The sequence below is a fragment of the Gibbsiella greigii genome, from assembly GCF_039540155.1.
In the GTDB taxonomy this organism is placed as follows: domain Bacteria; phylum Pseudomonadota; class Gammaproteobacteria; order Enterobacterales; family Enterobacteriaceae; genus Gibbsiella; species Gibbsiella quercinecans.
On sequence record NZ_BAABEM010000004.1, the window covers coordinates 55,646 to 113,316 of the forward strand.

55 protein-coding genes and 1 pseudogene (2 of these 56 running past the window's edge) are annotated in these 57,671 nt (G+C 53.3%); 34 read left to right on the forward strand and 22 right to left on the reverse strand.

From position 1 onward, the window contains the following. The 7 genes from AC559G_RS01155 to AC559G_RS01185 all read left to right on the forward strand — a co-directional run. A protein-coding gene (locus tag AC559G_RS01155; protein ID WP_498910896.1) for a fimbria/pilus periplasmic chaperone crosses the window boundary here: on the forward strand, positions 1-653 show its 3' portion. 115 nt of this gene lie to the left of the window's left edge; only the last 653 of its 768 coding nucleotides appear in the window; its start codon lies off the left edge, out of view; the stop codon is at positions 651-653. Positions 654-731: 78 nt separating this feature from the next. Further along, on the forward strand, positions 732-1,388 hold the full coding sequence (locus tag AC559G_RS01160) for a fimbrial protein (RefSeq protein ID WP_498910632.1): 657 nt from the start codon (positions 732-734) through the stop codon (positions 1,386-1,388). A gap of 46 nt (positions 1,389-1,434) precedes the next feature. After that, the gene (locus tag AC559G_RS01165) at positions 1,435-1,983 is read left to right on the forward strand and encodes a fimbrial protein (protein ID WP_498910634.1); all 549 of its coding nucleotides are present in this window, start codon (positions 1,435-1,437) and stop codon (positions 1,981-1,983) included. Between the two features lie 102 nt (positions 1,984-2,085). After that, the gene (locus AC559G_RS01170; protein ID WP_498910636.1) at positions 2,086-3,786 is read left to right on the forward strand and encodes a PglL family O-oligosaccharyltransferase; all 1,701 of its coding nucleotides are present in this window, start codon (positions 2,086-2,088) and stop codon (positions 3,784-3,786) included. 60 nt (positions 3,787-3,846) lie between these two features. Then, positions 3,847-4,269: a YuaE family lipoprotein gene (locus AC559G_RS01175; protein ID WP_498910637.1), complete on the forward strand. Its 423-nt coding sequence runs from the start codon at positions 3,847-3,849 to the stop codon at positions 4,267-4,269. Further along, a complete protein-coding gene (locus AC559G_RS01180; protein ID WP_498910639.1) occupies positions 4,266-5,567 on the forward strand; it encodes an FKBP-type peptidyl-prolyl cis-trans isomerase in 1,302 nt (433 codons plus the stop codon). The genes AC559G_RS01175 and AC559G_RS01180 overlap by 4 nt, the downstream gene beginning before the upstream one ends. A gap of 96 nt (positions 5,568-5,663) precedes the next feature. Beyond that, positions 5,664-6,236 (forward strand): helix-turn-helix transcriptional regulator, encoded by a 573-nt coding sequence (locus AC559G_RS01185; RefSeq protein WP_498910641.1) that lies wholly within the window; start codon positions 5,664-5,666, stop codon positions 6,234-6,236. Positions 6,237-6,541: 305 nt separating this feature from the next. On the opposite strand, the gene AC559G_RS01190 is transcribed toward AC559G_RS01185, so the two are convergent. Continuing rightward, positions 6,542-6,958 carry an RcnB family protein gene (locus tag AC559G_RS01190; RefSeq protein ID WP_498910643.1) on the reverse strand — a complete coding sequence of 139 codons (417 nt, stop codon included), beginning with the start codon at positions 6,956-6,958 and terminating at the stop codon, positions 6,542-6,544. Between the two features lie 507 nt (positions 6,959-7,465). Between AC559G_RS01190 and AC559G_RS01195 the strand changes: the two genes are divergently transcribed. Further along, complete coding sequence (locus AC559G_RS01195) at positions 7,466-8,098, forward strand: TetR/AcrR family transcriptional regulator (RefSeq protein ID WP_438596837.1); 633 nt, start codon at positions 7,466-7,468, stop codon at positions 8,096-8,098. Positions 8,099-8,670: 572 nt separating this feature from the next. On the opposite strand, the gene AC559G_RS01200 is transcribed toward AC559G_RS01195, so the two are convergent. From AC559G_RS01200 to AC559G_RS01255, 12 genes are all read right to left on the reverse strand, one after another. After that, positions 8,671-9,279 carry a PqiC family protein gene (locus tag AC559G_RS01200; RefSeq protein WP_498910646.1) on the reverse strand — a complete coding sequence of 203 codons (609 nt, stop codon included), beginning with the start codon at positions 9,277-9,279 and terminating at the stop codon, positions 8,671-8,673. Further along, the gene (locus AC559G_RS01205) at positions 9,279-10,925 is read right to left on the reverse strand and encodes a PqiB family protein (protein ID WP_498910648.1); all 1,647 of its coding nucleotides are present in this window, start codon (positions 10,923-10,925) and stop codon (positions 9,279-9,281) included. The genes AC559G_RS01200 and AC559G_RS01205 overlap by 1 nt, the downstream gene beginning before the upstream one ends. Then, on the reverse strand, positions 10,922-11,542 hold the full coding sequence (locus AC559G_RS01210) for a paraquat-inducible protein A (protein WP_498910650.1): 621 nt from the start codon (positions 11,540-11,542) through the stop codon (positions 10,922-10,924). Before AC559G_RS01210 ends, AC559G_RS01205 begins: the two co-directional genes overlap by 4 nt. After that, entirely contained in the window at positions 11,535-12,161 is a 627-nt protein-coding gene (locus AC559G_RS01215; RefSeq protein WP_095848951.1) for a paraquat-inducible protein A, read from the reverse strand. Before AC559G_RS01215 ends, AC559G_RS01210 begins: the two co-directional genes overlap by 8 nt. Positions 12,162-12,328: 167 nt before the next feature. After that, a complete protein-coding gene (locus AC559G_RS01220) occupies positions 12,329-12,556 on the reverse strand; it encodes a MipA/OmpV family protein (protein ID WP_498910652.1) in 228 nt (75 codons plus the stop codon). Beyond that, entirely contained in the window at positions 12,546-13,082 is a 537-nt protein-coding gene (locus AC559G_RS01225; protein ID WP_498910654.1) for a MipA/OmpV family protein, read from the reverse strand. The genes AC559G_RS01220 and AC559G_RS01225 overlap by 11 nt, the downstream gene beginning before the upstream one ends. A gap of 51 nt (positions 13,083-13,133) precedes the next feature. Continuing rightward, positions 13,134-13,796, reverse strand: a complete 663-nt coding sequence (locus tag AC559G_RS01230; RefSeq protein WP_498910656.1) for a DUF3313 domain-containing protein — start codon at positions 13,794-13,796, stop codon at positions 13,134-13,136. Between the two features lie 538 nt (positions 13,797-14,334). Next, positions 14,335-15,174 (reverse strand): transporter substrate-binding domain-containing protein, encoded by an 840-nt coding sequence (locus tag AC559G_RS01235; RefSeq protein WP_498910658.1) that lies wholly within the window; start codon positions 15,172-15,174, stop codon positions 14,335-14,337. A 93-nt stretch (positions 15,175-15,267) separates the two neighbouring features. Then, the gene (locus AC559G_RS01240; RefSeq protein ID WP_416261670.1) at positions 15,268-15,990 is read right to left on the reverse strand and encodes an ABC transporter permease; all 723 of its coding nucleotides are present in this window, start codon (positions 15,988-15,990) and stop codon (positions 15,268-15,270) included. Continuing rightward, the gene (locus AC559G_RS01245) at positions 15,984-16,712 is read right to left on the reverse strand and encodes an ABC transporter permease (RefSeq protein WP_279028962.1); all 729 of its coding nucleotides are present in this window, start codon (positions 16,710-16,712) and stop codon (positions 15,984-15,986) included. The genes AC559G_RS01240 and AC559G_RS01245 overlap by 7 nt, the downstream gene beginning before the upstream one ends. A gap of 260 nt (positions 16,713-16,972) precedes the next feature. Then, a complete protein-coding gene (locus AC559G_RS01250) occupies positions 16,973-18,445 on the reverse strand; it encodes a YfcC family protein (protein WP_498910662.1) in 1,473 nt (490 codons plus the stop codon). 291 nt (positions 18,446-18,736) lie between these two features. Then, positions 18,737-19,765: an ornithine cyclodeaminase family protein gene (locus AC559G_RS01255; RefSeq protein ID WP_346078586.1), complete on the reverse strand. Its 1,029-nt coding sequence runs from the start codon at positions 19,763-19,765 to the stop codon at positions 18,737-18,739. Positions 19,766-20,129: 364 nt separating this feature from the next. Here AC559G_RS01255 and AC559G_RS01260 point away from each other — a divergent pair, with 364 nt between their 5' ends. Further along, positions 20,130-21,035 carry a LysR substrate-binding domain-containing protein gene (locus tag AC559G_RS01260; protein ID WP_279029329.1) on the forward strand — a complete coding sequence of 302 codons (906 nt, stop codon included), beginning with the start codon at positions 20,130-20,132 and terminating at the stop codon, positions 21,033-21,035. 187 nt (positions 21,036-21,222) lie between these two features. Here AC559G_RS01260 and AC559G_RS01265 read toward each other — a convergent pair whose 3' ends face one another. Beyond that, the gene (locus tag AC559G_RS01265) at positions 21,223-21,651 is read right to left on the reverse strand and encodes a DUF3828 domain-containing protein (protein ID WP_498910665.1); all 429 of its coding nucleotides are present in this window, start codon (positions 21,649-21,651) and stop codon (positions 21,223-21,225) included. A 719-nt stretch (positions 21,652-22,370) separates the two neighbouring features. Between AC559G_RS01265 and AC559G_RS01270 the strand changes: the two genes are divergently transcribed. From AC559G_RS01270 to AC559G_RS01280, 3 genes are all read left to right on the forward strand, one after another. Continuing rightward, positions 22,371-22,877 (forward strand): DUF2778 domain-containing protein, encoded by a 507-nt coding sequence (locus AC559G_RS01270; RefSeq protein ID WP_416261674.1) that lies wholly within the window; start codon positions 22,371-22,373, stop codon positions 22,875-22,877. Beyond that, positions 22,855-23,121: a hypothetical protein gene (locus AC559G_RS01275; RefSeq protein WP_121556009.1), complete on the forward strand. Its 267-nt coding sequence runs from the start codon at positions 22,855-22,857 to the stop codon at positions 23,119-23,121. Before AC559G_RS01270 ends, AC559G_RS01275 begins: the two co-directional genes overlap by 23 nt. A gap of 688 nt (positions 23,122-23,809) precedes the next feature. Then, positions 23,810-24,547 (forward strand): helix-turn-helix transcriptional regulator, encoded by a 738-nt coding sequence (locus AC559G_RS01280; RefSeq protein WP_498910668.1) that lies wholly within the window; start codon positions 23,810-23,812, stop codon positions 24,545-24,547. Here the strand turns inward: AC559G_RS01280 and AC559G_RS01285 are convergent. Further along, positions 24,544-24,891, reverse strand: a pseudogene (locus tag AC559G_RS01285) (acyl-homoserine-lactone synthase); the annotation flags it as partial. The gene AC559G_RS01280 and the pseudogene AC559G_RS01285 sit on opposite strands and share 4 nt — an antisense overlap. Before the next feature lie 827 nt (positions 24,892-25,718). Beyond that, complete coding sequence (locus AC559G_RS01290; protein WP_095845789.1) at positions 25,719-26,162, reverse strand: VOC family protein; 444 nt, start codon at positions 26,160-26,162, stop codon at positions 25,719-25,721. A gap of 234 nt (positions 26,163-26,396) precedes the next feature. Between AC559G_RS01290 and AC559G_RS01295 the strand changes: the two genes are divergently transcribed. Further along, on the forward strand, positions 26,397-26,792 hold the full coding sequence (locus AC559G_RS01295; protein WP_498910670.1) for a VOC family protein: 396 nt from the start codon (positions 26,397-26,399) through the stop codon (positions 26,790-26,792). A gap of 76 nt (positions 26,793-26,868) precedes the next feature. Here the strand turns inward: AC559G_RS01295 and AC559G_RS01300 are convergent, their stop codons facing one another. Continuing rightward, positions 26,869-27,852 (reverse strand): nitrilase family protein, encoded by a 984-nt coding sequence (locus AC559G_RS01300; protein WP_498910672.1) that lies wholly within the window; start codon positions 27,850-27,852, stop codon positions 26,869-26,871. Between the two features lie 93 nt (positions 27,853-27,945). On the opposite strand from AC559G_RS01300, the gene AC559G_RS01305 reads away from it, so the two are divergent. Continuing rightward, the gene (locus tag AC559G_RS01305; RefSeq protein WP_498910674.1) at positions 27,946-28,848 is read left to right on the forward strand and encodes a LysR family transcriptional regulator; all 903 of its coding nucleotides are present in this window, start codon (positions 27,946-27,948) and stop codon (positions 28,846-28,848) included. A gap of 60 nt (positions 28,849-28,908) precedes the next feature. On the opposite strand, the gene AC559G_RS01310 is transcribed toward AC559G_RS01305, so the two are convergent. Together AC559G_RS01310 and AC559G_RS01315 are read right to left on the reverse strand one after the other, a co-directional pair. Next, entirely contained in the window at positions 28,909-29,550 is a 642-nt protein-coding gene (locus tag AC559G_RS01310; RefSeq protein ID WP_498910676.1) for a glutathione S-transferase family protein, read from the reverse strand. Positions 29,551-29,653: 103 nt separating this feature from the next. Further along, positions 29,654-30,640: a helix-turn-helix domain-containing protein gene (locus AC559G_RS01315; RefSeq protein WP_498910678.1), complete on the reverse strand. Its 987-nt coding sequence runs from the start codon at positions 30,638-30,640 to the stop codon at positions 29,654-29,656. 126 nt (positions 30,641-30,766) lie between these two features. Between AC559G_RS01315 and AC559G_RS01320 the strand changes: the two genes are divergently transcribed. Then, on the forward strand, positions 30,767-31,390 hold the full coding sequence (locus tag AC559G_RS01320) for a cysteine hydrolase family protein (protein ID WP_498910680.1): 624 nt from the start codon (positions 30,767-30,769) through the stop codon (positions 31,388-31,390). Between the two features lie 109 nt (positions 31,391-31,499). On the opposite strand, the gene idnK is transcribed toward AC559G_RS01320, so the two are convergent. Beyond that, complete coding sequence (gene idnK / locus AC559G_RS01325; protein ID WP_498910682.1) at positions 31,500-32,078, reverse strand: nucleoside/nucleotide kinase family protein; 579 nt, start codon at positions 32,076-32,078, stop codon at positions 31,500-31,502. A 455-nt stretch (positions 32,079-32,533) separates the two neighbouring features. Between idnK and idnD the strand changes: the two genes are divergently transcribed. From idnD to AC559G_RS01360, 7 genes are all read left to right on the forward strand, one after another. Beyond that, positions 32,534-33,568, forward strand: coding sequence for an L-idonate 5-dehydrogenase (gene idnD, locus AC559G_RS01330; RefSeq protein ID WP_438597697.1), 1,035 nt, complete (start codon positions 32,534-32,536; stop codon positions 33,566-33,568). Positions 33,569-33,582: 14 nt separating this feature from the next. Continuing rightward, positions 33,583-34,347 (forward strand): gluconate 5-dehydrogenase, encoded by a 765-nt coding sequence (gene idnO, locus AC559G_RS01335; RefSeq protein ID WP_498910684.1) that lies wholly within the window; start codon positions 33,583-33,585, stop codon positions 34,345-34,347. Positions 34,348-34,384: 37 nt separating this feature from the next. Then, positions 34,385-35,377 (forward strand): DNA-binding transcriptional regulator IdnR, encoded by a 993-nt coding sequence (idnR, locus tag AC559G_RS01340; RefSeq protein ID WP_498910686.1) that lies wholly within the window; start codon positions 34,385-34,387, stop codon positions 35,375-35,377. 32 nt (positions 35,378-35,409) lie between these two features. Further along, positions 35,410-36,363, forward strand: coding sequence for a 2-hydroxyacid dehydrogenase (locus AC559G_RS01345; protein ID WP_498910688.1), 954 nt, complete (start codon positions 35,410-35,412; stop codon positions 36,361-36,363). Positions 36,364-36,409: 46 nt separating this feature from the next. Continuing rightward, positions 36,410-37,918 carry an MFS transporter gene (locus AC559G_RS01350; RefSeq protein WP_498910690.1) on the forward strand — a complete coding sequence of 503 codons (1,509 nt, stop codon included), beginning with the start codon at positions 36,410-36,412 and terminating at the stop codon, positions 37,916-37,918. A 19-nt stretch (positions 37,919-37,937) separates the two neighbouring features. Next, a complete protein-coding gene (locus tag AC559G_RS01355; RefSeq protein WP_416261682.1) occupies positions 37,938-38,633 on the forward strand; it encodes an RraA family protein in 696 nt (231 codons plus the stop codon). A gap of 95 nt (positions 38,634-38,728) precedes the next feature. Next, entirely contained in the window at positions 38,729-39,199 is a 471-nt protein-coding gene (locus AC559G_RS01360; protein ID WP_498910693.1) for a NanQ anomerase/TabA/YiaL family protein, read from the forward strand. Between the two features lie 178 nt (positions 39,200-39,377). Here AC559G_RS01360 and AC559G_RS01365 read toward each other — a convergent pair whose 3' ends face one another. Then, the gene (locus tag AC559G_RS01365) at positions 39,378-40,757 is read right to left on the reverse strand and encodes a diguanylate cyclase (protein WP_498910695.1); all 1,380 of its coding nucleotides are present in this window, start codon (positions 40,755-40,757) and stop codon (positions 39,378-39,380) included. A gap of 413 nt (positions 40,758-41,170) precedes the next feature. Here AC559G_RS01365 and AC559G_RS01370 point away from each other — a divergent pair, with 413 nt between their 5' ends. The 9 genes from AC559G_RS01370 to AC559G_RS01410 all read left to right on the forward strand — a co-directional run bounded on the left by AC559G_RS01370 (position 41,171) and on the right by AC559G_RS01410 (position 52,699). Then, the gene (locus AC559G_RS01370; protein ID WP_498910697.1) at positions 41,171-42,742 is read left to right on the forward strand and encodes an ABC transporter permease; all 1,572 of its coding nucleotides are present in this window, start codon (positions 41,171-41,173) and stop codon (positions 42,740-42,742) included. After that, complete coding sequence (locus AC559G_RS01375) at positions 42,739-43,500, forward strand: ABC transporter ATP-binding protein (RefSeq protein WP_498910699.1); 762 nt, start codon at positions 42,739-42,741, stop codon at positions 43,498-43,500. Before AC559G_RS01370 ends, AC559G_RS01375 begins: the two co-directional genes overlap by 4 nt. A gap of 128 nt (positions 43,501-43,628) precedes the next feature. Then, the gene (locus AC559G_RS01380; RefSeq protein ID WP_498910701.1) at positions 43,629-45,410 is read left to right on the forward strand and encodes an aryl-sulfate sulfotransferase; all 1,782 of its coding nucleotides are present in this window, start codon (positions 43,629-43,631) and stop codon (positions 45,408-45,410) included. A 414-nt stretch (positions 45,411-45,824) separates the two neighbouring features. Further along, positions 45,825-46,913, forward strand: a complete 1,089-nt coding sequence (locus AC559G_RS01385) for a type 2 periplasmic-binding domain-containing protein (protein ID WP_498910703.1) — start codon at positions 45,825-45,827, stop codon at positions 46,911-46,913. Between the two features lie 392 nt (positions 46,914-47,305). After that, positions 47,306-49,489 carry a TonB-dependent siderophore receptor gene (locus tag AC559G_RS01390; RefSeq protein ID WP_498910705.1) on the forward strand — a complete coding sequence of 728 codons (2,184 nt, stop codon included), beginning with the start codon at positions 47,306-47,308 and terminating at the stop codon, positions 49,487-49,489. Positions 49,490-49,499: 10 nt separating this feature from the next. Beyond that, positions 49,500-50,822, forward strand: a complete 1,323-nt coding sequence (locus tag AC559G_RS01395; protein WP_498910707.1) for an aryl-sulfate sulfotransferase — start codon at positions 49,500-49,502, stop codon at positions 50,820-50,822. After that, a complete protein-coding gene (locus AC559G_RS01400; RefSeq protein WP_498910709.1) occupies positions 50,815-51,567 on the forward strand; it encodes an energy transducer TonB in 753 nt (250 codons plus the stop codon). The genes AC559G_RS01395 and AC559G_RS01400 overlap by 8 nt, the downstream gene beginning before the upstream one ends. An 11-nt stretch (positions 51,568-51,578) precedes the next feature. Beyond that, positions 51,579-52,295 (forward strand): MotA/TolQ/ExbB proton channel family protein, encoded by a 717-nt coding sequence (locus AC559G_RS01405; RefSeq protein WP_498910711.1) that lies wholly within the window; start codon positions 51,579-51,581, stop codon positions 52,293-52,295. A 2-nt stretch (positions 52,296-52,297) separates the two neighbouring features. After that, positions 52,298-52,699, forward strand: coding sequence for an ExbD/TolR family protein (locus tag AC559G_RS01410; protein WP_498910713.1), 402 nt, complete (start codon positions 52,298-52,300; stop codon positions 52,697-52,699). A gap of 13 nt (positions 52,700-52,712) precedes the next feature. Here AC559G_RS01410 and AC559G_RS01415 read toward each other — a convergent pair whose 3' ends face one another. After that, positions 52,713-53,651 carry a LysR family transcriptional regulator gene (locus AC559G_RS01415; RefSeq protein WP_498910715.1) on the reverse strand — a complete coding sequence of 313 codons (939 nt, stop codon included), beginning with the start codon at positions 53,649-53,651 and terminating at the stop codon, positions 52,713-52,715. Between the two features lie 513 nt (positions 53,652-54,164). Here AC559G_RS01415 and AC559G_RS01420 point away from each other — a divergent pair. From AC559G_RS01420 to AC559G_RS01430, 3 genes are all read left to right on the forward strand, one after another. Further along, on the forward strand, positions 54,165-54,983 hold the full coding sequence (locus AC559G_RS01420) for a winged helix-turn-helix domain-containing protein (protein ID WP_498910717.1): 819 nt from the start codon (positions 54,165-54,167) through the stop codon (positions 54,981-54,983). Further along, on the forward strand, positions 54,980-55,471 hold the full coding sequence (locus tag AC559G_RS01425) for a FidL-like protein (protein ID WP_095845750.1): 492 nt from the start codon (positions 54,980-54,982) through the stop codon (positions 55,469-55,471). Before AC559G_RS01420 ends, AC559G_RS01425 begins: the two co-directional genes overlap by 4 nt. A gap of 1,698 nt (positions 55,472-57,169) precedes the next feature. Next, on the forward strand, positions 57,170-57,671 hold the 5' portion of the coding sequence (locus AC559G_RS01430) for a fimbrial protein (RefSeq protein WP_498910719.1). The gene runs 95 nt beyond the window's last position; the window shows 502 of its 597 coding nt (coding positions 1-502); the start codon lies at positions 57,170-57,172; its stop codon lies off the right edge, out of view.

Consider the following 57,671-nt stretch of genomic DNA (forward strand, 5'->3'; position numbering starts at 1 on the left):
GCACTCGGGTGGTTTTTGACGGCAGTCAAAAGACGATGAGCCTGAATATCAGCAACCAAAACAAAAATTTGCCCTATCTGGCGCAGGGGTGGATCGAGGATGAGCAGGGCAACAAAATTCAAAGCCCGTTCACCGTGTTGCCGCCGGTGCAGCGCGTGGAGCCGGGCAAGCCCAGCCAGGTGAAAATCCAGGCGCTGCCGGCGGCAAAACAGCTGCCGCAGGATCGCGAGACGTTGTACTACTTCAACCTGCGTGAGATCCCGCCGCGCAGTGATAAGCCAAACACGCTGCAGATAGCGCTGCAGACGCGGATCAAAATGTTCTACCGCCCTGATGCGATCGCCCCGGTGCGCAATGCGCAGCCGTGGCAGGAGAAACTGACGTTAAGCAAACAGGGAGATAAGTACGAGGTGCATAACCCCACTCCTTATTACGTGACGATAGTGGAAGCCAGTACCCGCAAGCAGGGCAATGCAGTGGCCGGCTTCACGCCGTTGATGCTGGCGCCCAAAAGCAGCGCGCCGATGAGCGTTAGCGCTGCGGTGTTGGGCACCAGTCCGGTACTGACCTATATCAATGATTACGGTGGCCGGCCGCAATTGGTATTCCGTTGCGGTGGCAGCGAGTGCCAGGTTGTGCCTGAGAAGAAATAAGCAGCCCGGCGTGCCGTTATGCCAAGCGGCAGGGAAAGGATAATCCCGGCAACAGACACAGACAGCGGAGAGAAAACAATGCGACGGAATAACCCAAAATTGTCTGGCAAAGCCTACAGGAACTATCAGCGCCAGCGGGTTAGCCTGATGGCGGCGGCAATATTGATGGTGCCATTGGCCGTGGGGATGCTGCTGATGTTGATGCCCCGAGCGCACGCCGTGGATAACTGGGACGTGCAGGGCGCTAACGGCGTGCTTTACGTTTCCGGCACCCTGACGGAAAACGCCTGCGGCCTGGAGATGGAATCCGCGCGTCAGGAGGTGTGGTTAGGGGAGACCGGCACGGCGCAATTCCAGCATATCGGCGATCGCGGTACGCCGGTGGCGTTTGTTCTGCGCCTGAAAGACTGCCTGCGGGCGCCGGCCAGCAACCGCGATCCCTGGGGCGGTGCGCTGGCCTGGAGCGGCAGCGCACCGGCGGTATCCGTCAGCTTTAGCGGCCCCGCGGATGCGGACGCACCGGGGCTGGTGAGCGTGACCGGCGCAACCGGGTTGGGGCTGCTATTGGCGGATAGCCGTGGGCAGCCGGTGCGGTTGGGCGCCCGCAACAAACCGGTGCTGCTCACGCCGGGGAACAACACCCTGACGTATACGGTAACGCCGATACGCACGCCGGCGACGTTGAATCCGGGGCGCTATCAGGCGGTGATTGATTTCCGGCTGCATTATGACTGAGGTGCTCAGCGTGGGATGCGGGTGCGACAATAAAGGGAACGGCGCTATGTTAATGATAAAGAAAAAGCAGCAGGGCGTGGCCCTGCTCGCTGCAATGCTGCTGTTGGCCGGCGGGCAAGCGGCCGCGGCGGATAGCGAGAATATGTATTTCCACGGCACGCTGGTGGCCGAACCGTGCGTAATCCCGCCGGGTGAAGAAGAGATTTCGCTGGATTTCGGCACCATTGTCGACAAATACCTGTATCTGAATACGCGCACGCTTAGCCGGCCTTTCACGCTGCACCTGACGGAGTGCGATACCAGCCTGGGGAATACGGTTACGGTCACCTTTAGCGGCACAGAGAACAGCCATCTGCCAGGGTTGCTGGCGATTGACAGCGGCAGCGCTGCCTCGGGGATCGCCGTTGGGCTGGAAACCCAGGACGGCCAAGCCCTGCAACTCAATAAGGCCACCAGTAAATACCAACTGACGGACGGCAGCAACACGATATCGCTGCAAGCTTACGTGCAGGGCGAACCCGACGCCATCACCAACAAAACGATCGGGCGCGGCACATTCAGTGCGGCGGCAACATTTAGTCTGGCGTACGAATAATCCGCCCGTCGAGCGTTCCGGCGGCTTATGCCGCCTGCCGCCCTTGGCCGACAGTGTTGTCCCCCAGGGGCGTTTGGTTTTCTTTTCTTATGGCGTGAGGGTGTGTTGCGAATAGAACGGTTGTTGGTTGCTTATTTTCTCGGCCTGCTGGCCTTGTCGGTGTGCTATTTCCCCAATATGGGCGGTGTTGGCCTCAATTTGCCGGTGAATGCCCTATGTTATGCGGCGCTTGCCGGCGTGATGTTGTTTATCTGGTGCCGCCTGCCGTTGAGGCGCGGCATTGTGGTAACGCCGGCCAGCGGCTATTTGTTGTTTGCCGTGGCGTTGCTGTTTATTCCCTTGGCCTATGGCTATGCGCCAGGTTTTTCTACCGCCGCTTGGCGGCTGGCGGGGCTGTTGGCCGGCTGGGGCTTTTACTTTTCCTGGCTGCAGGTACGTATGCCGTTTCGGCTGCGCGCGCACCTGATGGTTCTCTTGTTGGTGCTGGTGCTTGGGCAGGCCGTGATCGCTTTGCTGCAACTGTTCGCGCCCGCATTGAGTTGGGTGCCGCTGCGCGGGACGCGGGTATTCGGCGTTTTTCAGCAGCCCAATGTACTGGGCAGCTTTATCGCCACCGGGCTGGCGCTGGCGCTGATGCTGTTTTTGCTGCCGAGCTATGCACTGAAATCGGCGAAACAGGAACGTTGGCGCCGCAGCGGATTGGGCGTGTTGCTGGTACTGCTGCCGGCGTTGTTGGTATGGATACAGTCGCGCGCCGGTTGGCTGGGCGGCGCACTGGCGGCGCTGGGGTTTCTGCTCTGCTTTGGCCGCCGCTACCGCTGGCAGGCCGGGGCTGCGATGGCGCTGGTGTTGGGTGGCGTAGGCATCGGGATTGTGGTGTTGCTGGGGCAGGAAAGCGCCGGCGTATTGCGCTATCTGACCCATGAACAGTCGAACCTGGCGCGTGTTTTGATGCTGCAGGATACGCTCAGGATGATCGCGGAACGGCCCTTTGCCGGCTGGGGCTACGGCAGTTTTGATTACGCTTTTCAGCATTTTCGCGTGCATCAGGCCTCGCCAACCCAGGTGCAGGAAATTGCCCGCCATCCCCACAATGAAATCTTGTTGTGGTGGGTAGAAGGCGGCCTGATCGCGTTGTGTGGTCTGGGAATCGCGATCGCAGCCGGGGTGCGGGTGCTGCGGCAGGCCATAAAGCATGATCGGGCGGCGTTTACCGCCGGGCGCGCCAACGCCGGCGAGGCGACGGCGCTGTGCCTGGTTATGGTGCCGATGCTGATGCACACCCAGCTTGAGTATCCGTTTTATCTTTCGGCATTGCACTGGGCGTTGTTCATGTTGCTGCTGGCAACGCTGGATCGTCTTACTGGCCGAAAACGCAGGGTGGTGCATCTGTCCCCGATGGCCGGTGTAGCGCTAAAGGCCGGGTTGGCATCGGTACTCGCCGTCGGCGCTGGGGTGATGCTGGCGGCTTTTTATGTCGGGCAGACGCTGACCTGTGTTGAACGCGGCGGCCTGCGCGATGTTGAACCGCTGGCTGCTTTGCCGCCGGTGGTCGCCTGGCCGTTGCAAGAGCGCCTGGCATTTGATCTGCAAACCCATGCTCTGCTGGTTTACAACCGCACGCGGGACGAGGCGCTGCTTTGGCGCTATGCCGATTGGGCCGAGGCGTATCTGGCGCAACGGACCGATGCCAATGTCTACGCCAGCCTGATTGCCATTTTGTATCACCAACAGCGGAATGTGGCGGCGGAACGTTATCGCCGGGAAGCGGCTTTGCTGTTTCCAAAGGATCGGCGTTTTTAGCCGCTATAGCCTCTGCGCCCAGCGGGGCAGAAATAACGTAAAGAATGAAGGAAAGCCAACATGATCAAGCCTTATCTATCTCGTTGTGTGCAGATCACGCTGTTATGCCTGGCAGGGGCAAGCGTCGTGGGGTGTAAAAACGCCCCGTTGCAAAAGCGCATTGTGCCGGAGAAGAACGCCGAAGTGCAGGCGCCTTCGCCGGAGGAACAGCGCAAACAGCGGGAAGCAGAACGTCTGCAGCAATGCCAGAAAGAGCTGGACGCGCTGCGCACCATTAATGCCGAACAATATCAGCAGAATAAACGCACTTTTGATGCCCTGATGAGCGGCGCTTCGCAGTATGCGGGGCTGCGTACCCAAGTAAACAGCGATACGCAAGACACGGTGGATGCGCTGTACCGCTACAAGGTCAATCGCCTGTGTGCCGAGGTGAATCAGGCGGTGCTGGCCGGTTTGGCGGCGCGCGGGGAACAGGTTAAATGAAACGCCCGGTTCGGATCACGTTATCCTTGCTGGCCACGTTGCTAGCGCAGCCTTGCTGCGCCCATGCGCAAAGTGGCGTCCCTGCTCTGTTGCAGTTTGCCGAGCAATATCAGCAGCAGAGTGAGGCCGCATCGGCGGCCAAACCAGCGCAGGAGAACCCGCGCCGCGCTGACAAGAAATCAGCCGACGGTGCGGCCCATCCAGTAGGAAAAGCGCCGCAGGCGCCTGCGGCGACGGTACTGCCGCTGCGCCAGGCCTTGCGGGAACGGGATGAACAATTGGCGCGCCAGACGGCGGAGCTGAATGCGCTGCGCCAGGAGGTGCAAAACTTACGGCTCGCCGCTCCTGCCGCATCGCCGCCATCCCAGGCGCCTGATTTGGCGCTGTTGCAACAGTGGTTGGCTGGTATGCGCCAGGCGGTGCAGGGCACGCCGGATGAACAGCAGAAAACCGCCTTGATTCAGCAAGCGCAACAGCGGGCTGCGCAGGCTCGGGCGGCCGAGGCAAAGGCGCGCGCGCAGGCCGACACCTTGGCTACGCAACTGGCGCAGGCGCAACAAGCCAGCCAGGCGCACCAGGTTCAGGCACAGCAGCAGCAAGCTGAGTTGGCGGCGGCCCGGCAGGAAATTGGTGCCTTGCGGCAACACAAGGTGTGGCAGGTTACGCCGGAACAGTTAACCGACGACCATGCACGCATGTCCTACGCGGTAGGCAGTGCCCTGGGGAAAGATATTCAGGGGGTAGTTCAGGAGCGGCAGGGTTGGGGGGTGACGGTCGATCAAGACATCCTGCTGACGGGTGTGCTGGATACGGTGACCGGGCACCCGGCGCTGCCGCAGTCGGAGCTGGCGGCGCTGATGGCGAAAGCCGATGCGGCCGCGAACGCGGCGCGTGATGCGGTGGTCAAGTCACGGGAGGCGAAAGACAAAGCCTATGTGGCCGATTTCCGTGGGCAGAAAGGGGTGAAACAGTCCGATATGGGGTTCTGGTACCGGGTGGATTACGCCGGTGACGAGCCGCTGGCAGAGGGGGCGATTATTGAAGTGGTGGTCAAAGAGATGCTGACGGACGGCGAGGTGGTGCAGGATATGGAGCTAAGCGGCAAGGTCTTGGCGCAGCCGCTTTCTGCTTATCCGCCGTTGTTCCGCGAGGCGATCGGCCACCTGCGCAATCATGGCAGCCTAACGATGGTGGTACCGCCGGCGCTGGCCTACGGCGAGAGCGGCTACCCGCCGAAAGTGCCGCCGAATGCCACCATGGTGTATCAGCTCAGGATCGACAACAGCCATGCGCCATAACGGGCGCCTGGCAGGTGAACGGCGCGGAAGGCCGTGGTGCCGAGCCGTTTAGCAAACAAGTCATAAGGCAGGGAGCTTATGCGTCCAGTAATAACAGTGGCTATATTTGATGAGAATGCCTATTTCGCCAGTGGGCTACTGGCGGCCATTAGCGACTATTTTGGCCGCACGGGGATCGCCGTACGGCGTGTGACGGCACAATACCCCGGCGTGGATATGATCTTTCAGTATTTCCCCTCCGGTATACCCACCTGTTTTTGCCTGTATGAGGGGCTAAAGCCCGGCTTTAGCCCCCTGTGCTTTGCGATCCGCCAGCCCCACGACAGGCCAAACGGCCGGGCGAACTGTGCGCTACTGGCTGGTGTGATCCAGCATGATTTTTCCCTCGCTTCCGCACTGCAGGTTATCACCTGTGCGTTGGCGCGCCGCCAAGAGCAACGTGTGGATCAGCCTGTGCCGATAGGCCTATGTACCTGCACGCACAACGCGCTAACGCTGCGGGAGAAACAAGTGATGATATATCTGCGGCAGGAGTTGTCTCTGGCGGAAATCGGCTCTCGGCTTACTATCAGTATTAAAACGGTGAGCAACCATAAAATGAGCGTGATGCGCAAAATGGGCTTCAGGCGCAATATGGAGCTGTATCGCTGGCTGCGGCAGGGGCTGTAGTTAAGCAAACAGCGCTTTTGAACAGTACCGGCTCTGGATGGGCCGAGTAACTATGCGAACATACCTGCAGCCTGAAGTATAAAGCGGATAGAAGAGATCACTGATGCCGTGGCTGAGCGGGTTCGTGGCGGGGCATTATGCACCGTGAGTTTTGCTGTGTTGTCAGCGGCGTTTTTGAGAATATTCTGTGGGTAGAAATATACGATGAAATGGCCGATTGGCGGCGGCAGCAAATAAATACAATCGCAGGAGAGGGAGGATGATAGCTTAACCATCCTCCATCAGCCTATCTGTGATTGTTGCTGTTAATGCCCGTTGGTGCTTTCTAACAGGATAGCCGTCACGATGCCGGTAGCGGCGGCGATCAGGACATAATTCCCGTTGATATACGCCCAGTTCTGGCCGCGTGGCGGTTGATAAAGCCCGCGTGCGCGCCAGTCTTTTACCCTGTAGTTATCTGCACGGAAACCTTGCGGTACGGGTTTCCCTTTGCGGAAGTCATGGCCGCTCCAGGTGAAATGGTCTCTGGATTGTGGGTGTTTTACATTTTGTTGCCGGTTATCGGCATGTTTCGGCGCCTGTTGATGTTTCGAAGCTTGCTGATGTTGCGGCTGTTTGATTGGCTGATCGCCAGGACCACGCCCATCTGCCTGTGCAGTAAACGTCGACAGGGTCCCTGTCAGAGCAACACTCAGTATCAATAGGGATGCGATTCTCTTCATTTTTACCACCTCTTAAAGGAATGGCCGTTGCCAGCTTTGCCGGCGAATCGTCAATTTTTACCATACGGTACCGTACAGTTTATTCCTGGGGCGGTGATTGTCAAGGGGAACATCACGACACAGACATACCCGTTTTCCCCGCAAGGGAAGGTATGGTGTAACGCTTGCTGATGCAGATAATCCTGTCTCATTAGCTTTTTACCGGGCGGTTTATTCTGAGAACGAGGGATCTTTTACGGCGGTAATATCGGGGAGTCGCCGACAACTGGCCGAGCCTTGATTCCTGATATGTCATAGTGCGTTTTGTGTGAGTACGCGCGCTATGCAACTCCGCTCCTCTTTTTAAAGGTATGATACTGGCGCTCAACTCGCCAGTAACAGCTTTATGACGCAGGTCTTACCTGTTGACGGCCAAATATGGCATACTGGGCCATATTAACTGCACTGTTTAGTTATTTGTTTGACTTACTGCCGTCCTTGATCTCAGTAAAAAATAGCGAGAGACGTATGAGAAAATTAACAGAAGAACGGCGACAGGCCATCATTGCCGCGGCTGCACAGCTTTTTCAGGAAATAGGGTACGAGCGTGCGTCGATGGATGCCGTTGCCAGGCGCGTTGGGGGATCTAAAGCAACCCTGTATAACTATTTTGCGTCGAAAGAAGCGCTTTTTGAAACGGTTGTCCGTGTCTACAGCGCGCGTTTTATGGCTGATGCGGCGGATTCACTGACGGAGCCTGGGAGTGAAGCGCTTTCTCTGGAGCAGAAGCTGACCCGATTTGGGGAACGTATGCTGCAGGTTCTCACTGGTGATCATCAGGCGTTGCAGATTTACCGGGTTGTGGTGGGCGAGGCAGGGCATTCTGATATCGGTAAACTTTTTTATGAATCCGGTATCCAGGACAGTATGGCAAAATTGGCTAATGTAATGGCTGATGCGATACAAAAAGGTGAACTGGAAGACGGCGATCCGATGTACCGGGCGATGCAGTTCGCCACGCTGGTGAAAGCGGAGACGGAGATTTTAATTTTTCAGCGTGAGTTGCCGCGTTATACCACGGCGCAGATAAAGCAAATGGTCAGCAACGGCGTCCGTTTGTTCCTCTATGGGGCTGTACCGCAGGCTAAAAGTAAAAACTAGCCTGTGGTGGGCTGGATCAGTACTGGCCCGCCTGTGTGCTTTTCCTCTTCACAGGCACCCTTTCCTAACCCGACATCAGCAATGCAGCCCAGAAGGTATTGGGCTGAGCCAAACCGGTGATGCTGTTCAAGAACGCTTTTACGTTTTATTTTGTAACTCGCATTATTTTGGCTATATCGCACTGATGGCCCGAGCAAGGCTTGACAATTTTTTCTCATTTAATAAACTGAACGGTGCAGTTAAATGTGGCTGGTTATGGAGTGTGGATATGAAAATTGTTGCGTGGGTAGGGTTGGTTTCATCCGTGCTGCTCCTGTCGGGCTGTGTGTCTCTGTTCTGACGCGCTGCGTATTTTTTATTAATCGGGAGCGAGTATGAAGATCCTGGGTTTGATTGGCGTTATCACCACCGTACTGATGTTAAGCGGCTGCCTTTCTATCGGCAGCCATCTGTAAAAGGCAGCAAGTTGTGTTCTGGCCGGGCCGGGGTAACCCTCCCGGCTTTTTTACGCCGTCAATTGCGGTATTAAGCGCTGCGCGAAAGGCCACGCAACGCATTTGGGCATGTTTCCGTTATTCTCCTTGGCAGGTTGCCGCGCTATTGGCTGACCAGCGCGCGGCGGTTTGCGCAATTTGGGTCGCCATCTGTGCCGTCAGGCTCTGCCAGGCGGTAAACAGCTGCGTATAGTCGCCGGTTGCATTTTGCGTTAAATGGCTGCTGCATACGATCCGGCTGCGTTGTTCCCCGCGCCGGGCCGACAGGCTCCAGGTTGCGTCCAGGCGGGCGGCATTGCCGGGCCAGCTATCAAAACGCCTGATTTGCACCAGGATCCGCACCACCGGTTTATCGTCCTCACGCGCCAGCCCCGAAACATCCTGCGTTCCCAGGCGCTGCGTGATTTGTGCCGACAGCGCCGTCTGTAGTTCATCCCCCAGTGGGCTTAGCCAACGGTCGTTATCCAGCACGGCAACGCTGCTTTCCCCCTGGCGGACTATCATCTGTTGCGTATCCAGTTGGGCCGGCACTCCAACCGGCAGCAGCTCAATGACAAATAGCGCTGGCGTGCCCATGCCAGCGAGTGGGGCCGGGCTGACCAGCGTGTGGTAACGCACCTGTGGGGATGAGCAGGCGGCCAGGAACAGTGCGCTGCCAATGATCCAGGGCCGAAACGGGCGTTTCATCAAGGTTTTCCTCCTGCGGATGCGGGAAGATCGCCCGCATTTTCCAATACGGCGGCATCGCGCGGCCGCCCCTGCAACAGCGATTCAGGATGGCGATCGAGTTGATCGGTCAGGCTGCGAACGGCACGTAATGTCCGGGTGGCTTCCTGCAGCGTTTGCATGAAATTAATCAATAACGGTGAGTCTTCCGCCAGCAGATCCTGGGCATTTTCCGTGGTCTTCTGCGTTTGCTTCATCAGGCGGTTTGCTGCCGGCAACGTCTGGTTATTCACCATACTGAGCGTTTTACTGAGTTCGCTGAGGGTGCTGTTTAAATTATTGCCGATGGATTCCAGCGGCATTTTATTGATTTTCGTTACGATGCCGGCCATCTGTTGCTGAATTTTATCGAAGCCGCCGCTGATGGTGGGCAGTTGCAGCGGCCTGGCCGAGATATCGAACTTCACTTTTGGCGCGTCGGGAACAAAATCAATGGCGATATATAGTTGCCCGGTCAGCAGGCTGCTGGGCACCGCCTGCGCGCGCAGGCCGTTGGCAACCAGATCGCGGGTGAACAGCGCCGTCTCATGTGCGATATTGTCTGAGGTGGCCTGCGGCAGCTTGTTCAGCACGTTCCCCATACGGGACGGATAGACCTCTATCCCCACCAAGGTCGGGAAACGGTAACCTTTCGGGTTATAGTCCAGGTTGATGGAAACCACCTTGCCGATTTTTACGCTGGAAAACTCCACCGGCGCGCCGACAGTCAGGCCATGAACCGTGCGTTCAAAACGCAACTGAAAGGGGATGGCCGGGCCGTCGGCCGGGGACATGGCGGTATCCCTGTCCGGCGCCAGAGTAAATGTAGTCGGTTTGTTTTCGCCGGCCGTTGAATCTGTTTCCGGCGTGGCGAAAGCGATACCGCCGGCAATGATGGCGGCGACGCTCTGGGTTTTTAAACGAAAGCCGTCGCTTCCCACGGAAAGATCCACCCCACCGGCATTCCAGAAGCGGGAGTTGGCGGTGACCAGCCGATCATAGGGGGCTTCGATAAATACCCGTAGATCGACACCCTTACCGTCTTTACGCAACTGATAGGAGGCAATGCGCCCCACCTGAACCCGGCGATAATAAACCGGTGAGCCGATATCTAATGAGCCAAGATCGTCCGCCGCAATGATGAACTGGCTGCCCGGCGTATCGCTGATAATGGCCGGCGGAATTTCGAGCCCGGTAAATTCGGTGCGGGAGTCGGAGGATTCGCCGCGATCCACGCCGATATAGGCGCCGGAAAGCAGAGTATCGATGCCGCTGACGCCGCTGACGCCAACGCGCGGCCTGACCACCCAAAAGCGAGTGTCGGCGCGCGCCAGGTTTTCCGCGCTTTTTGTCAGTTGCACTTTGACCAACACCTGTGAGTTATCGCGGCTTAGCGTAATCTCTTTGACGGTGCCAACGGTGACGTCTTTATATTTGACGGCCGTTTTGCCGGCTTCAAGCCCGGCGGCGCTGCGAAAGGCGATCGTGATTTCCGGCCCGGCGGCAAGCCGGGCCTGGATGAGCATGGAGAGGGCGATCAGCAGTGCAATCACCGGAACCAGCCAGATAAGGGCATTGCGCCAATGCCGGCGGGCAAGCACTGGTTCGCCAGGTTGCGGACGCATCATTCATCACCTTCCCAGATTAATTTTGGATCAACACTTAAGGCTGACAGCATGGTCAGTATCACCACCAGAGCAAAGAACAGGATGCCGGCCCGCGGCTCGGCTTCGCTCAACGAATGGAAGCGCACCAGCCCGCAGACCACCGCCACAACCACCACATCCAACATGGACCAGCAGCCGATCCACTCGGTAATGCGGTACAGCCGGGTGCGTTCACGCCGGGCCCAGCGGCTTTTTCGGCCGGCCGAGATCAGCAGTACGCTTAACGATAAAAACTTCATACAGGGGATCACTACGCTGGCGATAAAGATAATGGCGGCGATGCCATAGGCGCCGCCGCGCCAAAACTCCAACACGCCAGACAGGATGGTGCTTTCGCTACCCCGGCCAAACAGGCTGGTGTACATCACCGGCAGGAGATTGGCGGGAAGATAGAAAATCATGGCGGCAATCAGAAAGGCCCAGGCGCGCGCGTGGTTTTCCGCGTGCCCGCCAGCCAACAGGGCACCGCAGCGGGGGCAATGCGGGGGATTGCTGGCGCCGGGTTGCGCATCGCAAACCAGCCCACAGAGGGGGCAACCGCGAACCTGCATTTGCCGGGCAAAAGGGGCGTTATTCATGATGAGCCTCTTCGCGGATAGGCAACAGCGCCCACAGAGGGCGCAGATCCCGGCGGGTGACGAGGATAATCAGCACGGCCGATGCCGCCAGTGCCCAACCGCCGGCGGCGGGCGCAACCTCCAGCAAGGAGGACAGCTTGACGGCGGCAACCAGAAAACCCAGTACGCCGACTTCCACCATGCTCCAGGGGCGCAGCCAGACCAGCGCTTTCATTATGGTGATAAACCCCGGCGCGGCGCGGCGATAGTGGGCAAACAGCAGCAGCCAGGCCAGCAGAATGATCTGCAGGAAGGGGGCGGCAATCAGCAAAAAAAGGCTACACAACGCCAGCAACGGGAATGCTTCCCCTGGCGATAGCGCCCATGCGGCCTGCCAGAGCGTAACGTCATTGGTTACGCCATGAAAACCGACACGCATCACCGGGTAAATACAGGCGATGGAAAAAGCGATGGCGGCGGCCAGGGTCAGCGGCAGCGCACGGTATATGCCGCGGCCGTCGCCCTGCCAGAGCACGGCATGGCAGCGTTCGCACAGCGCCGTATTGCCGGCCGTATACGGCCGATAGCGGTAGACGCTGTCACACTGTGGGCAGACGGTTAGATGCGGGTATGTTTTCATGTTCAGGCACGGAAAAGCCATTGTGGTAGACGATAAAAGCGCAGCCGGTTCAAAGAGCCGGTCTGCGGCTGTGGTTTATGATGACATTCCGTCATCGGGTTGCCCTGGTGCGGCGTTTTATCATTGGGCCAGCGGGGATGCCCCCGCTTTGCCCGCAACAGTGCTGATTAGAACTTGTAGCTGAAGCCAGCGGAAACCAGGCCCACGCCGTCTTTGTCGACCATCGGGCTGTTTTTCACTTCGTCCGGCAGCGCTTCATAACGGGCAGAGACAAAGGTGGTCCACGCCGGCGTCACGTGGTAACGCAGCGCCAGCTCGGCATACGGCGTGAAGCTGTCTTGCGGATCATACGCGGCCAGCCCGCTGCGCTGCGATTCGCGTTGGCTAAACGCCAAAGTAATATTTGTTCTGGTCTTTGCTGTCCCAGCGCACGCCCACTTTAGGCACCAGTTCCCAATCGTTGAGCATTATCGGGTACAGGTAGGCGGCATTGGCGGAAATGCCATCGCTGTTGTCCAGTACATCGCCGGCAACCGACGCGTTGAAATGGCCGAAATCGGTACGCAGGGTGTATTCCACGCCGGCAACGGCAGTGGAGTCACGCCGGTCTAGCAGTTTCATACGGCGATCGTCACTGTCTTTCGGCCTGAACTGGCGTGGATCATAGGCGGCAAAAACATCAAGCTGATTGACATCATCCTTCCATAGATGCACACCGCCTTTGATGCCATGAAAAAACAGATAGTCGCTGTCATAGCTGATCAATGGGAAAGGAAATACGGTGGGATCCGTTTCACGATAGGGGCTTTGGGCCGCCCCGGCAGAAAGGCCCAGCGCCAGGCTATCGGCCAGCGCCGATGCGGAACCGATCACGGGAAGTAACAGCAACGCATGACATGTCCGAACAGAAAGGCTTTTCATGATGTTGTCTCTTTACGCTTGAAGGAGTGAATTGCAGCCCCCGGCTGGGGGCTATTTCAATATCCCGGCAAGTTCTTCAGCGCCTTTGTCGATCCCCACCTCGGCCGCGCTAAGCGAGCCGACGCTGGCGGAGACGTTCATGGCGTTCGGATACTGTTTAGCAACATACGCATGCAGCAGGGTGTTGGTCGCCGCATCGTAAACTTCAACAGCATAATTTACCGAACCACTGAACATTCCCTGACCACCGCGGATTGACTGTACGATGTTATAGGGGCCGCCGGCCAGATCAAATTTGGTTACCGTGCCGACAACCTGGGTGGTGGTATCGGCCCCGGTGAGGGTCAGCTTCAGGCGCAGGGTGCCCGGCGCGGGGGCGGACACTTCGCGAAAGCGCGGGCGCAATTCTTCGGCAAACTTTTTCTGCATATAGCTGGCGAGCTGCTGGCGGTCTGCTGGCGCCATATCGCCGAACTGGTTATCCGCCCCGTGATAGAGGATGACCGGATCGATAATGATGCTGTTGTATTTCTGCCAGTCCACCTGAGGGGCGTAGCGATAGGGAATACGATCGGCGTTATCGCCGGTATTGGCAGTCAGCTTAGCCGCCGAGTCGATACCGGTATAACGGACGGGCGGATTACTGGAGCAACCGGTAATCAGGATGGCAAGGCTTAACAACATGGGGCTTGCAGCCCGGGATAACGTCATCATTTCGAATGTCCTGTAGTGTTTAGAGAATGGTTACACGATTATTTTTGGCATTTAACGAAGCAATTTCATATAGATAGGGCGCTGCGTTTATGCTTAAAAAGGCCGCCAGGCAAAGCGTGACGACCTTGAAGATAATGCGTTATAACTGTACGGGCTAGTTTTAATTACTCGCATTACGTTGTCAACAAAATGTTTCGTCATTTACTTTTGTATCTGGCTAGGAGGGAATGACCTTAAGAGTGGGAAAGGGATGTTGTGCTGGTGGGGGAGGTTAATGCCGGGCTAGGGGGAGTGGTGATATCGATAGCCGAGGTGATCCGCCTGTGCTGGTCGATAATGATTACGCGGCCTGCGTTGATTATCGCTAGGGTGATCGCGATCAGCAGCAGATACCAGCACTCTTCGGCCAAGCTTGAAGCGAATGCGGCGGCATCGTTGAGCGCTTGAGAAAAACCTTGGCAGAATGTGATTGGTTGAGCTGATTAGCGCCAAAAAACGGGCACAGGCCAACCTTGTGCCCGGTTGTTCCACCCGGTTATCACTGCCCGCTATGGGGTGAGATATCGAAGCCAAACCATTTTTCGCTGAGCGCTTTAAGCCGGCCGTCAGCACTGAGCGCTTTCAGCCCCGCATCAAGCCTGGTTTTCAGCGCAGGGTCGTCTTTTCGTAAACCAATCGCAATTTCACCAAATGCTTTTCCTGAAAATAGCGGCCCGGTAAGGTGAGCCCCTTCTGTTTGGCCAGTCTTTATCGCCGCCTGCAACACCGTCACATTTGCCAGAATGGCATCGATGCGGCCGGCAGACAGATCGAGGCTGGCTTCGTCCATCGTTTTATATTCCCTGACTTCAACACCTTTAAAACGTTCAGCTAAAAATGCTGAGGCGGTCGTTGAGGTCTGCACGCCAACAATCTTGCCCTCAAGCTGATTATTCAGCGCAGCAATAACCTCATCCGCCTGGGCTTTATCTGCATCAAGAGGCAGCGTTTTACTGTTGCCTGCCAGCGAATCCAACCCGCCGCCGTTGACCGTCATAAACGTGTTTACTGCAACGGCATAAGGTGTGGAAAAACCAATGACGGCCTGGCGCTTAGGTGTAATGCTCATCGCTGCAATGATTGCATCATATTTTCCCGTTGTCAGCGAAGGAATAATACCATCCCAGCTCTGAGAATAAATTTGGCAATTAGCCTTTATTTGAGAACAAAGCTCATGCGTGAGATCGATTTCAAAGCCGTCTAATTTCCCATTTGCATTGGTAAAACTCCACGGAGAAAAAGACGACTCTGTCGCAAAGCGAATGTTATCCTGTGAATATGCGGGGGAAGCAAACGAAATAGCCACTGATGTAAGAAGAAACACGGTATGAAATTTCATGGTCAATAACGATCTCCGGTGTCGTGAGGAATAATTAATTTATGGTCTGGTGGAAATAACCGCGTATTTAAATTTGGCCTGCATATACCAACGTCAGAAATAGTCTCTTGCGTTTTGAACATTGCGGTCGAATGAATTTTGCAGCGACAGGCGCTGCTCTGCTTGCCGGATAACAAATACAGCAGAAAAATTCAGGAAAAGGTAAATCATCCCGGCAACGGCAAACACTTCTATCGGGCGATAGGTTTCCGATATGGTTTGTGCAGCAATACCGGTGACCTCCATAATCGTGATGGTAGAAGCCAGTGACGTTGCCTTAATCATCAGAATGATTTCATTCCCATAGGCGGGCAGCATGCGTACAAACGCCTGCGGGAGAATGATCCGCCGGTATATCAAGGAGGTCTTCATACCATAGGCGAGCGCTGCCTCAATTTGCCCTTTGGCAACGGTAATAATCGATCCCCGAACAATTTCTGCAACATAGGCAGCAGTATTGAGTGAAAGCGCAAGCACGGCACACCACCACGGTTGGCGTAAAAACGGCCACAAAAAACTGGAACGTACCTCCGGGAATTGGCTCAGGCCGTAATAAATTAAATAAATCTGAACCAGCAGCGGCGTTCCGCGAAAAATAGAGATATACCCTCTGGCAATCAAATCTGGCAGATAACGCCCTGAAATACGCATAAAGACCAGGCACATGCCAAGAATACCGCCAACACATATCGCCGTTGCCGCCAGTTGAATGGTTAATGGCACACCGGCCAGAAGGCGCATGAAAATATCAGCAAAAAAATTTAGCTCCGTCAGCATGCTTTACCTTCCTCGTCACGAGTCACTGAACGCATGGTGACGCGTTCGGCTTTTGCAAACACACGCCCTGAAAGCCAGGAAACAAACAGATAAATAACTGCCGCCGCCATATAGAAGGTAAAATATTTGTGCGTGGAGCCGCCGGCTATTTGTGCCTGCCGCATCAGTTCCACCAAGCCAATAATGGATATCAGCGACGTATCTTTTAGAACCATTTGCCAGATATTTACCATGCCAGGCAAAGCATGTTTGGCCGCAAGGGGCAGAACAATACGCCGTGTGCGCTGCATCATGGTCATACCAAAAGCAAGTGCAGCCTCAATCTCACCTTTATCAATTGCCTGAATCGCGCCACGAAATACTTCGGTTAAATAGGCACCGGCAACGATCCCTAGCGCGCATACGCCGATAAAAAACTCTGGCACGCCGACAAAACCTTCGGAACCAAAGAAACGGCTAACGGCCGTTAGTACCGTGGATGAACCGAAATAGAATAAATAAATGACCAGTAAATCAGGAATCCCCCGCAGCAGCGTAGTATAAATCCGGGCAAGCAGCCGTAAAGCCGGCACGCCCGATAATGCGGCATAAGCACCGCCGATGCCTGCCAGCATTCCTAGCAGCATGCCCGCCACAGCCAAAGAGAGGGTCATTGCTAATGCGCTGAGTAAAAGCGCCCCCCAGCCACCATCACCGAAATAAAAGAGTTCTATTATGGACATACGCTCCTCTGCCACAGGCTGGTTTTGTCAACAGTGTTACAATGAGGGATGTTTTCTGGGAAATTAAATATCGATAATCTTGCATTACCTAATGTTATTCTTATAAATAACATACTGAATTAAATGAATAATATTCTGTTTACTACCACGCGACGCGCCCTTTCTCTTCGCCCGTTAGCGAAAAGAGCACTTTCCAAACGGCCTCTGCTGTTGCCTGGCGTGATAGTGGTTTTGCCCCATTGGCGGCCGTATCTCATCGTTCACGGAAATGCACTGACATGCGCTGCAATCGCGATGATGAGCATATCCAGCACGAATAGTATGGCGACAAGCTTCGCAACAAATTTCAACCAGATGCCAAAGTTAATTCGCCCGACAGCAAGCCCTGCCATCAGGATCCCTGAGGTTGGCGTAATGATGCTGGTCAAGCCGGATGCAGCCTGGAATGCCGTGATAACGACATGGGGTGCCACGCCGGCAAACCTGGATAATTCACTGGTGATACCAATCGTTGCGCCAGCAAGCCCCGATGTGGAAGGGATAAAGAAATACATAGGCAAGTAAAACAGGTAAACAAAAATACCAAATACCGCAGGCGAAACCCCGGTAAGCGCCTGTTCCCCCCAGTGCAGGATCGTTGCGGTAATATGCCCGCCATCCATCACCACCTGGATCCCTTTTGCCAGCGCCACCAGCAACGCCACGCCCAGCAGGTCTTTCGAGCCCGCGATAAAGCTTTCCACAATCTCTTTTTCAGATAACCGGGCAACCAGGCCAATAATAATAGACATGCCAAAAAACAACATGGATAACTCATTAAAATACCAAGTGCCAAGGGCGGGGACGTCACCCATGATTTTTCCAAAAAAAGTGTGACTGAGCCACGCCTTACCGGTAATGAAGAAAGTCCATTTATTATTCAGTGAATCCCATGGGATGATTGACACTATCATAATGATAAAGGTTAAACACATCAGCATCAGTGCCACTTTTTGCGTTTTCGTCATGCCTTCAATGACGGCTTCTTTTTTCCAATATTGTTGATCGTCATCCCATGTTTTTATCATTAAAGAGTTATTTTTATCTTTCTCCACATGCTGTGCGTAGCGGTAAAGATAAAGAATAGCGATAGTCACATTAGAAACAAAGATAAGTAAACGCCAGGATATGCCTTCCCCAAGGGAAATATTGGCTGCCGCCGAAGCCACGCCAGTGGCAAAAGGGTTGACGGTTGAGGCAAGTATACCAATTTCCGAACCCAGCAAAATGGTTGCTACTCCCGCCAGCGGATCAAGGCGAGTGGCGATCATTACCGGCAAAATTAATGGAATAAAAGCGACGGTTTCTTCGCCAAAACCGTAGGTGGAGCCACCAACAGCCGAAATAAAAAACAGAATAGGGATTAATTTTTTTGCATTCCCTTGCGAATTTTTTACAACACTGGCGATGCCGGCATCTAACGCACCTGTTTTCGCCATTACGCCCAGAAACCCACCTATGATAAGAATAAATAACACAACCCCCAGTGAAACAGAAAAGCCCCGAACAGGCGACATCAGTATTTCAAATAATCCTTGTGGGTTTTTCGCTATAGTTTGATAAGTCCCGGCCTTTAATATCGCCGTTCCTTCAACCGTATCGTAATGACCGGCAGGGATAATCCACGTCATCACAGATATGGCGATGATAATCCAAAAAAGTATAGTAAACGATGATGGCAACTTGAGATTCATGGTGTTCCCTTGAAAAATATGGCTCAGTCAGGCTTATATAAATGAGCCGCTCTCATCCTTCGCTCACTATAGAAATACAGCGGGCCATTATGGATAGTATTAGCCATTCACTTAATGCTGACCTGCCAGTAAAAATTTATCTGTGGCCCTGGGCTGATCCCTGCATATATATTCACACCGTATGTGGCCGCTCTGTACGTACGGTTCCCTCTTGGCTGGCTACGTCAGTGTAGCGGTTTTGTCAGGCTTCTGATTATTCTGGATAGTTATTACGTTGCAGCCAAAAATACATCAGGGAAGATTAAAAAAATCAACCAGCGTGCCTTTATTTTTTTCACGGGCCTTTTTGCAGGCGTAATCAGCGACGATGATATCCTGGATCCCCATACCGATAGAACCGACGACGATAATGTCCTCATCGGATTTTCTACCCGTTGCTTTCCCTGTAATCACATCGCCAATTTCTGCCGTCACGCTCTCTTCTGAAAGCAACTGAATGGGTTCTCCGGTTTCTTCGGCATGATAGGTATTGGTTACATTGACGCGCTCGACGAAGCACTCTTTAAAATCAACAATAAAGCTATCAAATCTGTTGGCGAACTTATCATCCATGTCCCCCTCGATCATCAATAACGTTGATCCCTTATCAAAGGTGATATCATCATAGAGCGGCGTTGATGCTGTCGCAGCAGCAACGATAATATCCGCGCCGGTACAGGCTTCCTGAATGCTATCGTAGTTGACATAGCGAATAGCCGGGAAGATCTCTTTTGCCGAAGAGGAAAACCTGGCTTGAGCATCAGGGCTAATATCAACGAGACGAACTTCGGTAATACTTTCATTCAGTGCGGCATTGATCATGATAAATGCAGATAACCCCGTCGCACCGGCGCCAACCACCGTAAACACTTTCGAGTTTTGTTTTGCCAGATATTTTGCCATCACGCCAATTACGGCACCGGTACGCGCCGCTGTGATATACGTACCATCCATAATGGCATAAGGTGCGCCGGTTTCTGTATTATGCAAAATAATTGTCCCGATCGTACTCGGCAGACAGTGCTCTTTCATATTATGTTTAAATACACTGACGACTTTAGCCCCGGCAATTTCCATTTTGGTCAGATAAGATGGCATTGAGTTAATATATCCTTCATGATGAGGATATAATGGAAGGTGAAGTTTCACCGGGTTAACGGCATTCCCATTGGCGTATTCAGCAAATGATTTTTCTACCAGATCCAAAACAAGTTGTGGCGTCAGTTCATCTTTTACCTGTTTTTCATTGAGAATAAGCACTTTTCCGCTATTATTGGTCATTAGTGACTCCTGCCTGTATTATTTTATTAATAGATTGTAAAAACAGCCATGCCCGGATAAAAAGCACGCTTGCACCATTTTTGAAGGTGAAGTGTTTAAATTTTTATTTAATGTTTGGCTTTATGTTTAAAACATTATTTCAAGGATAACGCTCATGCCATAAAATGGCCGTTTAAATTCAATATGATAAGTAATACAATAAAATATACCTGCCTAAAAAATAAAATAATCGCCGCTAACCATAACAAAATATTATACTGTGGCCTTATGTATTGAATCTTAAGCATAATTAATGGTAGGGTGGCGATACACCAGTGAGAGCGCTGAACTGTCACGGTTTTGATGTCTGGTTTGAGGAGAGACTATGCAGCCGTCACATCGTCTGAATCTCAGACAAGTTGAAGCCTTTCGCGCCGTTATGCTGACAGGCCAGATTACAACGGCAGCAGAGTTGATGTTTATTACCCAACCTGCGGTAAGTCGGCTTATTGCGGATTTTGAACGCGTCACCAAACTGCATCTTTTTGATCGAAAAGGTAATCGCCTGGTGCCCACATCAGCAGCATTTACGCTTATGCGTGAAGTGCAGAATGCGTTTACCGGCCTGGACCGCATTGGCAAAGTGGCGGAAGATATTGGCCGGAATTTTGCCGGGACGCTACGCATTGTCGCTATGCCTGCACTGGCTAACGGTATCCTGGCTCGTTTTCTGGCAAGGTTTGTTCGTAACCGGGGTGGTTTGCATGTTTCGCTGGAAGCGCTTCCTTCGCCCACCGTTATTGAACGGGTTGCCGCTGGCAACGTTGAGCTCGGCTATGTGGATTTTCAGTTTGAGCGCAGCGGTATGCTTTGCCGCCACCGTTCTATCGCCGGCGTGGTGGCTTTACCTTCACATCATCCGCTGTGTGAGAAACCTTTTATCACCCGTAACGATTTAGTCGGCGAGACGATTATTGACGTGGAACCAGGCTCAATCTTCTCCAAACGCGTCAGTGTTGAATTGGCCGGCATCAATAATAATTCAATGATTGAAACGTATTTATCCCATACGGCCTGCTCTATGGTCATTGAGGGAGCGGGTATCACGGTGACAGATTACTTTTCTGCGCGTGAATTTACTGACAGGGGGTTAACGATCAGGCCGTTTAAACCTTATCTTGAAGCCGGATTTACAGAAATAAAATTGGCTGAGAATATGAACGGCGATCTTGCCTCTGAATTTGCCGAAGCATTCTGGCATTTTCTTATGGAAGAAACCGCGTTGATTTAAAAATTAATTATACCCGCTAAATTTTCTCAGCTAAGACTGTTCCGCTATTGTATCCAATGAGTAAAACAGGGGCTTTGTAATGAAGGAATCCACTAAGTGCCAGAAAAAATACTTTCTTCAAGCTCAACGCCAGCCACTGAATCTTGCCCATGAAAAAAGCCGCTGGCGCGGCTATGCCATGCTAGCGTTACTTTATCAACGTTACGGACCTGATTTTCCATTTGTTGTTTTCCTGTACCATACAGTCTGCAATGACATGATCTTTTTTATCACCGAAAGCAATATATACGTGGGTACATGCAGCATCAAAATCAGATGAAATGACATTTACTTGATTCCAGTCGTCATTATAATCCTGCGCCTTGATAAACATATCCGAATCTGGCATGTCCTTATCATTACTGTCACCGGAATAAAGCTTTTTTAACGACTTTATGGTGTCACTGGTAACATATTGATTTAACGAGGTGAAATCAGTTAAAGGGGATGTGTCTTTTTCAAGCTGCCCGATGTACCACTTGTTAAAATTAAGCGCTGCACGTTCTGGCGGGGTCATTTCAGCAGAGGCCAGAACGATTGGAGAAACGAACAAAAGCGAAATAAGTAAATTCTTCATATTAGTCATGCCTGTAAATTATATAAGCTGGATGTAACCGCCTATAGCCAGATCCGGGATACATTGTGCGTTGAACAAAATCACTTATCCACTGATGACCATCATAGACACAGGCATGCCCTGACGGATGACCTGGAATCGGCTGGATAACAGCAACATCACCCTCAACAGCTTCTCCAGAAACCGGGTGAAAACCTGCGAGTACCAGATTATTCCCCATATCTCTTGCAAAATTTGTCCTGGAAAGATTTGCCCCACCATGCTGGATAGCATTAGTGACATAATGGGCACATTTCCCCTGGCTTTGTGCCTGCGCATGCAGACGCGCATATATAGCAGCTCTGTGGGCATCCCACATAAGAAACCTTTTTTTACATGTATGATGTGGCGATCTTGCCTGAAAAACATAATGAAATCAAAGGTGCGATTGTAACGATATGCTTTATGCCGGCATATGTTCCCATAATGAACGGAATATCCGTGCTAGAGGGAATTACGCAGCATTGGCTGAATTTTCCCCTATATAGTCTGATAGCACCATTGACTGGCACACTTTGGAGGCTGTCACATCACCAACCGGGCTTTATGGCTACTCCCGTCCGAATTCAGATACTTGGCGGTAAGGCAGCAGACAATTCTTATTTTTAGGATGGCGTGATAGCGTTATGATAAGGAAAGTTTAACTTTAGAAATGGTTTTTGAATATGATCCACTGTGAGATGGACTATAACAAGGGGAGCTCAGACGGCAAAACCGTAAAATTGCTGTGCTATGGCGTGGGAACTTTTGATGTGTTCTCTGGTGAAAACCCCACAACAAATATCGCTGAATGTGCGTTCAAAAATAAAGCGGCATTACCCCCTGGTAATTATTGGATTGTAGACCGTCCAACGGGTAGCTTTGCTAATAAGGCATTAAGTGCCATCAAGGATTGGCGAAATGGCACTGACCACAGTACATGGTTTGGCCTCTACGACAGTGAAACGATGAGCGATCACGTTTTTGTCAATGGTGTCGATAGAGGGGGCTTTAGGATCCATCCCTTACGCCCCGACGGTAGCGGGGAATCATGGGGATGTATCACATTCCCTACCGTGTCCCAGTTTGAGGTATTGCGCCGTGCTCTTTTAAGCACCAAAAAGGTGAAGGTTAAGGCGGGGATTATGGCATATGGACAGGTTGCGGTTAGAGGGAGAACAGACTATGAAAACTGCCGTATCAAGTAATCGCATACATCGGGTACTTTTTTTTATCGGTCTCTATCTTGCCTGCTTGGCCGTGGCCTTTTTTGTCACTCCTGTTTGGCGGTTGCTTGAGAAACTGTCTTATCGGGTTGATGATTTCCTGAACACTACCGGTATGGCGATGGCTGATGGAGAGTATGATCCTGCCGGGTTGTGGGTGTTGTTTGGTGTTCCCCTTTTGGCCGCAATCGTCATATTTTTTCTGTTCAGAAAAATCCAACGCTAATTCACTTTATATAGCCAAAATAATTCGAGTTGCAGGACAAAAACGCAAAAGCGTTTTTGTCCTGGCATAATTGATAATCTTTTACTCAATTAACGTTGCTAAGCGTCTATCCCATTAAGGCTGTTTTTACTTGCTATGTTCGCCCGATAAGCCGGACAAACGTCCGTTCAGCATGCGTGTTGTCCGTGCCCAAACGCGCTGTGCTAATAATGCCTATAGGGATAGGCTCTTAGTGACTGAATGGTTCATCCGCTTCTTGCCCTGGTTTGCTCTTGGTCAGAACGGGGGGAAGCGTTGAATTTGCCAGCGGCGCATTTTCCTGTTTTCAGGCAAGCGATGAGTATCATAAACAGGCGGCAGAGGATAGGATAACCTGTGTCAGGTTCCCAATAGCGTCAGGTGAGCCGCAGTAGGAAAGCGGGGTTTGATAGTATTGTTAAGGCGAGCTAAAGTAAGAAGCCCGGCCAGCAGTGACTTTTTGTATGCCCTGTCTGGCCGGAAAATTTTCCCTGGTGTTGGCTGAATTAGCGGGCTGGCCTGATTGGTCGGTTTTTTTGGCCATCAACACAACAGAGTTTATTATAGGGGGTAGAACTGTTCGCGTAACTTGTACTTAAGTTCTATCAATACCTGTACTTAAGTTGCATACATGCACGCTAAACGGGGAAACGACCGTCAGGGAGCCTTTATGTTTTCGATTTTCATTAAAAATCATGCAATTATGGAGACGCTTCGGGACTATATCGATAGGAAACTGTCCCCGTTGGGCACCCCTGAATACGCCTACACCGTAGTCAACAAGAAAAAACCGTCAGATGCCCTGATTATTTCCAACTATCCTGATAAGTGGTTTAAGCTCTATCGTGCCAATAATTTTCAGCTTACTGATCCGGTGATACTGACCGCTTTCAAGCGCGTATCCCCCTTTGTCTGGGATGAGGACATCACCCTCATGTTCGCAAAAATATTCCTCCTTTCCAAAAAGTACAATGTTGTTAATGGATGCACGTTTGTACTGCATGACCAGATGAATAATCTGGCCCTGTTGTCTATCCTTATTGGCAACAAAGAAGACAACAATCTGGAGGCGCGCTTGTCTTCTGAACGGGGAGCTATGCAGATGTTGTTAATTGATATTAATGAACAAATGTATCGTCTTGCCGACTCAGTCTTACCTGGCAGGCAGCAGAATAAGGCGACAGCAGGCAAACCCATTTTTACCCCACGGGAGAGTGATGTTCTGTACTGGGCCAGTATGGGGAAGACCTATAGCGAGGTTGCTGCTATCCTCGGTATTTCCGTCAGTACGGTGAAGCATTACATGGGGAGTGTAGTCATTAAACTGGGCGTCAGCAACGCCCGCCAGGCCATCCGGCTGGGCGTTGAATTGGAACTGATTACTTCGGCATCGACAGCGGCCTGGTAACGCTCACCGAGGAGTTGCCGGGTGCGGTCTTTATCGACAAAAAAGCGGCTTGATTCTATAGCCGTATCGGGCAGGCATACCGAGCCAAAGCAGGAGTTGAACGTATGGGTTATCATATTGGGCTGATCAAGGCCGATAAAGCGCACGCTACAAACTAAATGCCCTTCACACAGCCCGAGAATGTAGCGTGTCGCGGGGTTATCGAATTCATCAAATTCCATATCGCGGTTGCATACCACATCCCATCCCAGGCGGCCACTGAAAGTTTTTTTTCTCAGTCGGTAAAGCTCATTTGATCGTGTAATTTTTAGCTCTTCATAGCTGACGTCAAACAGTTCAAGCATTCCATCACCCTGTTTTAATTAGCGGAAACCTGATGTAATTTTTCCATGCCGCGTGTCAGTATTCTAGGATTACCTTTGGAAAAATAAACTATTGTGCGATGGGAAAATACGTATGTTTTTTAACTTATTGATATTATTACATCATAATACTATTTGAATGTAGAGAAAGCTGATGCTTAAGTTCTTCTGCGCCAGTGGCCGGCTCGGCGAGGTTAAATCCGCAGGGGTAACAACAGTCGGTAAAATGCATGAAAAAAACAGATGGATTTAAAAAATTGAAAAGAAAAGGGCTGTATTTACGTGATTTTTAATCATTAAATCGGCTAATTAGCCCATTAGTAGCCAATTATACAATATATCTGCGATAAACCCGGCGAATGAGGCGACAGCAACGAAAAACAGCCAAAACCTGGAAAAGGCTCTGATCGCGTCTTTACCGGCTGAATAGGTTGTCAGTGCATCGATAAGCAAAACCAGCGAGCTCTTGGCAAACATGCAAACTGTGAATAACACTCGTCGTTCATCCCTATTATTGTATGGCCAGCGGAAACCCCACTTGGCCTTACTGGTGATACTGCCTCAGTAAGCCTTTTTTAACGTTGTTATGCGTACAGCAAATACACCAGACTATATGGAAAGCATAATTCGCCGGATTTTCGCAAAAAATTCACTAAAAATGAAGACAAATCATTGCTGGTGGCTTCACACCGTTTGCTATGCCCTATTTACAAATACAGGGCCTGCCACTTCAGCCAAAATATTAATTATATAATTGGAAATAATTCCAATGTGGATGGAATGGGGCGGGCGGTTTTTTCTGCTTTTCATCACGCCTTGTTGCGCAACCAGGGCGTTTCACTCACGGCGACTAACAACCCTTCTGGGCTAAGGAAACGCGTTACCTTTTGCCCCCAGGGCTCTTCGCGGTTTGCGATCAGCAAATGATAGCCCGTCGCGATTAATTTTTCGGTCGCTACCGCAATATCGGCAACGTCGAATTCCAGCCATGCTTGCGGCACGGGCAGATCAGCAGGCCAGTCATCACGGCCAAAGCAGGATTGCGCCGCCTGGTTCAAAGGCCAGAGCGCGAAATGCTTTATGCCCTCTAACGCCCCTTCCTCAACCAACAGGTAATCCGGGTTTTCGGCTAACGGCTTGAGCGGTAGCCCCAGCAGGTTGAGGTACAGGGCTTGGCTGCTTTTGCTGTCCGTTGTGATTGGCCCAAAGCCAGCTACAAATAAAACGCCGATATCAGGTAATTGGGGTTCCATCGGTATTGCTCCTTATTTGTGGGGAATAGTGTGCAGAATAATACGCCTGGATTTGTGTCTCTGGCAAAACGGTTAAATTTCATAGCAATCCGGTTTTGCAAAAAGAATGCTGGCCCAATATAAGTGGCCCGGCAAGCCGCGCCGCCGCCCATCATCCTGCATAGCGATTATTCGAATCGGTGTTATGTTTAACTGGCTATGCAGGCAAGGTTTCTGGAAAACAAGGGGGAATGATTGAGAACGCAAAAAAGGTGCATGGGCTACGTGGCTATCGTTGTCGATGATTACGATCGGGCAATTGATTACTACACCAATAAACTGGGGTTCACGTTGGTGGAAGATACGCCACAGCCTGGGAAACGTTGGGTGGTGGTAACGCCGAACCCGGAAAGCGACTGTAATCTTCTGCTTGCCAGGGCATCTAACCCACAGCAAGAGGCTTTTATTGGCAACCAATGCGGCGGTCGGGTGTTTCTCTTTCTGCAAACGGATGATTTCTGGCGTGATTACCACGCCATGAAAGCGAACGGCGTACATTTTTGTGAAGAACCTCGTCAGGAAGAATATGGCATGGTCGTGGTATTTGAAGATATCTATGGCAACCGCTGGGATTTATACCAGAATGCCTAAACCTGTTATTGAATAAGCCACGAATGCAGAGATAGCCGCCGGGGCAGTGTGCTGCCTCGGCGGCTTAGCCTGCAGGTTATTTTTTACTGATAGCAGTAGGCTCATCAGAGAAGCGGGCATCGTGCGCATCACGCTCATAGCCCTGCTTTTGCGTCAGTAGCCCATAAAGCTCCGGCCGGCGGCCATATATCCAACGGCGGCCGGTGCTTAGGGGGATTAGCGAGAGATCGATGCTGCATGTCACCATATCATCCGTAATCGCCTCGCTTTCGGCCACGATACGGCCATAAGGATCGATGATCATCGCATTGCCGGTGCGTATTTCATCATCATCCAGGCCCACGCCGTTGCTGAATAAGATAAACATCCCGTTGTCATGGGCGCGTGAGGGCAGCCAGCGCATCAGCCACCCTCGGCCATTTTCCCCGGCAAACGCCGCGCGCAGGCTTTGCGGATCGCGATGGCGGTTTTCCCACAGGGCTTTTGGGATCGGCTTCATACCGTACGGGCTACGGGAATGAGTGCCGCCGGTTTGGTGCGGCGCAATCAGGATCTCTGTGCCAAGCAGCGCCATTGCCCGTGCGTTCTCAACCAGGTTGTTATCCCAGCAAATCAATATGCCAATGCGTGCTCCCCAGGGCGAATCAAAAACGGTGAACCGCTCGCCTTTTGAAAATTTGAGGTGTTCAAACGCATGGATTTTACGGTGGACGTGCTTTGTGCCGTCGGGCATACAGACCACGTAGGCGTTATACAAACGGCCATCTTCCGCTTCTTCAATCAGGCCAACGCCGATGGCCATATCGTAAGCTTGCGCCAGGTGCGCAACCTGGCCGATCGCCGCGCTTGTGGCCACCGGCTCGGCAAGGGCCCGGACGGCGTGCGCAGGCAATTTGGGCACATGCCAGTAGCCTGTCAGGCACATCTCGGGGAACGCCAGTATTTTTACCTGCTCTTTGGCGGCCTGGTGAATGAAATTTTCCATGGTGGCGAGGTTATACGCTTTATCGCCGGCCTTGTGCTGGAACTGCACGGTGGCCACACGCAGATCTGTCTTCATTATCTTTCTCCTGAGCCAAGTTCAGCCAGGATTTCATCAGATTGATCGATTAAGATATAATCAAATAATTTCCATCATAGATAACAAAACGGAATGGATATCAAGTTACTGAAGGCGATGGCGGCGTTGGCCGATCAGGGGAGCTATCGGCTTGCCGCCGAGGTGCTGTGCATTAGCCAGCCGGCATTGACCAAGCAAATCCAACTGCTTGAGCTACAGTTTGGGTTCCCAGTGTTTATTCGCGGGCGCCATGGCGCGACGCTGACGACGGGGGGCCAGCGCCTCTATGCGAGGGCAAAAAGCCTGCTGGGCGAGTACGATGCGTTGCTTCTTCATGCCGGCTATATTGCGGCAGGCAGCGCGGGGGAATTGGCGCTGGGGTTTGGGCTGTCTTTTTTTGGGCTGGCGCCGCAAGTGATTATGGCGTTTCGTGAGCGCTTCCCTGGCGTAAGTATCCGGCTGGATGATATACCCTCTGACATGCAGTGCGCAGACATCCGCGCCGGCAGGCTCCATGCCGGTTTTGTCCGTTTGCCGGTGGTGGCACCGCTGGATGCGGTAGTGCTATTAACCGAGAAACTTCTCCTGGCCGTGCCGGCCATGCCTGCGCTGGCGATCCCCGATAACCAACCTGAATTGGCCATGGCGAAGCACCCTTTGCTCCAGTTGGCGCCACACCGCGGGCGCGGGCTTGCCACGCAGATTAACCGCTTTCTGGCATCGCGGGCTATCGCGCCGGCAGTGGGGCAATACGCCTCTGATATCCATACGCTGCTGGCATTGGTTGCCGCCGGTAATGGCTGTGCGCTGATCCCGCAAGGGGCGCTTTCTATCACGCCGCCGGGCATCAGGTTTGTGCACCTTAGCGGCCCCCACACATCCTGGCAGGCCGGCCTGGCCTGGAATAGCGAAATCCGCGATCCGTTAAGGGATAATTTTATTAAAACCGCGCGACAGATCGCCGGGGAACTGACGCCTGGCTGCCAGGCTCAGTGAGCTGGGGGCGGCCCCGGTTTTCCAAACCCGCAGTGCGCCAGATAGCGCAACGCCAGGCAATCACGTGACTTTTAATTCGTCATAGGAAACCATTACGTGCTCGGCAAATGCCGGCCGCTGCATCAGCCTTTCATAATAAGCGCGAATAGCGGGGAAGGCGGGCCGGGCAATATCGATATCAAAATAGCGGTAAAGAATATGCCCGAACTGTATGTCTGCCAGCGTTAGCTGCTCGCCGGCCAAAAATGCCTGTTGCGCCAACAGGGATTCGGCGATATCCATTTTGGCGTGCAGAGTCGCAAGGGCGGCCTGGATGGCGGCGGCATCGCGATCCCGGCTGGCGGTTCTGGCAACGCGCCAGAACACGGGCGCGGTAAAGTTAAGGGCGATGTTCAGTTTGGCCCACTCGGCCCATTTATCCACCCTGGCGCGTTCCTGCGGCTGTGCCGGCCAGAAGGCGCCGGTGGCATAACGGGTGGCGAGGTAACGCAGAATCGCCCCGGTTTCCCAAAGGGCTTCATCCTCTCCGTCTTTAAGCACTGGCACCGTGCCGTTAGGGTTCATGGCAAGAAAGGCTGGTGTGTCGTTGCCGCCGTATTTATGCCCGATGTCCAGGCGTTTATACGGCAAACCTAATTCACCGACGCACCACATTAACGCCTGCACGTTCGAAGAGGTTTTTCTTCCCCATATTGTTAACACGCATAACTCCTTTGGCAATGAATCAACAATGGCTCGCGACAGCCTGCCTGGGGCTGCACGCGGGTTCTGGCCAGTATTACCCTGCAAGGTTTGGACTGCCAGGTCAATCGCCTTTTTCCGTCAGCGTTGCCAACGGCCGATCCTGGAATGCGCGGCGGTAGGCGGAAGGGGTGACTTTTAATAGGTGCGCAAAGTGCTGGCGCATGACGGCGCCGGAGCCAAAACCACACTCTGCAGAGATCGCCTCAACCGGTGCCGTAGACGTTTCCAGGCGCCGTTGTGCCAGGGCGATGCGTTCCTGCAATAGCCATTCACCGAGCGTCATTCCGGTCAACCGTTTGAATCTGCGGGTGAAGGTTCGCCGGCTCAGGGCAAGACGATCGGCCACGGCGTCAATCGGGTGCGGCTGCTGAAGATTGGCCCGCAGCCAATCGAGCAGTTCGGCCATGCGCTTATCGGTCAGTTGCTTTGGCACCGGTTGTTCAATGAACTGGGCCTGTAGCCCCTCGCGGTGCGGCGGCACCACCAGGCGCCGCGCCACCTGATTGGCCACCTCATGGCCATAGTGCTGGCGCACGATATGCAGGCAACAATCGATACCGGCGGCCACGCCGGCTGATGTCATCACGTTACCGTCTTCCACATACAGCACGCTGGCATCAAGCGCGGTATCCGGGTAGCGGCGGGTGAAATCTTCGGCCCATGCCCAGTGGGTGGTGGCTTTGCGCCCGGCGAGCAGGCCGGCGGCCGCCAAAACATAGGCGCCCAGGCACAGCCCGACAATGCGTGCGCCGCGCGCATGCGCCTGGCGCAGCGCATCCAGCAAGGCCACCGGCGGGGGTTCGTTAACATCGCGCCAACTGGGGACCACCACCATATCCGCCCACGCCAGCGCGGCTAACCCTTCGGAAAAGCTCACCGTGAAACCCGCCGTGGTTTGCAACGGACCAGTTTCCGCTGCGCAGACATGCAGCCTGAACCAGGGGCGGTTGCCGTTCTGGCGTTCTTCGCCAAACACCAGGCAAGGCACAGAGAGATGAAACGGGCTGATATGGTCGAAGGCGACGACGGCAACGATGGGTGAAGTCATTTTCCGGCTCCGGGACGCGGCGGTAGTTTTGGCCCGATTATAACGAATATTGTCACTTGGGCCAATGGCGGCTCTCGCTGGCGTGGCGCACACTAGCCATTCTTTTGCTGATATACGGAGTTCATCATGGCCGCTTGCAAACGCGCGTTAATCGTCATTGACGTACAAAATGAATACTTCACGGGCGATCTGCCCATCGAATACCCCGATCGGCATGTTTCACTCGCCAATATCGGCAGAGCGCTGGATGCCGCCGAAGCAAATGGCATCCCGGTGGTGATTGTGCAGAACTTTGCGCCGGAAGATTCACCGCTGTTTGCTCGCGGATCGCACGGTGCGCAACTTCATCCACAGATAGCAAACCGCCCGCGTGCTTTGGCGATTGAGAAAACGATGCCCAGTGCGTTCTCGGGCACCGGATTGGGGGAGTGGGTGGCCGCCAATGGCATTGATACGCTCACGGTGGTTGGTTATATGACGCAAAACTGCGACGATTCCACCATCAAACACGCATTGCATGCCGGGTTGGCGGTTGAGTTTCTAAGCGATGCGACAGGGGCGGTGTCTTACGCAAATCGCGCGGGCAGCGCCAGCGCTGAGGAGATTCATCGGGTATTTTCCGTTGTGCTGCAGGCGCGCTTTGCTGCGGTGCTGACCACGGATGAATGGTTGGCCGTGCTGCAAAACGGCAGCCAGCCGGTGCGCGAAAATATCTATAGTTCGAATCAAAACGCGCGCCGTACGGCCTGATCAATTCCGTGTGTCATTAAAAAACGGATATTCGGGATGCCCGGGGAACGGGCTCCTTGAATATCCACTTTATGGCCCCGATAGCGGAAGCCTACGCGTTCCCAGCTAATTAGCATTGAGTATTCTTCGGCGAAGCGGCATGCTCTCTGCCCACCGCCGGGCCAGCTTCTCGCGCCTGTTTAATTGAAGCAATAGCGTTTTTACATTGCTGCATTACCTGATCAATGCCTTCGTTGACGTCGATGCGGATAACATCGCGTTCAGTCGCATCCGGTCGCTCCAGCACCTCAAATTGGTTTTTCAGTAGCTCCACCGGCATAAAATGCCCGGTACGATCGGCCATGCGATGAAGAATGACGTGGTAATCGCCGTCCAGCCACAGGAAAACGATATGAGGGCTGCCTTTTCTGAGAACGTCGCGATAGCTTCTTTTAAGCGAAGAACAAACGATAAAGCCCATTTCATTTTTTTTAAAAAGGCTGTAAGAGGCGTCATTAAGCCTTGCAAGCCATGGCAACCGGTCTTCGTCAGTTAACGGGATCCCTTGCGACATCTTGTCAATGTTGCGGGCAGGATGCAGATCGTCACCGTCTATGAATTTGGCACCGAATTCATCCGCTAACTTTTTCCCGATCAACGATTTACCACTTCCTGAAACGCCCATTAAAATATAGCTTTCACCCGCCATTTTATTACCCCTGTTAAAGACAAAAGCAAAAACATCCTACCCGGTATAACGGAATAAAATGACGCTTTAATCAGCTGGGAATATAAAAATATAACCTGAATCACGTTATGCGTAACATCCCGGTGTAACACCTGTTTAAAATCAATGGTGTTGTATTTAAAAATGACGAATTTTTTTGGTAAAAAATTAAATAAATAATGCTAAGTATGCGTGAGAGGAATTTAGAAACGTATTGGGATGTTTTACATTTTCTAATGTATTGCGCGCGTAGTAGGTTGCCGCTAACAGGTAACAGGCATAGCGCAACTATTTCAACGGCTATTTTTTTTAATTTTGAGAGCTCGGTAATGATATGCGTAACATCCCAATGTAACATCCCTTTTGTGTGATTTTAATCACAAATTTAACGCGGTTTTGTTCGTTTAATAAGCCGCACATCAATATAGGGAGCCAATATGAAAATTAACTCTATTGCCTGTGTGGTAACAGGCGAGCGGGCTGTTGCGCTTAAAAAGTATGAACTGGAATATGAGAATAACGGTACGCTGGTTAAAATCACCCGCGGCGGAATTTGTGGCTCGGACTTACATTATTATCAGCATGGTCGGGTGGGAAGTTATCCGGTGAAAATGCCAATGATTTTAGGGCACGAAGTGATTGGTGTTGTCGAGAAATCCAGCGCGCCTTCTCTGGCTCCGGGTATGGCGGTGGCGATTAATCCAAGTAAACCCTGCCTTAAATGCGAATATTGTCTGGAAGGTAATACTAATCAGTGCCTGAACATGCGTTTTTTTGGCAGCGCAATGTATTTTCCTCACGTTGATGGCGGCTTTACGCAATATAAAATCGTGGATAACGAACAGTGTATTCCTTTTAACCCCGCGGTGAGCGGCAATGTGATTGTTTTTGCTGAACCGCTGGCGGTAGCTATCCACGCGGTTAACCAGGCCGGCAGTGTTAAAGGCAAGCGGGTTTTCGTTTCCGGGGTCGGGCCAATCGGCTGCCTGGTTGTCGCGGCTGCTAAAGCGTTGGGGGCCGAAGAGATTGTGGCAACGGATATCAGTGAACGTTGTCTGCAGCTTGCCCGCGCCATGGGGGCCGATAGCACATTTACAGCCGATGCGCCGGCGCTGGCGGGTTATGAATCAGGCAAAGGCTTTTTTGATGTGGCGTTCGAGGCTTCGGGCCATCCGGCTTCTATCAAACGCTGCGTTCAGGTTACCCGTGCAAAAGGGCACGTCGTGCAGGTGGGGATGGGGGGCGCAACCGCAGAGATCCCATTGATGGCGCTGATTGCCAAAGAAATTAACCTCATTGGCACGTTTCGTTTTACGGAAGAATTTAACACGGCAGTGCAATGGCTGGAGGAGAAAAAGATCAACCCGCTGCCCTTGCTCACCGCGGAGTACCGGTTTGAAGATTTCCAGCAAGCGCTGAATTTCGCGGCGGACAAATCAGCCGCATCAAAAGTACAGCTCGTTTTTGCATAATATGGGGATGGATTGTGGATACTTTATTTTCTCTCAAAGATAGAAAAGCGTTAATTACCGGTTCGGCGCAGGGGATCGGCTTTTTATTGGCCCAGGGGCTTGGGCGTTATGGTGCGGAAATCATTATTAATGACATAACCGCAGAGCGGGTCGATCAGGCGGTCACCCGCCTGGAACAGCAGGGCATAAAAGCCTATGGCGTGCCTTTTGATGTGACGGACAGTCAACAGGTGCAGCATGGCGTTGCCACAATTGAACAACGTATTGGCCCGATCGATATTTTGATTAATAACGCGGGGATTCAGCGCCGCCATCCGTTTACTGAATTTCCTGAAGCTGAATGGGATGATGTGATCAGGGTAAATCAGAAATCGGTATTTATCGTTTCCCAGGCGGTTGCCAGGCAGATGGTTAAACGGCAACAAGGTAAAATTATCAATATTTGCTCTATGCAAAGTGAGCTTGGGCGCGACACCATCACACCTTATGCCGCCTCTAAAGGGGCGGTAAAAATGCTTACGCGTGGGATGTGCGTAGAATTAGCAAGATACAATATTCAAATTAATGGCATCGCGCCCGGCTATTTTAAAACGGAAATGACCAAGGCGTTGGTTGAAAACCGTGAATTTACTGACTGGTTATGTAAGCGCACCCCGGCCGCCCGCTGGGGCAACCCTGAGGAATTGATTGGCGCCGCTGTCTTCTTGTCTTCGAAAGCCTCTGACTTTGTAAATGGCCATCTGCTTTTCGTGGATGGAGGCATGTTGGTTGCCGTTTGATTCTGTAGCTGGGATATAAACTTCATAAAGGGTATCTATGCGTAATAACCGGATAAGCCTCCAGGATATAGCAAGCCTTGCGGGCGTGAGTAAGATGACCGTTAGCCGCTATCTACGAGAGCCCAAACAGGTGGCATCGGAAACCCGGCTGAAAATTGCAGAAATACTGGATGAGATGAATTACATACCAAGTAGGGCACCCAATATTATGCTCAATGCGAAAAGTAATTCAATTGGCGTGCTGATACCCTCTTTCCAGAATCAGGTGTTTTCAGACATTCTTTCCGGCCTGGAGTTTATCACTAACCAGCATGGTTATCAGTTGTTAATTTCTGAATATAACTACTCCAGGGAGAATGAAGAAAAGCAGATTATCAACCTGCTGTCATATGACATTGAGGGCATTGTGCTGTGCGAAAAAGTACACACCTTGCGTGCGCAAAGCTATTTAAGATCGTTGAAAATACCCGTTATTGAAATCATGGATACGCTGGAATCACAGATCGATATTGAAATTGGCTTTGATAATAAATTAGCGGCTTACCATATGGTGAATGCTATGATCCAGCATGGGAAAAAGCATATTTATTATTTCGGATCGCGTAACGATCAGCGCGATAACCAACGCTATCTTGGTTATCGCGCGGCAATGCAAGAGTCCGGTTTACTGGCTCGCCGTATATCACCTAACAGCATTTCATCATTTTCGCTGGGCGCGATGATGCTCAAAGATGTGTTGGCTGGGGCGCAAAAAGTCGACGGGATATTTTGCACCAATGACGATATTGCCGTTGGCGTATTGCAGGAGTGTTTGCGGCGCGGCATTCGGGTGCCGGAGCAGATGTCTATTGCCGGCTTCCATGGTCTTGATATTGGAAAAACGGTGACGCCAGTATTAGCCAGTGTAATCACTCCGCGCTTTGAAATAGGTAAAAAGTCGGCAGAGGTGATCATCAAAAAAATGGATGCTGCGAATGCCACACGTAGTGTTGATCTGGGCTTCAAGATATTTACCGGGGAAACGATATAACCCATTAATTAACGCGTTAAAGCGAGATAATTATGAGCAAAGAAAAAGAACACATCCTGGTTGTTCAACCATTAATGGATGCGTTGGCAAACAGGTTGGCTAGCCGTTTTATCTGCCATAACCTTTATCAGTGTGAAAATAGCGATGAATATTTACGTCAGCATGGCGAAAAAATTCGCGGTGTTGCCACCCGTGGCGATGTTGGCTTATCCGCCGATGTGATGGCCAGGCTGCCTAATCTGGAAATTATTTCAGTTTTTGGCGTCGGAACCGATGGTATTGATTTAGTCAAAGCGGCGGAAAGGGGAATTAACGTTACCGTTACCCGCGATATTTTAACTGATGATGTGGCGGATTTGGCACTGGCTTTTATTTTGGCGCAGGCACGGCAATTATCCTATCAGGATATGTTCGCCCGAAGTGGTCAATGGTTAACCAGGCCACCTCGCCTTGCCAATAAAGTCAGTGGCAAAAAGATCGGGATTTTGGGGCTGGGGAAAATTGGCAAGGCGATCGCCAAACGCGCCAGTGCCTTTGATATGTGCGTGGGCTATTGCGACAGAACCGTAAAATCGTCCGTTGAATATAGTTATTTTCCTAACACGCAGGCGTTGGCGGCGTTTTCGGATTTTCTGGTGTTGGCTATGCCCGGTAATGAAAGTAACCGGAATTTGATTGATTCCGCCGTATTGCAGGCTTTGGGGCCCGATGGCACGTTGATTAACATTGCGCGCGGCTCGTTAGTTAATGAGCAACATCTTATTGAAGCGTTGCAATCAGGCACAATTAAGGCCGCGGCTTTGGATGTTTATCAACATGAGCCGGAAATTCCAGCGCCATTATTGCAGATGAATAATGTTTTACTCACGCCGCATATTGCTAGCGCAACGGTTGAAACTCGCCAGGCAATGGCAAATAACGTCTTTGATAACCTTGATCGTTACTTCACCGTAGGCAAGGCGATAACCGCGCTGGAATTACAGTAAGAAAAATAAATACGTGAAATATTACCCTTAAATAATGAGGTACGTTATGAATAATGAGTCCTCGACCCTGCACTGGAGCCGGCGTATTACGCGGCCGCAGTGGAAAGCATTCTGGGCTGCCTGGATCGGTTATATGCTTGATGGTTTTGATTTTGTCATTATCACCTTAGTGCTAACCGAAATCATGGCGGAGTTTAATATCCCGACGGTTGAAGCCGCCGGGCTGGTTTCCGCCGCTTTTATCTTAAGGTGGTTCGGCGGCCTGGCCTTGGGCGCGATGGGCGATCGGTTTGGCAGAAAGAGCGCCATGATTGCCAGTATCGTGATGTTTGCCGGCGGTACGGTCGCCTGTGGTTTAGCGCCCAATTACACCTGGATGTTCATCGCCAGGGTGATTGTTGGTGTTGGGATGGCCGGGGAATACGGCACAAGCTCCGCCTACGTGATCGAAAGCTGGCCCAAGGACATGCGTAATAAAGCCAGTGCGTTTCTTAACTCTGGTTTTTCCGCCGGCGCTATTCTTTCGGTACTGGCCTATAGCGTCATCGTGCCTTTATGGGGTTGGCGCGTATTATTTTATATCGGGATTATCCCAATCCTTTATGCGTTATGGCTGCGCCGTGCTATTCCCGAAGCCGAGGAGTGGGCGAAAAACCGTGCCAAGAGTACCAAACCCGTATTTACCATGGTTGATTTGTTATACCGCAACGGTAATACGGCTAAAAGCGGCATGAATATCGCCCTGTCTGTTATCGCTGCGGTGGCGCTGTATTTTTGTTTCGATCACAGCCGGCCTGCCGTGTTGGTCGCTATTTTGGGGGTGATCACCACACTGATTTTTATTTCCTTTCTGGTACAAAGCGGCGGCAAAAAATGGCCCACCAGCTTAATGCTGACGGTGATTATTTTATGCGTATTTCTGTATGGCTGGCCGATACATGCGCTGTTGCCGACCTATTTAAAAACCGAGCTGCATTACACGCCTGAAATCGTGGCGCTGGTGTTCTCTTTCAGCCGGTTCGGCATGGGGCTTGGCTGCTGTTTTGCCGGTATCGCCGGCGACTATTTCGGCACCAGAAAAACCTACGTCATCAGCCTGCTGATTGCCCAGATCATCATCATTCCGGTATTTGCCTTAACCGGCGGCAGCGTGTGGCTGCTGTGCGCCTTGATTTTCTTGCAGCAGCTGTTTAGCCAGGGCGTTGGCGGGCTGCTTGCCAAACTGATCAGCGGCTATTTCGATACCGACCAGCGTGCAGCCAATTTGGGGTTCATTTACAACATTGGCTCTATGGGCGGGGCGCTGGCGCCAGTCTTAGGCGCTTCCATTGCTCAGCACTTCAGCCTGGGAACGGCGCTGAGCGGTTTGTCATTCACACTGACATTTGTCGTTATCCTGCTGATTGGCTTGGATATGCCGTCACGATTGCAACGCTGGCTGCGGCCAGAAGCGCTGCGTTATTACGACGCGGTTGACGGAACCCCTCTCACGGGCGCTTTCACGAAGAAGACCACCCCAGAGCAGATCGCTTTGGCCGAAAAAGTTCACAATTAATCACTTAGAGGATATTGGAATGGCTATTGGTAATCGTGTGTTTTTAAAAAGACCGATGGATGCACTCCCTTTGCTTGAGGCATTCCGTCAGCTCCCCGCGGCGGTGGTCGCCGATTGCATGAGCCGCATGCCTGCCTTGTCATCGGAAATAAAGCTGATGAGCGCGCCGCAAAAAGCCGTTATGTGCGGGCTGGCCGTCACCGTTAAGGCGCGCTCCGGCGATAATCTGATGTTGCATAAGGCCATGGATATTGCCGGCCGTGATGATGTGATTATTCTTTCGAACGAAGGGGATCGCAGCCAGTCGCTGATGGGCGAAGTGATGACCACCTATGCCCGCTACCGTGGTATCGAAGGTATCGTGCTGGATGCGCCGATTCGGGATATCGAAGGGATTTCGAAAATGGATTTTCCGCTGTATGCGGTCGGGCATACGCCGGGCGGCCCCTTCAAGGATGGCCCGGGTGAAATTAATGTGCCGATCGCCTGCGGGAAAATTCATGTCTGCCCAGGGGATATTGTTATGGGCGATGCCGATGGGGTGATTATCATTCCGCGCCTGGATGCCGCGCGTATTCTGGAAGAGGCCCAACAGTACCTGGTTGTGGATAATCACAACTTTGAACTGGCAAAATCCGGCGCCCTGGAGCGCACCTGGATTGATAAATTATTTGCGGCAAAAAACGTCGATGTCATCGACGATGTTTATTTCTGATTATTCGGCTCGTTTTAATACCTGTTAAATATCATGCCGGGGGTTAATGGATATAGTGGTTAACCCCTGCGTGCTATTTAAAAAAGGAGCATGGCATGATTGTGGATTCATTGGCTTCGATTAAACACCATCCCGGGCTGGATGCGGCGTTTCTAACCGCCCTGGAGCAGGTAACGGCGCTGGATCTGTTTGATCTGGCGCCAGGTGATTATTCACTGGGAGCGGGAAAGATTCTGGTCAAGATGATGGACCGGCAATTAACGGCGCCAGCGGTTAAACCTTTTGAAATGCATCAGCGCGATATTGATATTCATATTCCGCTAAACGGCCCGGAAACGCTGGGGTATGTCTGCGGGGATGCACGAATGGAAAATATCACGCCCTATGATAAGGCCAAGGATATCTGTTTTGCGCAGGCGCAGCAGGGCGAGGCATGGTTGGTATTGCCCCCCGGTGGGTTGGTGATTTTCTTTCCAGGGGAATGGCATAAGCCCGCCTGTTATTTGGATTCAACTCATTTCCTGAGAAAGGCCGTGATCAAGATCGCCGCGCCAGATCGTTATTAGGCATTTCCTCCGCCGGTTTTAGCATAACCAACATCTTCCATTATCGGTGAATGGCGGCTCTTATTCAGGCAGTGATAAACACGCGCGGTGGTTTGCCCATCAAACAATGGGAACGAACGACTATATGCCAACTTTGGATGCGCGAAATTTTCGCCAGCCGCTCTGGCTGCCTTTCTTTCTATTGCGGCTCAATACGGTTTCTGCCGTTGCGTTTGGCCTCATATAGCGCAATATCCGCCTTATTGAGCAACAGGTTATAGTCCGGGAGCCCATTATGTTGCGCATACCCAATACTTACCGTGATGGGCAGCGTTTTCCCGGCGACGGCTTCAAAGGGCGTGCTGTTAATGATCCGGCGGATGCGCTCCAGCAGCGTATAGGTTTCCGACTGGCCGGCTTCAACCAGCACAATCAGGAACTCTTCCCCGCCGTAGCGGAACAGATAATCGCTGGAGCGAATATTATCACTGAGCAGGTTGGCAATATGCGTCAGTGCGCGATCGCCCACAGTATGCCCCCATTCATCGTTCACCATTTTAAAATGATCCACATCGATGATGGCGACGCTCAGCGGCAAATGGTTTTCCATCGCCAGGCTGACTTCGTGCTTGAGGACAATCGGCAGGTAGCGCTTGTTGAGCAAATTCGTCAGGGCATCTTTGCCGTCTTGCATATGCGATGCTTCGTTAAACAGCATCTCCATGTGCGTATTAATTTGCTGGCAGCTGCTATGGATAACGCGCAACAGCTCCTGCATTTTCTTTACCGGTATTTCTGCCGTGGTATCAATGCTGCCCACTTTTTCATCGATTTGTGTCATCAACTGGCGCATTTGCTGAACCTGTTGGTTTTCACCGAAGTGGCGCACACATTTATGGCGGAACCACAGGCCATAGCTGGATTCAGAAATGTTGACCAGCGGCTCCGTTTGCCGTGCGCCGCTCACCAGGCTGTAAATCACCGAGTTTTCCCAGTTGGAAAGGGCCGTCTGTTGCTTGCCTTGCTCCAGATGCGCGTTATTCATCAACACATGCAGGCGGTAAGATTCTTCATTGCGCGTTGCCAGGTAATGCGACATCGCATAGGCGTGACTCATCATTTCGATCGCGATATCAATCGCCATCGCGGCATAGTGCATCACCTGTAAACTGAGGGTAGGATCCAGGCTGCGGCTGGTAATGTAGTCAAAGATGCCGTACTTCAATTGCCGGGCGCCGCGCTGCACGAATTCAACGGGGATACCGATGCGGGCATGGACGCCGCCCACGTGATATTGCTGCTGCGCCAGCGCTTCGAGCTGGTTTTCGCCATGGGTCAGAACGGCCTTGACCCATTTGGAAAGAGAACGGCTCAGCCGTTCCTGCACCAGTTCATAGGATAAGTGCCGCGCAATAGCCGGATCTTTAAACAAACTTTCATAAAACTTGTTGGCCAGATCGTCAGATTGCTCTTCCGCAATCTGCTGCAAAATAACGATCGCCGCTTGCGGGAGCTCTGCGCGTAAAGGCTGCCACTCTTGAAGAATAACAGAGATATATTGTTCGATTTCTTTCTGCATCTTTAATTAAGCCAACAGGTTATCTGAAAGTTGTGGTGTAAATAATGGCACCTATCGTAGCATACCTGCTGTAATAGGCTTGGATTGCGGCCGAATTATTTTGGCCATATTTCATCGCCCGGCAAACCCCCGCATTCTTTTCCACCGCGCCGCCGCCACTGCGCCAGAACAACCCGCGTTACCGTACCCTTTTCGCCATCGGTTCCCTCCGTTTAACGGCTCTGCATATACCACCATCTTGTTTTAAATGATTTTTTTAGCAAAGCGATACCGGAATTGAGCTAAGCCAGCGCTGGCGCGGCACAGCGGTATAAATGCGTCTTTTGCAGTGGGTATATTCAAGAAATGCATTAGTCAAGCGCAGCAAAGGACTGTTTGATAGCCACATGTTTTCATTGATTAAACAGGTTGCTATGGCACAACTGCTGCTCTTGAAAAGGCGACGGCTGGCGCCGCCGATGTGGCATATAAATCTGTGGCCCTTACTGCTGCCGGCGGCGCTGTTTGCCCTGTGGCAGTTGGCGGCGCAGTACCAGTGGATGCCGGAACAAATCCTGCCGGCGCCGCGGGTGGTGCTGGCAACGGCGAACGCGCTTTGGCAGGGCGATCTGCTTGCCCAGTGGTGGGTGAGCCTGCAGCGCCTGGCGCTGGGGCTACTGCTCGGCGTGCTGGCCGGCACGCTGCTCGGCGGGCTGTTTGGGCTATCGCGCCGCAGCGCGCAATACCTGGAACCGCTGTTCTATACCCTGGCGCAAATCCCCACTCTGGGGTGGATCCCGCTGTTTATGGTGCTGTTCGGCATCGACGATGGGCTGAAAATGGCGGTGATCGTCAAGGCGGTTATCGTGCCCGTTACACTGAACACACAGCAGGCGCTGGCCGCGGTGCCGCTCGGTTTAAGCGAAGTGGCGCATGTGGTGCGCCTGAATGGATGGCAGCGTTTTCGCCTGCTGTTGGTGCCCGCCAGCCTGCCGGGGTGGTTTACCGGGGTGCATCTGGCGCTTTCCCAGGCGTGGATCTCGCTGATCGTGGTTGAATTGTTGGCCTCTTCCCAGGGGATTGGCTACCTGATGGTCTGGGGGCGCCAGCTTTTTCAACTCGATATCGTGTTTGTCGCGATCGCTGTTATCGGCATCAGTGGCCTGGTGATGGAATGGGGAACGCACCGGGTGTATCAGCGCCTGGTTTTTTGGCCGCAGCCCGCGCTTAGCCAGCAGTTGCACCGCCGGCAGGCACGGCTGGCCGGGATCGTGCTGCCGGTGCTGCTGGTGGCGATCTGGCAGCTTGCCAGCCGCCATGACTGGATCGATCCGCTGTTGCTCTCTTCGCCGCTGGCGGTGGTTGAGCGCCTGATCAGCGGCCTGCAAAACGGCGAACTGTTACAGCCGATGGGGCAAAGCCTGGGCCGTGCGCTGCTGGGGGGCGCGGCCGGGATCGTGCTGGGCTTTGCCGGCGGCCTGGCCTGTGCGTTAAGGCCCACCGTCGGCGCGATTTTTTCCCCCACGCTGAACGTGTTGCGCCAGATTGCGTTGTTTGCCTGGTTGCCGTTGCTCACCGCTTGGGTGGGCAACGACAACCCCGGCAAAGTGGTATTCGTGATGCTGGCGGCCTTCTTCCCGATGTTTTTTAGCACCCTGAAGGCTGTTGCGCAGCGCGATCCGCAACTGGATGAAGTGGCGAAGGTTCTGCGCCTCAAAGGCGCCGACTACCTGCGCTTGCTGATTTTGCCCGGCGCCGCCCCCGGTATTTTCGCTGGCCTGCGCCTGGCGTTGCTTTATGCCTGGCTGGGCAACATCGGCGCGGAGTATTTCATGTCATCGGGCGTGGGTATCGGCAGCCTGATGATCAATGCGCAACAGCTTCTTGATATGCCGACGATTTTCTGCGGCATGTTACTTATCGGCATCACCGGTGCGCTGCTTGATAAAACGGGCCGCGTGCTGGAAGCATCCGTCACGCGCTGGCGGCGGCAGGAGCAAATATGACGGCATCTTCTACGGTTGTGGCGTTTCGCCACGTTAAAAAACAGTGGCAACACCTGACGGCTATCGACAATTTTTCGTTGGATATTCAACGCGGTGAACTGGTGGCGCTGGTCGGCAGCAGCGGGTGCGGTAAATCGACGTTGCTGCGCCTGCTGGTCGGCCTGGATGGCGATTTTCAAGGGGAGATCCGCGTTAACGGCCAACCGGTGCGGGGCACCGGGCGCGACAGAGGGATCGTGTTCCAGGAACCGCGCCTGTTCCCTTGGCTGAATGTTGAGCAAAACGTGGCGCTAGGGCTGGCGGATGAACCGATAAGCCAGGCCGAGAAGCGCCAACGGATAAGCCATATTCTTTCACTGGTGCAACTGAGCGAATTCACGCGTTCCCTGCCGGCGCAGCTCTCCGGCGGGATGGCCCAGCGTGTGGCGATCGCCCGCGGGTTGGTCGCCCGCCCGGAGATCCTGATGCTGGATGAACCTTTTGGCGCGCTGGATGCGTTAACGCGCCAGCAAATGCAGCAGGAATTGCTACGCATTCATCAAAGCCAGGGCACCACCACCCTGATCGTTACCCACGACGTGGAGGAGGCGGTGGCGCTGGCAGACCGGGTCGTGGTGCTTTCGCCCAGGCCGGGGCGGATTTTGGATGTCGTCACCGTGGCACTGGCCCAGCCGCGCGATCGGGACAGCGCAGAATTTGGCACCTGCTGTGCCCGCATTCGCAGCCTGATAACGCAGCCACACCTCGATTCGCATTAACCCCCAACGCAGGCGGCATTACACGCGATTCCCTGGCGCTATGCGCATACAGAGAAGGCCGCCGCCTGCGGTTTGGGCAACGTTTTAAGCCTGCGGGCATCACTTAATGAAAACAGGAGAAAACAGCAATGGGGCATCCCTCTGTTTACCCAACCGGCACCACGATTTATAACCCGGAAAAAGCCTGGAGCGGTTACACCGTATTTCAGGCGGTGGAAAGCGGCGCCGTGTTGACCGACATGAACGGGCGCGAGCTGCGCCACTGGCCGAATTTGCACGGTTTCCCGAACAAGATCTTCCCCGGCGGCGTGATCCTGGGTCACCTGAGCGAGCGCGATCCCCGCTACGGCATGCAGGATATGGCGGATCTGGTGCAGGTTGACTGGGAAGGCAATATTACCTGGCGCTTCGATCGCTATGAAGAAATACATGATCCCGGCAATCCGGTACGCTGGATGGCGCGGGCGCACCATGATTACCAGCGTGCGGGTAACCCAGTGGGGTATTATGCGCCCGGCCTGGAGCCTCAGGTTGAGGGGGGCAATACCCTGATACTTGCGCACAAGAACCTGCACAACCCGGAAATCAGCGACAAGCTGCTGCTGGATGACACCATTATCGAAGTCGACTGGCAGGGCAATATTGTTTGGGAATGGCGCTGCAGCGATCACTTTGCCGAGCTTGGCTTTGACGCGGCCGCGCGCGAAGCGATCCGCAATAATCCCAATATGCGCGCCAGCGGCGGCGGAATGGGGGACTGGATGCACATCAACTCCATGTCCACGCTGGGGCCGAACAAATGGTTTGACGCCGGGGATGCCCGGTTCCACCCGGACAACATCATCTGGGACGCGCGTGAATCAAATATTATCGCCATTATTGATAAGCCGAGCGGTAAGATCGTCTGGCAGCTGGGCCCGGACTACAGCAAACCGGAATTGAAACACCTGGGGTGGATTATCGGCCAGCACCATGCGCACATGGTTCCCGCCGGTCTGCCGGGCGCCGGCAATATTTTGGTGTTTGATAACGGCGGCTGGGCCGGGTATGGCGCGCCTAACCCGGCATCGCCGGATGGGGTGAAGAACGCCTGGCGCGATTACTCGCGAGTGCTGGAAATCAACCCGGTGACGCTGGATATTGAATGGCGCTATTCCCCTTATGAAGCCGGTATCCCACATCCGACGGACTCTTACCGTTTCTACAGCCCGTATATCAGCAATATTCAACGGCTGCCGAACGGCAACACGTTGATCAATGAAGGATCGAACGGCCGTATTTTTGAAGTGACGCAGGATCATGAGATCGTCTGGGAATACATCTCCCCGTACTGGGGCAAGGCGCTCAATAACAACATGGTCTACCGCGCCTACCGCGTGCCGTATGCATGGATCCCGCAGTTGGCACTGCCGGAAGAGACCGCTATCGCCGCGCCAGACGTTTCGCAACTGCGCCAACCGGGCGCGGCGGGGCGCAGCGGTTTTGCCAGCGTGGTGCAGGTTGAGGGCGCCCTGCCTTACAACAAAAGCGCCGACGCGCTCTGCGTGGCCACCGACAACGATACGCTGCGCCGCAGCCCAAAAGTGTTCCGCGTTGATGCCGAAGGCTTTAGCCGGATTGAGCACCCAGACAGCGCGCAGCTTGAGCAGGGCAACGTATTGCTGTTTGTCGGCGCCGAACGTTGCATTCACTGCCGCAACCTGTGGCGCAAGCTCAATGAGCCGGCGCTTGCCGCCGGCCTGACGCAGCGGCCGCGTTACTATCTGGATGCCGATCGTTTCCCTGAACTGGCGGCACGCTTTGGCGTGCGCGGGCTACCGGCGCTGCTGCTGTTGAAAGACGGCGAGGTGATCGATAGGGCCAAAAACGGCTTAACCAGCGGCCAGTTGGCACAATGGTTGGCGCTATAACAACATAAACATAGCCGAGATAATCTCCGGGGCCGGTGCCGTATTAATTTATGGCACTGACCGTATTAATTATACCCTTCATACTTCAAGTTGCAGGTGTGTTGGCTTTCCTCGCTCACCCCAGTCACTTACCTGAGTAAGCTCCTGGGGACTCGCTGTGTTGCCGCCTTCCTGCAACTCGAATTATTTTGGGTAGAGAATTTATAAATTAATGGGGAGGGTCATTTAATAATCTTGCGATCATGGCGCATGCGTTAAATCGATGGTATGCGTGCAATAAATGCATATGTTCCTGTAACGCGGATAATCACTAATTTATCCCTTTTTCACAAAAGAAAATATAAAAAAGTTATTTATAGTCGCCTATAGCAGTTAGGTAGATTCAATTAATAAATAGACAAATGGAAAAATAAAATGAAACAACGATGGATAGCGGTGGCGCAGGCATTCAAATGGGGCATGCTATTTTGGCTGCTGGCCGCCGGGGTGGTCAGCCAGGCAAACGCGCAAAATGATAAGCCTACGGAAATCCGCATTGGCGTGCCCGATCAAAGTGCGGGCAATAAACCGTTTATCGCCGGCCCACTGGGGCTGGCGCATATCCAGCGGCAATTCGAGCAGGCATTTGAACCGCAGGGGATCAAGATAAAATGGTCCTTTTTCAAAGGGGCCGGGCCGGCGGTGAATGAGGCGTTAGCCAACCGCCAGTTGGATATCGCCTATCTGGGCGATTTGGCCGCGATTATCGGCCGCGCCGGTGGCCTGCAAACCCGTTTCTTGCTGGGGGTACGTGGCTCCCATTCTTACCTGGCCGCCACGCCGGAATCGGGCATCAAAACCCTGGCGGATATCAAAGGCAAACGGGTGGCCGTATATCGCGGCACGGCCGATCAGTTGGCGTTTGATCGTGCGCTGGCAAGCGTTGGGCTGAGCGAGCGCGATGTCAGAGTGATCAATCTGGATTGGGCCGCCGGGCGCGCGGCGTTGGCCGCTCGCCGCATCGATGCCGTATGGGGCGGCGTGTCGCTTTTAACGCTGCGCGAGCAGGGCATCGCCATTGTGGCCGACAGCGGGGAACTGGGCCGGGCGAACACCACCCAGGCCGGCGTGGTCGCCACCCAGGATTTCATTACGCATTACCCGCAGATAACGCAGCAGCTGGTGGATATCCTGGTGCAAAACGCCCACTGGATCAGCCAGCCGGACAATACGGCGGCGTATGTTGAAAAGCTCGAAGCGCAAAGCCGGATCCCGCAGGCGCTGTTTCTGGCCGAGCTGCAGCCGGCGGAATTGAATTTCCGCAGTTCGCCACGGTTGGATGCGTTCTTGCAGGCCAGTCTGCAAGACAGCGTAGACCGGGCCAAAGCGGCCGGTTTAATTCGCACGGCGTTTACCGTTGATAGCTGGTTTGACGGCCAGTTTGTGGAGCAGGCATTGAAAACGTTGCAACTGGAACCGGCCTGGCCGCGTTATGGCGCCGACGGGCAGGCCGCGCCCCAGTAATTTGCTGTTCGCCTGCCGGGTGCATATGCCGGGCAGGCACCGAGTTCTAACCTTATCCCCGTGGAATAATTTATTTTAGCGTATTCCGGTTAGTGAAATATAACGGGACAGTACGTCTGGGAAATAAAATAACTCCGCCGGAGAAGTATTTTGGCGGAAATATAAAAATCAAATATACCCTTCATACTTCAAGTTGCAGATAAATAAAATTGATGTATGCAGGAGCAAATTATATCTATACCCAAAATACTTCGAGTTGCCGCCTTCCTGCAACTTGAAGTATGAAGGGTATACACCGGAGAATAAATATTATGCCGTCTCTTTATTCCACCATAAGGTTAAAACCGATTTCTTTCGCTATTGCCGCAGCGCTAGCCGGTGGACCCGGTGTTGTGCTGGCCGAAACCAATGATACTGCGACCTATATTCAACAGCAGGGAACCGAGGAAAACGAACCCCAGGCCGAAGCCGAAAATCGCCAGGGCCAGTCGCCGGCGGCCGGTGAGGCGCGAGTGCTGAGCACGGTAACGGTCAGCGCACAGCGCGGCACCGTCGTCAGCAGCGGCACCTTGGGCACGCGCAGCGATCTGAAAACGCCGTTTGCCACCCACAGCATCAATAGCGAAAAGATCGAGGAACGGCAGGCGAAAACCATCGGCAAACTGTTTGCCGGCGAAGCCGGCGTCGAGGCCAAGGGCAGCACTTACGGGCTGGATGCCTATGCCCTGGCGGTGCGCGGTCTGCCGTTGGACTTCGTCAATGGCTACAAGATCGACGGCCACCCGTTCCAGATGTACGGGGTGGAGCTGCCGCTGGAAATGTTTGAGCAGGTGCAGTTGCTCAAGGGCGCGACCGGCTTCCTTTACGGCATCGGATCGCCCGGCGGCATCGTCAACTACATCTCGAAAAAACCGACCAATACCCCAACGTTGTCGATCGCGGCAGGCTATTCGCAGGACAGCATTTTCAGCCAGCACCTGGATGCCGGCGGCCGCTTTGGCGAAGACGATCGCTTCGGCTACCGCTTTAACGCGGTTAACGAAAAGGGCGAGGCGTATAACGGCACGAAAGTCGATCGCCAGGCGGTGTCCCTCTATATGGATATGCGGATCACGCCTTCGCTGGTGTGGCGTGCCAACGGCTTGTATCAAGAGCGCGATCTGGAAGGCGGCATTACCACGCTTAGCATTAGCCGTGCCGGGAACTATGCCTATTCCGGCAACGCCTTGCCGGCAGCGATCAACGGGCGTAAAGACCTGACCGCCTATGATTCCTCTTATTACAACTCAACGGTGTGGGTGGGCGCCACCGGGCTGGAGTGGTCAATCAACGATAGCTGGACGCTGGACGCCAGTTACTCGCACACTTTCAAACGTATTGATTCGCGCGACGAAACGCTCTACCTGCGCAACGCCCAGGGGGATTACAACGTAGCGCTGCGGCAATTCTATCGCCCGACGCTGAACTACGATTCCGTGCAGTTCCGCCTGGAGGGGGATTTTGAAACCGGCTGGCTGACGCACAACATCGTCACCGGGGTGGAATGGCAGCAGCAAACTCGCGATCTCAACATCGGCGATCCCTCGCTCAATCCGGCCACCAGCACCGGCGGGCAAAACCATCTTTATCCCGCTTCCGGCATTTTCCCGGCCGGCAACCTGTACGGCTCCTCGCTCGATCTGGCCTACGACGGCGATTCGCCACGCCGTTACTTCCGCATTTCCGACTGGACCACCAAATCGGCCTATTTCAGCGACACCCTGGGGCTGGGCGACAACTGGTCGCTGTTGCTGGGGCTGCGGAAGTTCGATTACGAAAACAACAACTACTACGTTTCCGGGGCGAAGCGCACCGCTTACCGTGAGAAGCCGCTGACGCCGACCGTGGCGCTGATGTTCAACCCACGGCCCGACACCACGATTTACGCCAGCTACGTTGAAGCGCTGGAAGACGGCGGCAACGTCGGGAGCACCTATGCCAATGCCTACCAGCAGTTGGCGCCGATCGAAAGCAAGCAGTATGAGCTGGGCATCAAGAGCGAACGCAAGGACTGGTCGCTGGCTTCCGCGCTGTTTCGTATCGAACGGGGCACCGGCTACGCCGCAGCGGATAACTACTACGTCGGCGACGGCACGGTGCGTTACGACGGGCTGGAATTCAACGGCAGCTACCGCCCGCTGCCGGGGCTAACCCTCAATGTGGGCAGCACCTGGCTGCGCGCCGAATATCGCGAGGCCGCGGCGGCGGTCGTCGGTAAAAAAGCGGCGGCGGTGCCGACCTATCAGGGGAGTTTCAGCGTGGAAAAAGAGTTCTTCTCGCTGCCCGGGCTGCGCGTTTACGGCGGCGTAACGCACACTGGCAAACAGTACATTGATACCGCCAACACCCTGCAGACCCCGTCCTATGAGCTTTACAACCTTGGCGCCAGCTACCGCGTTCCGCTGGGCAAAGGGCAGATTACCTACCGTGCCGAGCTGAACAACCTGTTGGATAAAGATTACTGGATCGCCGCGAGCAATGCCCTGGTGGTCGGCGCGCCGCGCACGCTCAACCTCAACGTTCGTTACGATTTCTAAGGGAGCCAAGATGAAAAAAGTGTTTAACGTCGCTGCTGCTCTGCTGGTTAGCGCCAAGGTATTGGCGGCGCCGACCGTGTTCCCCACCGGCGTCACCCTGTACGATCCGGCCAAAGCCTGGGGCCATTACACCGTATTCAGCGGCGCGGACGACAAAAGCTATCTGATCGACATGAACGGTAATGTGGTGCGTAGCTGGCCATACCGCGGCTTCCCGACGGAAGTGATCGATCCCGCCGTCAACCAGGGGCGCAAGGGGCACGTGTTTGTGCAACTGGAAGAGCGCAAAGACAGCGATCGGCGCACCTTCGGCAATGGCGTGAATAACCATGCCGTGGCCGAGCTGGACTGGAACGGCAAGGTGGTGTGGCGCTGGGCCGGCGAGCCGGCGGTGGGTAACGCTCACCAGCACCATGAGATAACGCGGCTGGCTAATGGCAACACGCTGCTGTTGGCGAACCGCCTGCACAAGGTGGCCGGTTTCAAGCTGGATGCGTTGATCGACGATGCGATTTATGAAGTTGATCCTAACGGCAACGTGGTCTGGCGTTGGCTAGCCTCCGATCACCTGAACGAGTTCGGCTTTACCCCGGAACAGCTGGAACTGGTGCATAACACCGTTCTCGCGGATTACCTGCACCTGAACAACGCCCGCCCGCTTGGCGAAAACCGCTGGTATGATGCCGGCGATGCGCGTTTCCATCCGGACAACATCATCATTGACTCCCGGCAGGCCAACTTTATCGCCATCATTGATAAACAAACCGGCAAGGTGGTGTGGCGCCTGGGGCCGAACTACCCCTCGGCTGAGCGCAGCAACCCGTTTGCCGCCGAGGCGAAGCTGCCGCGCCCGGTGGATCAGTTAAGCGGTCAGCACGACGTCAAAATAATCCCGAAAGGGCTGCCGGGGGCGGGCAATATTCTGGTGTTCGATAACCAGGGCGGTTCTGGCTACCCGCCGGTGGCTTACCGCATCGCCACCGGCATATCGCGGGTAGTCGAGATAGACCCATCAACCAAACAGATCGTCTGGGAATATCGCCCCGGCTCGGCGTTCTTCAGCGCGTTCACTAGCCTGGCGCGGCGCCTGCCTAACGGCAACACGCTGATCACCGAAGGGCAAAGTGGGCGCGTGTTCCAGGTGACGGCGGAAGGCCAGACGGTGTGGGAATACGTCAGCCCATTCTACGGCAAAGGGCGTAATGGTTTGTACCGCGCGACGCCGGTACCTTACGACTGGGCGCCGGCCGGCACGCCGCACAGTGAACAGGCGGTGACGCCGCCGGCCAATGCGCAATTCCGCGTCGTCAACGAGGAGCAACACCGTGGCTGAAGCGTTCGCGTATCGGCGCTACGCCCTACAGGCAGAGCATGACGCGCCGCCGGCCTGGCCGCCGCAGACGCTGCGGCGCTTGCCCGGCCCTTATCGGCTCCGGGCCTACGAGTGGCTGTTGCTGGGCGTGTTGACGGTGGCCTTGCATGCGGCGGTCATCGTAGCGCTGGCGGCACGCCAGCAGGCGGTCTTGCCGCCGGTGCCGATGCCGGTGGCGGTTTCCATCGAGTTTGCCCAGCCGCCGGCGCCGCCGGTTGAGCAACCGGCAGAACCGCCTGCGCCTGCCGAAGCGCCACCGCCGGTGATTGATGAGGTTGCGCCGCCACCGCCGCCAAAGCCAAAACCCGTGGTCAGGAAAAAGCCGCCGGTGCAAAGCAAACCGGCGCCGAGCGTGCCACGGCCGGCGGAGCACCCGCTTAGCACGCTGCCGGCGGCAAAACCCGCCCCCGCGCCGGCGCCGCTGGTACCGCCTTCGGCCAACGCGGCCTATTTACGTAACCCGGCGCCGGACTACCCAGCGGCCGCGCTCAAACGTGGCTGGCAGGGCACGGTGCTGTTGCAGGTTCAGGTGCGCGCCGATGGCACGCCGCAAAGCGTCCGGCTGCAGAAATCCAGCGGCTATGGGGTGCTGGACGAGGCGGCCAAAGCGGCGGTACAGCGTTGGACATTCGAGCCGGCGCAACGCGGCGGCAAGCCGGAAGCCGGCTGGGTTACGGTTCCGATTAATTTCAATTTAACTTCATGAGGCGACAGGCTATGACTTTGGGACACATTGAATTGGCATCGGCGGAAGGCGCCGTCATTTTGCTACTGCTGTTTTTCTCTGTGCTGACCTGGCTGATCGGCCTGGCCAAGCTGGTGCAGTTTTCGCGGCAAAAGCAGCGCAACCGGCGTTTCCAGCGGGCATTTTGGCAGCAGGAGAGCATCAGTGGCGCCCTGGCGGCAACGGGGAACGCGCCGGGCGCCTCTGCCAACCTAGCGCGGGCTAGCCTGGATGCCGCGCAGGCGGTAGCGGGGCGCGCCGCTGGCGCGGTCAATTTGCCAGACCGCATTGAGCGCGCGTTGCGCCAGCAGATCCAGCGCGAACGCCGTTCGCTGGAAGCCGGGCTGGCGGTGTTGGCCAGTATCGGCAGTACCTCGCCGTTTATCGGCCTGTTCGGCACGGTATGGGGGATTATGGCGGCGCTGCAGGAGATCGGCCAGACCGGCTCCGCCAGCCTGGATACCGTCGCCGGGCCGATCGGCAACGCCCTGATCGCCACCGGCGTCGGCATCGCCGTCGCGGTTCCCGCTGTACTGGTCTACAACTATTTCATTCGCCGCATGAAGCTGCATGTGGCCTATCTGGATGATTTCGCCCACGATATTTTCAGCGTGGCCCAGGCACAGGAATTCCACCTGTTTACCGCCACTGGGGCAGAACAGGTGCCCGCGCCTTATACTGCCCCCCTTAAAATGCAGCCGGTGGTGTGATTATGGCTTTTGTCTCGCAGGATAACGATGAAGTGATGAGTGAAATGAACATCACGCCGCTGGTGGATGTGATGTTGGTGCTGCTGGTGGTATTCATCGTCACCGCCCCGATGCTGACCAACGCCATCCCGATTAAACTGCCGAAAACCGAGGCCGTGGCGCCGCCGGAACAGCGGGACCCGTTGGTGGTCAGTATCGACGCGCAGGCGCAGCTGTTTGTGAATAAAACGGCGGTGCCGCGCGAGATGTTGATCCCGCGCTTGCAGCAGGCCAAGGCGGAAAACGCCGATCTGATCGTGCAACTGCAGGCGGATGAGGACGCTAACTACGGCGCGGTGGCCGGGATCCTGGCCGAAATGGAAAAAGCCGGCATCACCCGCCTGGCGCTGTTGACGCAAAAATAGCGCGGTGCGGTTTTTATTCGCTAGCCGCCAGCCAGTTCACCGGATCGTGGCGATCGGTGTCGACGATGGTATCGATCATCAGCTGTGCCAGCGGCGGCAGGGGCTTGTTCATCATGGAAATAATGCCGAAGTGGGTGCACATCTTTTCCCATTCCGGCGGCGCTTCCGCCAGGTTAATCCGCACCAGCCCGTGGCTTTCCTGCAGCAGCTCAAAGGTATCGGCGCTGGCGAAGCTGATGGCGTTGCTGTGGCGCAGGACGCCGAACAGCGAGTAGACATAGTCGCACTGGATGTGCGGCGTGAAGTCCGACTGCTGGCTCAGCGCCGCCAGCACCTTGCGGATGCCGGTCGGCAGATAGGGCGCGGCAAAAGGGTAGCTCAGTAACTGTGCCGGCGTGACGCCGCCTTGTTCCGCCAGCGGGTGCGAACGGTGGCAGACAAAAAAGCAGCGCTGGCTGCGCAGCGGCTGCACTCTCAGCTCCGGGTTGGTTTCAGCCTGCCAGATATCTGCGATAAAAAAGGAAAATTCATCGGCGATCAGCCGCTGGTGCAGCGATTGCCAGTTATCGACGCTGTAGGTGATCCGCACGCCTGGACGCAGGCGGTTGAAGTGGGCGATCGCCTGCGGGATCAGCAGCGAAGAGGGCGCCGGGCCGCAGCCGAAAAACAGGCTCCCGCTCTGTTCATCGCTCATGTCGCGCATCTCTTTGAGCAGATCGTCGGACAGTTCCTGCATGCGCCGCGCCATCGGCAGCAGCTTTTCTCCCTGCCAGGTGAGGGCAAACTGTTTGCTCTGGCGCTCTATCAGTTGGCAACCCACGGATTGTTCCAGCGCCTGAATGCTGCGGCTGAAGGCTGATTGCGACAGGTAAACCGCTTCGGCCGCCTGCACAAAACTTTTGTGTTCAGCCAGCGCGAGAAAGTTACGCAGTTGCCGTAGATCCAAATTCATCGCTATGTCGCCCCAAGGTATGGTATTTACGCCATTTTGTAGGGAGATGGCAGGTAAAAGACAATGACATAACGTTATAAGATATGCCGCCGCTCATCCCCCACCTTTGCGGCGTAACTTACGGCAGATTAATTCATTGCAGCCCTAAACGGAAAAACAGCATTAACGAACACGGTAAATAATTATCCTTCCATTTTCCCTGTATCATTTATGGCAATCAGAATGTGCTGTTAAGATGCAATGGCGGTATCGGCATGTTTTTATCTGTGGAGTAGGTTTGTCTTTAGCCTGCTCTCATTATTCATAATGCCGTTGGTAGCAGAATATACTTTATGCCGGCTATTAGTATGTGCCGTTGCGCTGGTGAAAAGCAGTAATAGCCCGATATCGCGTGGATCAGTCTGTTTTTACTCTGCGGCTATATTTTTTCGCCTACATTATCCGAGAAAGTGAACGTACGCATTTGTATTATCTGGGTACTTAGATTCGCTCGCTATAAGAATCTGATTTATAATGGATGCGATCCGCGAGCATAGGGTGATTTTTTGCATGATTTATACGATCGACGGGACCATAACTTATAACTCAGATGATTGCACATTGAGCCATCTGCCCACGCAGGAGACGCTAAGCCTGAGTATTTCATCTGGCCGGCTGTTCGAGCAATTGCTCAACTCCAACGGTGAAATTCTGGCAAGGGACGTACTGTTGACGGAGGTGTGGGATAAATATGGGCTACGCGGTTCGAATAACAATCTTAATCAATATCTCAGCATTGTGCGGCGCGCACTGGCAGCATTTGGCTGTGAAAATTTGATCATCACCGTGCCTAAAATGGGGATCCGCCTTAACGCGGATATTCCCATCACGCGGGAAGCGTTTGCCCGAGAAGATGTATCGCAATCTTCGCTGACTGAAACTTCCTCGCCGGTTAAAAGCCGCGCCAAGGCGCACGTCGCCCTTTATGGTTGCCTGCTGCTGGCAGGGTTGCTGATTTGTCTGATTGCAGGCCGAAGCTGGTACTATCTGGTAATAAAAGCGGGTAAACAGGAAATTGCACCGGTTTCCATCTCCCTGGCGGGCGGCTGTCGTGTCGTGTTTTTAGAGGGGGGGGACAGCCCGGCTGAGCCGGAACTGAAGAACCAAATCCAACAAATGATGCGCGAAAATCACCAAACCTGTGATAACAGCCTGCGTCTCTATTTCGATAAAAATACCGCATTCTCTCCGCAAAATTATGGCAGAACGCTCATCTCTTTCTGCAAGCTGGATAACAGCGGAAATGTTATCTCGTGCGATAACGTCTATTATCTCGACTGGAGAATGAGTTGAAAAGAACCACCACGATAGCGTTGGCCGCCATGATCCTGCTCGCTCTGATTTCCCTGGGGGCAGTGACGTTTATGCGCCACGTCGACGATTTTCCATTTCGTTGCTCCACCTTTACGCGTTATGACCTAAGCCGTAAAGAGGGGGTGAGTATTGAGTTTGCGCTGAAGCATGATCTGCGTTTCCAGGATAAATCCTCAGGCTATTTATTGCTCAATGGGCAGGTGGCCTACGGCGATAAGGTTACCACCCTTAATCGTCGAATTAGCCTCAATCAGGGCGATAAAATTGATTATGATACTTATCGCTATCATATTGATAATATTATTAAATCATCGACCGACAATACCCCTGATGCGGCTTTTAATCACCTATTGGCAGAGTTGATGCTTGATCCCTCTTCTTTACAGCTGAATGTGGTGCAGCTCGATAAAAAAACCTATCTGATTGGCGGTCCCCTCTCTCATTTGTTCACCTGCCAGCGCTACTGAATCGATAATTTTCGCTCATCATGCCGAATATCCGTACGGCGTTCGGCATGATTACACCCACCTTCAATCGCTGTATCGGCACATGTAATACGGTTAAATCAATCCGCGAAGATATTCTGGAACAAAAACCTATAAATTTATAATTTATAGGTTTTTGTTCTGTCTTTGGTGCCATTAATTGGGTAATATTTTATTTTGACGATGGCGCCTCCAAGGCTGCATGGGTAAAAAGGGGAAAATGGCTTCCTTTCCGCTCGCAACTTCTAGTTCAACGGCCACTACGATATTGTGCAAACAAATCAGACTGCCGTGCCGATAAGCGGGTTGTTGGATTATACGTCACCGCTTATGAATGGGGATAAATCTATAAATGGTTTTTAAATGGAATTTTTATCCAAAAATTATATTTTATTAGCATATTTATCTACTTAGTGGTTCCGATGCACATAATGGAGCCGTACCCTTCGGTTTATCGTAGTGACTCATCTTTTTAGTGTGTAATTCTTACTTTATTTAATTTAATAGAATAATAATCTAATTATGTCGTTTTTATATCTTTAAATTGCTGGTGCAGACGGTTTGCGCGTAAATTTAATCCGAAGAAAAGGTAGTGCGTCTGGACGGATATTAGTCAGCATTGAGTATAAACAGGATGTAAAGCGATGCCGGCAGCTCGGGGTTAAGTGGATATTATTCGAGATAAGGGGAATCAATGCAGTCAAGTAATTTTCTTGAGTCAAATTAAAAATAAGGCTTTAGGTTGATTTTTATCAATTCATTGCTCTTTATGGTTAAACTTTGAACTTGCGTGAGGGCGCGATAAAATAGGTTGTGTCATCTAGGATTAATCCGTTCCTTGGTAAGTTTATTTGTAAAGAAAAATCTTAACTTATACATTTAACTGGAGGTGTGGTAATGAAAATATATATATATCAAATGGATGGTTGTTGTTTTTTATTGGCTTAATGTCAAGCTGTTCATTTGTTTTTTTAAGAAATGTCCACTTAATAAATCATTAACATTCATGCTCAATCTGGGTAAAAATAGCCACATAAAATTTTTGCAAAACTGGATTGCCGGTAAAAAGTAGGTACGTGATGAGCACAAATTTTATTGTTCGGCAAGCCCGGAATAAACAGTGCCGGGATAAATAGGTTGGTTGTAATGGGGGAGATTAGAGTTATTATTCTCGGCGGTGATGCATTTATGACCGCAGGTGTGAAGCGTATTATTTCATGCCTCGCCATGCCTAAGAATATGTTTGAGGTCAGAAATGGTGGGGTTATTGACTGCTTGACAGCTAATCGTACTGATTATCAGAGGACTATCGTTATTGGACCAAGACACTTGTTAAATGTTATTAGCTTGTTTCCGAACGACATTAGCGTTATCGCGGCATGTAACCGGATAAGCGTCGATGAGTTTGTGCAGCTATTGAGTGGTCGGCCAATAAGTAGAGCTCAAATGCGGTCATCTTATATCCCCAGGTTGACCAAAGTCGAAAGACGCTATTGCTTGCTGTTGGCTCAGGGCGTCTCAGTAGAACAGATGGCAATTCTTTTTCACTGTGGGCGAAAGAACATCAGCAACATTAAAGCAAAAGTGATGACGAAGTGGAGGTGTCAGAATACTTTAGAATTTTATAAGTTATTACTCACTCTTTTAGAAATAATATGAATGACCAAGGAAATCATGTAAATGGAAAATCGTACTTTTAATAAAACTACTATCGGATTAGTTGCTTTTTTATTTTGTAATCTTGCTTCCGCGACCACCACTTCTGGCGTGGGTGGCGGCACTATTACCTTCTCCGGAGCAGTCACCGATGTAACCTGTAATGTTACCACCAACAACGGCAGTGATTTCACCGTGGACATGTCCCCGGTCACTGCCACTGACGTTGGTTCTACAGTTGGCATAGTGACGGCGAACCCACAACAATTCAGCCTGACGGTTGACGGTTGTACGGGGTTCAACAGCACCAGTACCACAGCCCAAGCGCTGAAGATCACATTCTCCGGTTCAAATGTTTCGGATGACGGCATTTATCTGAAGAATTTATCCGGTACCGCCACGGGCGTAGGCATTGGTATTACCTCCGACGGTAGCTCGCTGGTGGCGTTGAACAGTGCACTGAATACCGGTCTGGCGACTACGTCGTCCGATTCGTCAAAATATGACACCGCGGCGAACGGCACTC

Excerpts from the sequence above, each read along its gene's own strand:
- AC559G_RS01415 (WP_498910715.1), bottom strand. The coding sequence starts at position 53,651 with ATGAATTTGGATCTACGGCAACTGCGTAACTTTCTCGCGCTGGCTGAA.
- AC559G_RS01305 (WP_498910674.1), top strand. The coding sequence starts at position 27,946 with ATGGATATCAAGTTACTGAAGGCGATGGCGGCGTTGGCCGATCAGGGG.
- AC559G_RS01410 (WP_498910713.1), top strand. The coding sequence starts at position 52,298 with ATGGCTTTTGTCTCGCAGGATAACGATGAAGTGATGAGTGAAATGAAC.
- AC559G_RS01385 (WP_498910703.1), top strand. The coding sequence starts at position 45,825 with ATGAAACAACGATGGATAGCGGTGGCGCAGGCATTCAAATGGGGCATG.
- AC559G_RS01265 (WP_498910665.1), bottom strand. The coding sequence starts at position 21,651 with ATGAAGAATTTACTTATTTCGCTTTTGTTCGTTTCTCCAATCGTTCTG.
- AC559G_RS01355 (WP_416261682.1), top strand. The coding sequence starts at position 37,938 with ATGGCTATTGGTAATCGTGTGTTTTTAAAAAGACCGATGGATGCACTC.
- AC559G_RS01190 (WP_498910643.1), bottom strand. The coding sequence starts at position 6,958 with ATGAAGAGAATCGCATCCCTATTGATACTGAGTGTTGCTCTGACAGGG.
- AC559G_RS01315 (WP_498910678.1), bottom strand. The coding sequence starts at position 30,640 with ATGACTTCACCCATCGTTGCCGTCGTCGCCTTCGACCATATCAGCCCG.
- AC559G_RS01365 (WP_498910695.1), bottom strand. The coding sequence starts at position 40,757 with ATGCAGAAAGAAATCGAACAATATATCTCTGTTATTCTTCAAGAGTGG.
- AC559G_RS01180 (WP_498910639.1), top strand. The coding sequence starts at position 4,266 with ATGAAACGCCCGGTTCGGATCACGTTATCCTTGCTGGCCACGTTGCTA.
- idnD (WP_438597697.1), top strand. The coding sequence starts at position 32,534 with ATGAAAATTAACTCTATTGCCTGTGTGGTAACAGGCGAGCGGGCTGTT.
- AC559G_RS01380 (WP_498910701.1), top strand. The coding sequence starts at position 43,629 with ATGGGGCATCCCTCTGTTTACCCAACCGGCACCACGATTTATAACCCG.
- AC559G_RS01395 (WP_498910707.1), top strand. The coding sequence starts at position 49,500 with ATGAAAAAAGTGTTTAACGTCGCTGCTGCTCTGCTGGTTAGCGCCAAG.
- AC559G_RS01350 (WP_498910690.1), top strand. The coding sequence starts at position 36,410 with ATGAATAATGAGTCCTCGACCCTGCACTGGAGCCGGCGTATTACGCGG.
- AC559G_RS01320 (WP_498910680.1), top strand. The coding sequence starts at position 30,767 with ATGGCCGCTTGCAAACGCGCGTTAATCGTCATTGACGTACAAAATGAA.
- idnR (WP_498910686.1), top strand. The coding sequence starts at position 34,385 with ATGCGTAATAACCGGATAAGCCTCCAGGATATAGCAAGCCTTGCGGGC.
- AC559G_RS01300 (WP_498910672.1), bottom strand. The coding sequence starts at position 27,852 with ATGAAGACAGATCTGCGTGTGGCCACCGTGCAGTTCCAGCACAAGGCC.
- AC559G_RS01165 (WP_498910634.1), top strand. The coding sequence starts at position 1,435 with ATGTTAATGATAAAGAAAAAGCAGCAGGGCGTGGCCCTGCTCGCTGCA.
- AC559G_RS01375 (WP_498910699.1), top strand. The coding sequence starts at position 42,739 with ATGACGGCATCTTCTACGGTTGTGGCGTTTCGCCACGTTAAAAAACAG.
- AC559G_RS01230 (WP_498910656.1), bottom strand. The coding sequence starts at position 13,796 with ATGATGACGTTATCCCGGGCTGCAAGCCCCATGTTGTTAAGCCTTGCC.
- AC559G_RS01205 (WP_498910648.1), bottom strand. The coding sequence starts at position 10,925 with ATGATGCGTCCGCAACCTGGCGAACCAGTGCTTGCCCGCCGGCATTGG.
- AC559G_RS01195 (WP_438596837.1), top strand. The coding sequence starts at position 7,466 with ATGAGAAAATTAACAGAAGAACGGCGACAGGCCATCATTGCCGCGGCT.
- AC559G_RS01240 (WP_416261670.1), bottom strand. The coding sequence starts at position 15,990 with ATGCTGACGGAGCTAAATTTTTTTGCTGATATTTTCATGCGCCTTCTG.
- AC559G_RS01345 (WP_498910688.1), top strand. The coding sequence starts at position 35,410 with ATGAGCAAAGAAAAAGAACACATCCTGGTTGTTCAACCATTAATGGAT.
- AC559G_RS01420 (WP_498910717.1), top strand. The coding sequence starts at position 54,165 with ATGGATGCGATCCGCGAGCATAGGGTGATTTTTTGCATGATTTATACG.
- AC559G_RS01235 (WP_498910658.1), bottom strand. The coding sequence starts at position 15,174 with ATGAAATTTCATACCGTGTTTCTTCTTACATCAGTGGCTATTTCGTTT.
- AC559G_RS01200 (WP_498910646.1), bottom strand. The coding sequence starts at position 9,279 with ATGAAACGCCCGTTTCGGCCCTGGATCATTGGCAGCGCACTGTTCCTG.
- AC559G_RS01280 (WP_498910668.1), top strand. The coding sequence starts at position 23,810 with ATGTTTTCGATTTTCATTAAAAATCATGCAATTATGGAGACGCTTCGG.
- AC559G_RS01290 (WP_095845789.1), bottom strand. The coding sequence starts at position 26,162 with ATGGAACCCCAATTACCTGATATCGGCGTTTTATTTGTAGCTGGCTTT.
- AC559G_RS01210 (WP_498910650.1), bottom strand. The coding sequence starts at position 11,542 with ATGAATAACGCCCCTTTTGCCCGGCAAATGCAGGTTCGCGGTTGCCCC.
- AC559G_RS01370 (WP_498910697.1), top strand. The coding sequence starts at position 41,171 with ATGGCACAACTGCTGCTCTTGAAAAGGCGACGGCTGGCGCCGCCGATG.
- AC559G_RS01225 (WP_498910654.1), bottom strand. The coding sequence starts at position 13,082 with ATGAAAAGCCTTTCTGTTCGGACATGTCATGCGTTGCTGTTACTTCCC.
- AC559G_RS01255 (WP_346078586.1), bottom strand. The coding sequence starts at position 19,765 with ATGACCAATAATAGCGGAAAAGTGCTTATTCTCAATGAAAAACAGGTA.
- AC559G_RS01160 (WP_498910632.1), top strand. The coding sequence starts at position 732 with ATGCGACGGAATAACCCAAAATTGTCTGGCAAAGCCTACAGGAACTAT.
- AC559G_RS01405 (WP_498910711.1), top strand. The coding sequence starts at position 51,579 with ATGACTTTGGGACACATTGAATTGGCATCGGCGGAAGGCGCCGTCATT.
- AC559G_RS01175 (WP_498910637.1), top strand. The coding sequence starts at position 3,847 with ATGATCAAGCCTTATCTATCTCGTTGTGTGCAGATCACGCTGTTATGC.
- AC559G_RS01245 (WP_279028962.1), bottom strand. The coding sequence starts at position 16,712 with ATGTCCATAATAGAACTCTTTTATTTCGGTGATGGTGGCTGGGGGGCG.
- AC559G_RS01215 (WP_095848951.1), bottom strand. The coding sequence starts at position 12,161 with ATGAAAACATACCCGCATCTAACCGTCTGCCCACAGTGTGACAGCGTC.
- AC559G_RS01270 (WP_416261674.1), top strand. The coding sequence starts at position 22,371 with ATGGACTATAACAAGGGGAGCTCAGACGGCAAAACCGTAAAATTGCTG.
- AC559G_RS01250 (WP_498910662.1), bottom strand. The coding sequence starts at position 18,445 with ATGAATCTCAAGTTGCCATCATCGTTTACTATACTTTTTTGGATTATC.
- AC559G_RS01260 (WP_279029329.1), top strand. The coding sequence starts at position 20,130 with ATGCAGCCGTCACATCGTCTGAATCTCAGACAAGTTGAAGCCTTTCGC.
- AC559G_RS01275 (WP_121556009.1), top strand. The coding sequence starts at position 22,855 with ATGAAAACTGCCGTATCAAGTAATCGCATACATCGGGTACTTTTTTTT.
- AC559G_RS01360 (WP_498910693.1), top strand. The coding sequence starts at position 38,729 with ATGATTGTGGATTCATTGGCTTCGATTAAACACCATCCCGGGCTGGAT.
- idnK (WP_498910682.1), bottom strand. The coding sequence starts at position 32,078 with ATGGCGGGTGAAAGCTATATTTTAATGGGCGTTTCAGGAAGTGGTAAA.